The 54,961-nt window shown below is 66.1% G+C and carries 55 protein-coding genes and 1 pseudogene (2 of these 56 only partly in view); 30 read left to right on the top strand and 26 right to left on the bottom strand.

What is annotated here, in order from left to right:
• Both GJV37_RS26500 and GJV37_RS26495 read right to left on the bottom strand, forming a co-directional pair.
• Positions 1–764 (bottom strand): annotated as a pseudogene (locus tag GJV37_RS26500) (GlxA family transcriptional regulator) (its annotated part extends 17 nt beyond the left edge of the window); the annotation flags it as partial.
• A 143-nt stretch (positions 765–907) separates the two neighbouring features.
• Positions 908–2,419 (bottom strand): 2Fe-2S iron-sulfur cluster-binding protein, encoded by a 1,512-nt coding sequence (locus GJV37_RS26495; RefSeq protein ID WP_170859431.1) that lies wholly within the window; start codon positions 2,417–2,419, stop codon positions 908–910.
• 137 nt (positions 2,420–2,556) lie between these two features.
• On the opposite strand from GJV37_RS26495, the gene GJV37_RS26490 reads away from it, so the two are divergent.
• The 8 genes from GJV37_RS26490 to GJV37_RS26455 all read left to right on the top strand — a co-directional run bounded on the left by GJV37_RS26490 (position 2,557) and on the right by GJV37_RS26455 (position 7,849).
• Positions 2,557–2,970, top strand: a complete 414-nt coding sequence (locus tag GJV37_RS26490; RefSeq protein ID WP_170859430.1) for a DUF1924 domain-containing protein — start codon at positions 2,557–2,559, stop codon at positions 2,968–2,970.
• Positions 2,971–2,984: 14 nt separating this feature from the next.
• Positions 2,985–3,827 (top strand): diheme cytochrome c, encoded by an 843-nt coding sequence (locus GJV37_RS26485; RefSeq protein ID WP_170859429.1) that lies wholly within the window; start codon positions 2,985–2,987, stop codon positions 3,825–3,827.
• Between the two features lie 372 nt (positions 3,828–4,199).
• A complete protein-coding gene (locus tag GJV37_RS26480) occupies positions 4,200–5,108 on the top strand; it encodes an alpha/beta fold hydrolase (RefSeq protein WP_170859428.1) in 909 nt (302 codons plus the stop codon).
• 225 nt (positions 5,109–5,333) lie between these two features.
• Complete coding sequence (locus tag GJV37_RS26475) at positions 5,334–5,921, top strand: hypothetical protein (RefSeq protein ID WP_037008977.1); 588 nt, start codon at positions 5,334–5,336, stop codon at positions 5,919–5,921.
• Positions 5,918–6,313 carry a hypothetical protein gene (locus tag GJV37_RS26470; RefSeq protein ID WP_024763794.1) on the top strand — a complete coding sequence of 132 codons (396 nt, stop codon included), beginning with the start codon at positions 5,918–5,920 and terminating at the stop codon, positions 6,311–6,313. Before GJV37_RS26475 ends, GJV37_RS26470 begins: the two co-directional genes overlap by 4 nt.
• 34 nt (positions 6,314–6,347) lie before the next feature.
• The gene (locus tag GJV37_RS26465; protein ID WP_024763793.1) at positions 6,348–6,647 is read left to right on the top strand and encodes a hypothetical protein; all 300 of its coding nucleotides are present in this window, start codon (positions 6,348–6,350) and stop codon (positions 6,645–6,647) included.
• A gap of 94 nt (positions 6,648–6,741) precedes the next feature.
• On the top strand, positions 6,742–7,260 hold the full coding sequence (locus GJV37_RS26460) for a hypothetical protein (protein WP_170859427.1): 519 nt from the start codon (positions 6,742–6,744) through the stop codon (positions 7,258–7,260).
• 112 nt (positions 7,261–7,372) lie between these two features.
• The gene (locus tag GJV37_RS26455) at positions 7,373–7,849 is read left to right on the top strand and encodes a hypothetical protein (protein WP_170859426.1); all 477 of its coding nucleotides are present in this window, start codon (positions 7,373–7,375) and stop codon (positions 7,847–7,849) included.
• Between the two features lie 46 nt (positions 7,850–7,895).
• Here the strand turns inward: GJV37_RS26455 and GJV37_RS26450 are convergent, their stop codons facing one another.
• Positions 7,896–8,822, bottom strand: coding sequence for a cation diffusion facilitator family transporter (locus tag GJV37_RS26450; protein ID WP_037008972.1), 927 nt, complete (start codon positions 8,820–8,822; stop codon positions 7,896–7,898).
• Between the two features lie 206 nt (positions 8,823–9,028).
• Complete coding sequence (locus GJV37_RS26445; RefSeq protein WP_084357579.1) at positions 9,029–9,928, bottom strand: LysR family transcriptional regulator; 900 nt, start codon at positions 9,926–9,928, stop codon at positions 9,029–9,031.
• Between the two features lie 105 nt (positions 9,929–10,033).
• Here GJV37_RS26445 and GJV37_RS26440 point away from each other — a divergent pair, with 105 nt between their 5' ends.
• A complete protein-coding gene (locus GJV37_RS26440; RefSeq protein ID WP_065085649.1) occupies positions 10,034–11,005 on the top strand; it encodes a DMT family transporter in 972 nt (323 codons plus the stop codon).
• A gap of 28 nt (positions 11,006–11,033) precedes the next feature.
• Here the strand turns inward: GJV37_RS26440 and GJV37_RS26435 are convergent, their stop codons facing one another.
• Positions 11,034–11,792, bottom strand: coding sequence for a class I SAM-dependent methyltransferase (locus GJV37_RS26435; protein WP_024763777.1), 759 nt, complete (start codon positions 11,790–11,792; stop codon positions 11,034–11,036).
• 118 nt (positions 11,793–11,910) lie between these two features.
• Complete coding sequence (locus tag GJV37_RS26430) at positions 11,911–12,660, bottom strand: SDR family NAD(P)-dependent oxidoreductase (protein WP_054908885.1); 750 nt, start codon at positions 12,658–12,660, stop codon at positions 11,911–11,913.
• Positions 12,661–12,835: 175 nt separating this feature from the next.
• On the opposite strand from GJV37_RS26430, the gene GJV37_RS26425 reads away from it, so the two are divergent.
• Entirely contained in the window at positions 12,836–13,741 is a 906-nt protein-coding gene (locus GJV37_RS26425) for a LysR family transcriptional regulator (protein ID WP_084357167.1), read from the top strand.
• A 4-nt stretch (positions 13,742–13,745) separates the two neighbouring features.
• Here the strand turns inward: GJV37_RS26425 and GJV37_RS26420 are convergent, their stop codons facing one another.
• Positions 13,746–14,690 carry a Dyp-type peroxidase gene (locus GJV37_RS26420; protein ID WP_038803654.1) on the bottom strand — a complete coding sequence of 315 codons (945 nt, stop codon included), beginning with the start codon at positions 14,688–14,690 and terminating at the stop codon, positions 13,746–13,748.
• Between the two features lie 141 nt (positions 14,691–14,831).
• Entirely contained in the window at positions 14,832–15,449 is a 618-nt protein-coding gene (locus GJV37_RS26415; protein ID WP_170859425.1) for a LysE family transporter, read from the bottom strand.
• Positions 15,450–15,756: 307 nt separating this feature from the next.
• On the opposite strand from GJV37_RS26415, the gene GJV37_RS26410 reads away from it, so the two are divergent.
• Complete coding sequence (locus GJV37_RS26410) at positions 15,757–16,146, top strand: response regulator (protein ID WP_065085646.1); 390 nt, start codon at positions 15,757–15,759, stop codon at positions 16,144–16,146.
• 82 nt (positions 16,147–16,228) lie between these two features.
• Here the strand turns inward: GJV37_RS26410 and GJV37_RS26405 are convergent, their stop codons facing one another.
• The gene (locus tag GJV37_RS26405) at positions 16,229–16,438 is read right to left on the bottom strand and encodes a cold-shock protein (protein WP_024763772.1); all 210 of its coding nucleotides are present in this window, start codon (positions 16,436–16,438) and stop codon (positions 16,229–16,231) included.
• Positions 16,439–16,720: 282 nt separating this feature from the next.
• On the opposite strand from GJV37_RS26405, the gene GJV37_RS26400 reads away from it, so the two are divergent.
• A complete protein-coding gene (locus GJV37_RS26400) occupies positions 16,721–16,891 on the top strand; it encodes a hypothetical protein (RefSeq protein WP_164488274.1) in 171 nt (56 codons plus the stop codon).
• Between the two features lie 90 nt (positions 16,892–16,981).
• Here GJV37_RS26400 and GJV37_RS26395 read toward each other — a convergent pair whose 3' ends face one another.
• A complete protein-coding gene (locus tag GJV37_RS26395; RefSeq protein WP_024763771.1) occupies positions 16,982–17,866 on the bottom strand; it encodes a DMT family transporter in 885 nt (294 codons plus the stop codon).
• 190 nt (positions 17,867–18,056) lie between these two features.
• Here GJV37_RS26395 and GJV37_RS26390 point away from each other — a divergent pair, with 190 nt between their 5' ends.
• The 5 genes from GJV37_RS26390 to GJV37_RS26370 all read left to right on the top strand — a co-directional run bounded on the left by GJV37_RS26390 (position 18,057) and on the right by GJV37_RS26370 (position 23,110).
• A complete protein-coding gene (locus tag GJV37_RS26390) occupies positions 18,057–18,968 on the top strand; it encodes a LysR family transcriptional regulator (RefSeq protein WP_170859424.1) in 912 nt (303 codons plus the stop codon).
• Positions 18,965–19,867 carry a LysR family transcriptional regulator gene (locus GJV37_RS26385; protein WP_065085645.1) on the top strand — a complete coding sequence of 301 codons (903 nt, stop codon included), beginning with the start codon at positions 18,965–18,967 and terminating at the stop codon, positions 19,865–19,867. The genes GJV37_RS26390 and GJV37_RS26385 overlap by 4 nt, the downstream gene beginning before the upstream one ends.
• Before the next feature lie 300 nt (positions 19,868–20,167).
• The gene (locus GJV37_RS26380) at positions 20,168–20,791 is read left to right on the top strand and encodes a glutathione S-transferase family protein (protein ID WP_037011579.1); all 624 of its coding nucleotides are present in this window, start codon (positions 20,168–20,170) and stop codon (positions 20,789–20,791) included.
• 52 nt (positions 20,792–20,843) lie between these two features.
• Positions 20,844–22,880 (top strand): pyridoxamine 5'-phosphate oxidase family protein, encoded by a 2,037-nt coding sequence (locus GJV37_RS26375; RefSeq protein ID WP_193453122.1) that lies wholly within the window; start codon positions 20,844–20,846, stop codon positions 22,878–22,880.
• Positions 22,881–22,894: 14 nt separating this feature from the next.
• On the top strand, positions 22,895–23,110 hold the full coding sequence (locus GJV37_RS26370) for a hypothetical protein (protein ID WP_024763766.1): 216 nt from the start codon (positions 22,895–22,897) through the stop codon (positions 23,108–23,110).
• Positions 23,111–23,279: 169 nt separating this feature from the next.
• Here GJV37_RS26370 and GJV37_RS26365 read toward each other — a convergent pair whose 3' ends face one another.
• Positions 23,280–24,863 carry a zinc-binding metallopeptidase family protein gene (locus tag GJV37_RS26365; protein WP_065085643.1) on the bottom strand — a complete coding sequence of 528 codons (1,584 nt, stop codon included), beginning with the start codon at positions 24,861–24,863 and terminating at the stop codon, positions 23,280–23,282.
• Between the two features lie 130 nt (positions 24,864–24,993).
• Here GJV37_RS26365 and GJV37_RS26360 point away from each other — a divergent pair, with 130 nt between their 5' ends.
• A complete protein-coding gene (locus tag GJV37_RS26360) occupies positions 24,994–25,932 on the top strand; it encodes a LysR substrate-binding domain-containing protein (protein ID WP_038803648.1) in 939 nt (312 codons plus the stop codon).
• 3 nt (positions 25,933–25,935) lie between these two features.
• Here the strand turns inward: GJV37_RS26360 and GJV37_RS26355 are convergent, their stop codons facing one another.
• The 7 genes from GJV37_RS26355 to GJV37_RS26325 form a co-directional block, all read right to left on the bottom strand.
• Entirely contained in the window at positions 25,936–26,997 is a 1,062-nt protein-coding gene (locus GJV37_RS26355; RefSeq protein ID WP_170859422.1) for an ornithine cyclodeaminase, read from the bottom strand.
• A 310-nt stretch (positions 26,998–27,307) separates the two neighbouring features.
• Positions 27,308–27,790 (bottom strand): Lrp/AsnC family transcriptional regulator, encoded by a 483-nt coding sequence (locus GJV37_RS26350; RefSeq protein ID WP_024763763.1) that lies wholly within the window; start codon positions 27,788–27,790, stop codon positions 27,308–27,310.
• Between the two features lie 156 nt (positions 27,791–27,946).
• Positions 27,947–29,290 (bottom strand): APC family permease, encoded by a 1,344-nt coding sequence (locus GJV37_RS26345; RefSeq protein ID WP_037011583.1) that lies wholly within the window; start codon positions 29,288–29,290, stop codon positions 27,947–27,949.
• A gap of 256 nt (positions 29,291–29,546) precedes the next feature.
• Positions 29,547–30,290 carry an N-formylglutamate amidohydrolase gene (locus GJV37_RS26340; protein WP_170859421.1) on the bottom strand — a complete coding sequence of 248 codons (744 nt, stop codon included), beginning with the start codon at positions 30,288–30,290 and terminating at the stop codon, positions 29,547–29,549.
• The gene (locus GJV37_RS26335; RefSeq protein ID WP_193453121.1) at positions 30,274–31,614 is read right to left on the bottom strand and encodes a glutamine synthetase family protein; all 1,341 of its coding nucleotides are present in this window, start codon (positions 31,612–31,614) and stop codon (positions 30,274–30,276) included. Before GJV37_RS26335 ends, GJV37_RS26340 begins: the two co-directional genes overlap by 17 nt.
• Before the next feature lie 15 nt (positions 31,615–31,629).
• Entirely contained in the window at positions 31,630–32,271 is a 642-nt protein-coding gene (locus tag GJV37_RS26330; protein ID WP_054908576.1) for a cysteine hydrolase family protein, read from the bottom strand.
• A gap of 2 nt (positions 32,272–32,273) precedes the next feature.
• Complete coding sequence (locus GJV37_RS26325) at positions 32,274–33,131, bottom strand: MurR/RpiR family transcriptional regulator (RefSeq protein ID WP_024763759.1); 858 nt, start codon at positions 33,129–33,131, stop codon at positions 32,274–32,276.
• A 199-nt stretch (positions 33,132–33,330) separates the two neighbouring features.
• Here GJV37_RS26325 and GJV37_RS26320 point away from each other — a divergent pair, with 199 nt between their 5' ends.
• Entirely contained in the window at positions 33,331–33,912 is a 582-nt protein-coding gene (locus GJV37_RS26320; protein WP_170859418.1) for a sugar O-acetyltransferase, read from the top strand.
• A gap of 29 nt (positions 33,913–33,941) precedes the next feature.
• On the opposite strand, the gene GJV37_RS26315 is transcribed toward GJV37_RS26320, so the two are convergent.
• Both GJV37_RS26315 and GJV37_RS26310 read right to left on the bottom strand, forming a co-directional pair.
• Entirely contained in the window at positions 33,942–34,196 is a 255-nt protein-coding gene (locus tag GJV37_RS26315; RefSeq protein WP_024763757.1) for a hypothetical protein, read from the bottom strand.
• Positions 34,197–34,349: 153 nt separating this feature from the next.
• On the bottom strand, positions 34,350–35,882 hold the full coding sequence (locus GJV37_RS26310) for an MFS transporter (RefSeq protein ID WP_038803647.1): 1,533 nt from the start codon (positions 35,880–35,882) through the stop codon (positions 34,350–34,352).
• 140 nt (positions 35,883–36,022) lie between these two features.
• Here GJV37_RS26310 and GJV37_RS26305 point away from each other — a divergent pair, with 140 nt between their 5' ends.
• Entirely contained in the window at positions 36,023–36,913 is an 891-nt protein-coding gene (locus tag GJV37_RS26305; protein ID WP_065085637.1) for a LysR family transcriptional regulator, read from the top strand.
• On the opposite strand, the gene GJV37_RS26300 is transcribed toward GJV37_RS26305, so the two are convergent.
• Entirely contained in the window at positions 36,883–37,236 is a 354-nt protein-coding gene (locus tag GJV37_RS26300; RefSeq protein ID WP_170859417.1) for a VOC family protein, read from the bottom strand. The genes GJV37_RS26305 and GJV37_RS26300 overlap by 31 nt on opposite strands.
• A 143-nt stretch (positions 37,237–37,379) precedes the next feature.
• Between GJV37_RS26300 and GJV37_RS26295 the strand changes: the two genes are divergently transcribed.
• Together GJV37_RS26295 and GJV37_RS26290 are read left to right on the top strand one after the other, a co-directional pair.
• Positions 37,380–38,156: an AraC family transcriptional regulator gene (locus GJV37_RS26295; protein WP_193453120.1), complete on the top strand. Its 777-nt coding sequence runs from the start codon at positions 37,380–37,382 to the stop codon at positions 38,154–38,156.
• Positions 38,157–38,390: 234 nt separating this feature from the next.
• Positions 38,391–39,908 carry an SMP-30/gluconolactonase/LRE family protein gene (locus GJV37_RS26290; protein WP_170859415.1) on the top strand — a complete coding sequence of 506 codons (1,518 nt, stop codon included), beginning with the start codon at positions 38,391–38,393 and terminating at the stop codon, positions 39,906–39,908.
• A gap of 62 nt (positions 39,909–39,970) precedes the next feature.
• Here GJV37_RS26290 and hemN read toward each other — a convergent pair whose 3' ends face one another.
• Both hemN and GJV37_RS26280 read right to left on the bottom strand, forming a co-directional pair.
• Complete coding sequence (gene hemN / locus GJV37_RS26285) at positions 39,971–41,368, bottom strand: oxygen-independent coproporphyrinogen III oxidase (RefSeq protein WP_170859414.1); 1,398 nt, start codon at positions 41,366–41,368, stop codon at positions 39,971–39,973.
• Positions 41,369–41,523: 155 nt separating this feature from the next.
• Positions 41,524–41,787, bottom strand: coding sequence for a hypothetical protein (locus tag GJV37_RS26280; RefSeq protein ID WP_065085632.1), 264 nt, complete (start codon positions 41,785–41,787; stop codon positions 41,524–41,526).
• 216 nt (positions 41,788–42,003) lie between these two features.
• On the opposite strand from GJV37_RS26280, the gene GJV37_RS26275 reads away from it, so the two are divergent.
• On the top strand, positions 42,004–43,185 hold the full coding sequence (locus GJV37_RS26275; protein ID WP_065085631.1) for a GGDEF domain-containing protein: 1,182 nt from the start codon (positions 42,004–42,006) through the stop codon (positions 43,183–43,185).
• 67 nt (positions 43,186–43,252) lie between these two features.
• Here the strand turns inward: GJV37_RS26275 and aguA are convergent, their stop codons facing one another.
• Together aguA and GJV37_RS26265 are read right to left on the bottom strand one after the other, a co-directional pair.
• On the bottom strand, positions 43,253–44,368 hold the full coding sequence (aguA, locus tag GJV37_RS26270) for an agmatine deiminase (RefSeq protein ID WP_193453119.1): 1,116 nt from the start codon (positions 44,366–44,368) through the stop codon (positions 43,253–43,255).
• A gap of 216 nt (positions 44,369–44,584) precedes the next feature.
• A complete protein-coding gene (locus tag GJV37_RS26265) occupies positions 44,585–45,472 on the bottom strand; it encodes a LysR substrate-binding domain-containing protein (RefSeq protein ID WP_024763748.1) in 888 nt (295 codons plus the stop codon).
• A 593-nt stretch (positions 45,473–46,065) separates the two neighbouring features.
• On the opposite strand from GJV37_RS26265, the gene GJV37_RS29465 reads away from it, so the two are divergent.
• Entirely contained in the window at positions 46,066–46,698 is a 633-nt protein-coding gene (locus GJV37_RS29465; protein WP_205896460.1) for an MBL fold metallo-hydrolase, read from the top strand.
• A 188-nt stretch (positions 46,699–46,886) separates the two neighbouring features.
• Entirely contained in the window at positions 46,887–48,356 is a 1,470-nt protein-coding gene (locus GJV37_RS26250; RefSeq protein ID WP_024763745.1) for a sensor domain-containing diguanylate cyclase, read from the top strand.
• On the opposite strand, the gene GJV37_RS26245 is transcribed toward GJV37_RS26250, so the two are convergent.
• The gene (locus tag GJV37_RS26245) at positions 48,353–48,979 is read right to left on the bottom strand and encodes a methylthioribulose 1-phosphate dehydratase (RefSeq protein WP_170859412.1); all 627 of its coding nucleotides are present in this window, start codon (positions 48,977–48,979) and stop codon (positions 48,353–48,355) included. The genes GJV37_RS26250 and GJV37_RS26245 overlap by 4 nt on opposite strands.
• Positions 48,980–49,267: 288 nt before the next feature.
• Between GJV37_RS26245 and GJV37_RS26240 the strand changes: the two genes are divergently transcribed.
• The 5 genes from GJV37_RS26240 to pnuC form a co-directional block, all read left to right on the top strand.
• Complete coding sequence (locus tag GJV37_RS26240; protein ID WP_170859411.1) at positions 49,268–50,188, top strand: ABC transporter substrate-binding protein; 921 nt, start codon at positions 49,268–49,270, stop codon at positions 50,186–50,188.
• Complete coding sequence (locus GJV37_RS26235) at positions 50,185–51,330, top strand: phosphotransferase enzyme family protein (RefSeq protein ID WP_193453118.1); 1,146 nt, start codon at positions 50,185–50,187, stop codon at positions 51,328–51,330. Before GJV37_RS26240 ends, GJV37_RS26235 begins: the two co-directional genes overlap by 4 nt.
• Before the next feature lies 1 nt (position 51,331).
• The gene (locus tag GJV37_RS26230) at positions 51,332–52,207 is read left to right on the top strand and encodes a sulfurtransferase (RefSeq protein ID WP_193453117.1); all 876 of its coding nucleotides are present in this window, start codon (positions 51,332–51,334) and stop codon (positions 52,205–52,207) included.
• A gap of 112 nt (positions 52,208–52,319) precedes the next feature.
• Positions 52,320–54,491, top strand: coding sequence for a TonB-dependent siderophore receptor (locus GJV37_RS26225; protein ID WP_193453116.1), 2,172 nt, complete (start codon positions 52,320–52,322; stop codon positions 54,489–54,491).
• Between the two features lie 11 nt (positions 54,492–54,502).
• A protein-coding gene (gene pnuC, locus GJV37_RS26220; protein ID WP_024763741.1) for a nicotinamide riboside transporter PnuC crosses the window boundary here: on the top strand, positions 54,503–54,961 show its 5' portion. Its footprint extends 135 nt past the window's final position; 459 of the gene's 594 nt are visible here — the first part of the coding sequence; the start codon lies at positions 54,503–54,505; its stop codon lies beyond the right edge, outside the window.

Here is a 54,961-nt window from a genome sequence, read left to right as displayed (position 1 = left end):
AGCCGAAGCGCATTTCCTTTGACGGCGAATGGCCGAAGAACGAGGTGTGGCACTTGCTGAAATGGCTGGGCGAAACGAAGCCGCAGGCCAACGCCACCTCCACCAGCGACAGATCCGAATGCTGCAGCAGGCGGCGGCTTTCCGTGATGCGCAGCTCCAGGTAATGGCGCACCGGCGAGGTGCCCAGCGGCTCCGTGAACAGGCGCTCCAGCTGGCGCTAGGAACGCCCTACGCACTCGGAGAGCTGATCCGTGCTCAGCGGCTCCTCGATGTTCGCGCTCATCAGGTTGAGCACGTCGCGCAGCGGCTGGGCCATCTTCTCGTGCAGTGCCGGGCGGGTGCGGCGGTCACGCGATTCCTCGAAGACGAGGATATCGACGATGCCCTCCACCAGCTCGCGCCCGTGCAGGTTGTGGATCCACTCCAGCACCAGGTTGAAGGCACCGGTCGGGCTGCCGCGGTGAGGCGATTGCGGTCGAGGATATAGCTCTCGGCGGTGAGCACGCTGTTGCGCGCAACCTCTGTCAACGAAGCGCGATTTTCCGGGTGCACAGCGCATTGGTGCCCATCCAGCAGGCCAGCCTTGCCGAGGAACCAGGCGCCATCCACAGGCCAGCCAGAGCGATACCGCGCTCGTCGGCGAGCTGCAGCAGTCGGCTGAGGCCGGGCGTGTCCTTGAGCGGCGTGCGCAGGCCGCCGCAAACCAACAGCAGATCCATGTCCAGGTAACTGCCTTCCAGCCCCGCCGCCGGACAGATCACCATCTCCTTCACCGCCAGACGCATCAATCGGAGCGCGCATATCCGTTTCGGGCCGAAAGCGGCCCCTGGCAAGGAGCCGCTCCCCCACTGCGGACACCATCACCTCCACATCACCCACGGGATGAACGGTGCCTCCCATTGGGTAATCAAAACCGCACCCGAACCGAATCTCCACGGACCTCCGCCTGGCACGCCAAGGTCCAGCCCCGCCTGATCTCCTCATCGTTCAATACGTCGTTATTGCGCATGTGCACCGCGCCGTCCTCGACTCTGCAACGGCATGCTCCGCACAGGCCAGTACGACATCCACTGGGCGGATGGAGGCCTGCGCGCTCCAGGCTTTCCAACAATACTTCACCCGCATGACCGTCGGCCTGGAGAGACTGCCCATTCAGTTCGACCTGGATGCCATGTGTCACCTCACCCGCTGGTGGGAGCACCTGGCAGTGGCCACTGAAGCTCTCGCTGTGAATTCGATGAGGCGGAGCCCCGAGTTCCTGGAGGCATTCGGTGGCCAGGTCCATGAAGTCGGCGCCGCCACAGATGAATACTTCTTCATCCGACCATGGAGCCAGGAGCTGCAACAGTTCCTGCCTTCCTGCCCGGCCGCACTCGTCGGTGTAGCGGTTCTGCAGGGTAAATCGCCCTGTGTACTGGTTCTGCAGGGCTAACAGTGGGGCAGCAAAAATGGTGGAGGCCGGAGACTGATTCAGGTAGACCAGTCGAACACGGCCACTCCCATTTTTCAGCAGGTCACGCAGTATCGAATACACCGGGGTAATGCCGCTGCCTGCCGCTATCAGCAGGACACTCCCTGCTCTGCTGGGGCAAACGAAACCGCCCATGGGCGCCTTCGCCCGAAAAGTCATGCCCACCCTCTGTCCGTCCAGGAGCCAGTTGGAAGCCCGGCCACCTGGAACCCGCTTCACCGTGATCCGCAGGCAATCGTCCAGCCCTGGTGTGCTGGATAGCGAGTAGCACCGCCACAATGGCAGCTCGTCACAGGGCACCTGGATCTGAAGGTACTGGCCCGGTCGATAGCCCGGCAGCGATCGGCCTGCACTGGCTGGGACCAGTTCGAAGGAGCGGCAATCTGCGGTTTCAACCTGGACAGCCCGAACCCGTAGCGCGATCTGATCACTGGGCGCCTTCGTCGTGCGGCGTGCCGTGAGCATCGCCCAAGCAGGCTTGCGGGCAAATAGCAGGAGGAAGCCCAAGTGGGCAACGACCAGCCCTAACGTCAGGTTGGCAAGAAGCTCATGGCTTTCTGCTGGGTCGCCGGGAAGTTTTTCAGCATCCAGAACACTTAGCCTCCAGGCGTCCGAAAGCTCCAGCGCTGCGCTCGAATTGATGAAGTCCACATTATCGATCATCAGCCAACCCAACGCCGCGCACGCCGCCAGCATAGCCAGCAGGGCCGCAGTCAGGCCCTTCCCTACGCGGAGTTTCGCAGTTGCAGTGATACGTCGAGAGACGAGCAGCCGGGGAAAACCATTTGCCGAGCCAAGCGCTGCCAGCAGACGGACACACAGCAGGGCGATAAGCCCATAGCCCAACCACACATGCAAAGTCTCAGCACGTTCGCCGCTGAGGTACACCCCCACGAAAAACGCCGCAAGCGACCAGTGATAGAGACGAAACCGGTTGTACGCGTTCATGTCATGCCCCCTTTCTAAACCTTGAAGGGTTGTAGGCGGGCATCCTTAACTATCCATGAACCGCTCTAGCACGGTATTTCAGCTTGAATTAAGAAAAAGACCATAGATTTTGTATGGAAAATTCAGGGGGAGTACCCATGCGCCAGTCCACATTGATCACCAGCATCTTCTGTTCGTTTTTTTCCGCTCTGGCTCTGGCCGCCGATCCGGCTGCATTGCTCGACAGTTACGCCGCCCAGGCACGCCAGCAGGAGCCGAATTTCACCGGCTTTTCCGGCGAACGCGGCAAGGCTCTCTACTTCCGCGAAGAACTTCGCGACGGCAAGAACATGAGTTGCACCACTTGCCACGGACAGGACCCGCTACAACCGGGAAAAACGCTGACTTTCCGCAAGATCGAGCCATTGGCGCCGAGTGTTACACCCGCTCGCTTCACCGATGCGAAGAAGGTGGAAAAGTGGTTCCGGCGAAACTGCAACGACGTATTCGGACGTGAATGCAGTGCCCAAGAAAAGGGCGATTTCGTTTCCTGGATCAGCGACCTGAAATAGCCGGAGCGACGCGCATGAACAGAAAGGGACTGCTACTGATGTTCGTTGCCATGCTGAATGTGGCTGGCTGCAATGCTGAAGACCACGGAGGGAACAAGCACGGAGGGTATAAGCGGCCCAAACAGCTGGCTGTTTCTGCAGCCGCTCCACAGCCTTGGCGCGAAGAGTGTTCGGCCTGCCATCTGGCCTATTCGCCCGGGTTACTGCCGCCGGACGCCTGGAGGGTTCAGATGAGTGACCTGAGCAACCACTACGGCAGCGACGCGAGCCTTGATCCAGACACGGAGAAAGTCATTCTCGACTTCCTCCTCCAGGCTTCAATGGCCAACCGGCTTCCGGTGGAAGGCGGAAGTCCAGGCAACCCACCACGCATCACGGAAACGCGGTGGTTCCTGAAAAAGCACGACGACATCAGCGCTTCGACCTTCAAGCGCCCTAACATCGGTAGCGCGGCGAATTGCTCCGCCTGTCATCGTGACGCCGAGAAAGGGGACTTCGATGAGGATCGGGTGAAGATTCCAAAAGCGCAGGCCCAGAGCGCCGAAGTTGCCAATCTCATACAGCAGAAGCCGCAGCCTGCGGACAATTACGCGCCTCTCGCGGCTACTGCCAAAGGTTCTGGAGCCAGCAATAGCTGCAGGGTCACTAGCCTCACCTCCAATATCCATTGCGACACTTCCCCGGGTACCCCTGGTGAGCCCGCAACCGTGATTGTCTGGACGCAGGCCGCCGACGGAACATGGACTTGCTCCTTCAGTGGTTCGAGCAATACGGGACTCGTCCCTAGGAACTGCATGATTCTTGAGTCCCGCCAAGAGAACCTGATGCCTCCGGTAATAGAAAAATCGACGCGCTAGTGCCCGCCTGCAACTCGGAAAGAGCTCTGCAATACAAGCCTAAGCGGCGCAGAGGGCCAGTAGGCTGACTGAGCAAATTGTCAGTAATGCAGAAGTCCGCTCCTGACCAAAAGCTGCCCGTGAGAAGCGGACGCTCGCGGTCAGGCCGCGGCCCGATTGCTCGATTCAGCTCGGCACGGACGCTTCTTCTGCCCGGCTCCGGTGTTCCATGGCCACGGTCGTAACAGCCGTGAAAACGGCGAATGTGTCAGCGCACAACGATCTCCCCGTTGAGGGGCTGCACCTTGAGTGACAGCGGAGCGCTGTGCCGGTCCGTGTGTCCATCGCAAACCGAACTACGCTCCTCCAGTCGACACTCCTGGAGAGATCACGATGATCCGTACCCTGCTGACCGCGTCCCTGTTGGTGACTTTGAGCGCTCCGGCCCAGGCGGGGATAGCCGCCTTCCCTTCCTCCTTTCATACCCAGGAGATCCCCGTAGAGGGTGCGACCATCCATGTGCGCGTCGGCGGAAGCGGGCCGGCGGTCGTACTGCTGCACGGGTTCGGCGACACCGGCGACATGTGGGCGCCGCTGGCCACGGACCTGGCCAAGGACCACACCGTCGTCGTGCCGGACCTGCGTGGCATGGGCTTGTCGTCGATTCCTACCAGCGGCTACGAGAAGAAGACCCAGGCCGCAGATGTGCGGGCGGTGCTGGCGTCACTGGGCATCGAGCACTCGGTGGTCATCGGCCATGACATCGGCACCATGGTGGCCTATGCCTATGCGGCGCGTTATCCGCAGCGAACCGAGCGCCTGGTGGTGATGGACGCTCCCGTCCCCGGCATCGCGCCGTGGAATGAGATCGTCCGCTCGCCGATGCTCTGGCACTTCGACTTCGGCGGCCCCGATATGGAACGGCTGGTGGCAGGGCGCGAGCGCATTTACCTGGACCGTTTCTGGAACGAGTTCGCCGGCGATCCGCACAAGGTGGACGAAGCGACCCGCCAGCACTATGCCAAGCTCTACGCCCGTCCCGGCGCGATGCATGCCGCCTTTGCCCAGTTCCGCAGCATTCGCCAGGACGCGGTGGACAACGAGGCGTCGAACAAGACGCGGCTGACAATGCCGGTGCTCGCCGTCGGCGGTGAAAAATCCTTCGGTGCCAACGAGGCCATCGTCATGCGCAATGCCGCCGACAACGTCACCGAAGTGGTGGTGCCGGGCGCCGGGCACTGGCTGATGGAAGAGGCGCCAGCCCCGACGATCCAGGCCATTCGCCAATTCATTTCGCCTTGAGATCCACGCCATGAAGGGCCCGGCATCAAGCGCCTGATGCCGGACGTTTCAGCGGCCCCAAGCCTTCCCCATCAGCGCATGGCCAACAAAGAAAGTTCGCTGCCGCTCGTCACAGAAATCCGATAGGAAGGTTGACCCTCCCCTACTGCGCCACTAGATTCCTACCCTTCTTTCGCCGGGGTGCGCTGTGCCCCGGCGAACACAACGGCAAAGGAATGTCCGCTCATGTTCAAGCCCCTCAGGCCCTGGCTGCCTGCCCTGCTGCTTTGCAGCCCGCTCGCCGCGCAAGCGGAAGGTCCCTCTGGCGATTTCTGGCTGATTCACCAGCAGGGCAGCCTCTACAAGAACGAAATCTTCGTCATCGATGGCGACCCCGCCAACATCTACGACCGCAAGAACGGCGTGCGCTCGCTGGGCGTCTATCAGTTCTACGAGGAAGGCGCCAAGCCGACCTTTACCGCTTATGACGTCGAGGTCGACTGCGCGAAGAATCGCGTGCGCCTCAACGGCGCGCAGAACTACGACAAATTCTACAACGACATCCGCCCGAAGAAGGTCTCCAAGGAATGGCAGAAGAAGCCTGAGGCGTGGATCGCCCAGAGCCGCGACTTCCTCTGCAAGCCGGATGCCCACGTCGAGCAGAAGATGTACCCGTTGGGCAAGATGCCCATGACGCAGCTGGTCTCGGCCGCCCCAGGCCTGTTCCAACTGCAGAACCGTGAGCACGCCAAGAACCTGATCCTGCAGATGGTCGACAAGGGCTTCGAGCAGATGCCGGTCAAGAACGCACCGGCCAAGGAGGGTGTGCAATGAAAGGTCTACTGGCACTCGGGATGATCGCCATCCTGCTCGGCGGCTGCTCCGCCATTCCCACCCTGCCCGAAGCGCAGGCCCGCAGCTACTGGAAGGGCCGCCCGGCCGGCGATGCCATCGACCACTTCGGTGCACCCAGCGATATTGGCCTTGCGCCGGAGAACGACTGGGTCGTGCTGATCTACCGCCGCGATACTTCCTACGTCTCGCGTGAAGCGCTCGGCACCTACACCGGCCCGCAGAACGGCCAACTGGTGCATACCGAGTACTGGGGCGACGTGGTCCACTCCGCCAGTTGTGAAATCCGTGTCGCCATCAATCGCGCCCGGCAGGTGGACTACCTGCTGACCCGCGGCAATTGCGGCGGCATCGCGCTGAGGCCGGAAGCCTGAGCCCAGGCTTCCCCATCAAGGAGGAGACGAAACCATGCCAAGCATGAACTACCTGGCGAAAGCGGCATTTCCGTTGCTCGGACTCTTGACCATCAGCTCGCAGGCTTCTGCCGAAGAGGTCAAGGTGACGGAGTTGCTGCGCAGCGGCTATGAAGTGAAGGCGGCCTACGTGGCGCCGGGGCGAGTCACCCAGATCCACTTCCTGATCCTGCAGAAAGGCACGTCGGTCTACCAGTGCGGCAGCTATGAAAGCAGCGCGCCGATGCAGCGCTACTACGACTATTCCAACACCTACTCCTGCTCGCAGATCGGGGACTGGGTGCCCAAGAACTGAACGGCTTTCACCCTCAGCCTGTGCTCCTGCAAAGGTCGGCATCCTCGATGCCGGCCGGCCCCCGCGCTCCAACCGTCACACGGATGTTTCTGCGATGAAATTGCACCTGTTGCCCGCCAGCCTGTTGCTGGCCTGCGCCGTCTCCCACGCCGCCGCGCAAGCGCCTGTTCCCAAGCCCCTGGAAGAACAGGTCGGCCGCCTGGTCGAGCTGTACAAGGACAGCTTCGCCACTGGCTACCCCGAGGCCACCCGGGTGCAGACCCTGAAGGCCGGCAACGGCAGCGAGCTGACCCTGGCGGTCTTCACCGTCGAAGGCTTCGACATGGGTAACAACTACAACCAGTACCTCGCGGTCTTTGCCTCCACCCCGAACGAGGAAGGCCAGGAGCACTACAGCCTGCTGGATGCCATGCAGATCGGCGGCGGTGGCTGGCGCTCGATCGAGGCACTCAATGCCAGGCTGGTCAGCGACCCCACAGGCCAGCGCACGCTGATCGATATCCCGGTGATGGAAAACACCGACGACGATTCGCCGAACTTCCCCAGCCGCGCCGGCGTGATCCACCTGTCCCTGGAAGGCTCGCAGACGCCTCGACTGGTGGAACAGCACTGACGCCGCCGCAAGGTCGTACCAGGCCTGATACCAAGTCGATAACAAGCCACGCTAAATTTCGCTGTGCTGCGGCCGCCACTGTCGGATAACCATCCTCAGCGGAAGCCTCGCCATGACCACCATCAGCGCCGTCAGCGCCACCAACGTTCGCTATTCCACTGCCTCGACTTCCTCCGCCTCGACCGTTGCGGCGAGCGGCGAAGACAGCACCGTCACTGACACCACCAGCACCGGCCAGACTTCGGCAAGTGCTTCTGCACAAGGCGCGGGCGGAGCGGCAGGTGCCGGTGGCGCCGCGGCAAGCAGCGGCTCGGACAGCAGCTCCGACACCACCCTGGAAAAGCTCAAGCAGGCGATGGAGCAGGCGCAGAAGGAACTGGAAGAAGCCGAGCAGGAGCTTGCCAAGGCCAGCCAGGGCGGCGGCCGGACCGAGGAAGAACAGCAGGCCCAGCAGATCGCCGCCCAGGCTGCACAGGCTCGCGTGTCGTCCGCCTCGGCGGCCGTGGCAGCGGCTACCGCCGCCTATTCGCAAGCGCTGACCGAGTCCGGCAGCGGCACCAGCGGCACGTCGGTGAATACCACGGCCTGAGGCCGGCAAACCAGCGGGCTGGCGCGCTCGCGCAGCCCGGTCAGGCTCAGCGGGTCCAGAGCGGGTCGGTGGTGAAGGCAATGGTCAGCCAACGGTTCGGGCCCTCGCCGCCGATGGCCGCGCCGATCTCGTCACGCAGTCGGTCCCACTCGTCGAGGGTCTGCGCCGGCCAGCCCGGCGGGACGATGAAGTACAGCTCGATCTGCTGTGCCCGCCCGACCTTGGCGACATAGGCCTGGTACGCCAGGAAGCCGTGCTGCGCGACGATCTGCGCGGCCACCTCGTCGACGTGCTGCTTCAGCTCCGGCGGGGTGACCAGCAGGATGTCCTTGAGCGCCTGGCGAATGGTCAGGAACGGAATCGGCAGGATCACCAGGCAGATCAGCGCCAGCACCGCCGGGTCGACATACGGGCCGATCTGCGCGTAGCCGCTCACGGTCGCCAGGTCGCCGACCAGGAAGGCGATCAGCAAGGCCAGGGAAATGCTGCCGGACATCACCCAGGACTTGGCATCGAGGGCGACGAAGTCCGAGCCGATGCGCCGGTTGGCGCGGAACTGCACCGCCGCCAGGGCGAAGCAGACCAGGGTGGCGACCGCCGCATAAAGAATGGCGAAGCCGAACTCCAGCGCATGGCCGCCGCTGAGCAGCCTGCCGATGGCGTTGATCAGCGCATACAGCGTCACGCCGCAGAGCAGCGTGCCGTTGAGTGCCAGCACCATCGGCTCCAGGTGCCAGAAGCCCATGTTGAAGCGTTCGGCCAGGCGCCGGCTGGCGTCGCCCTCGGTGGTGTGGCGGCGGATCAGTGTCGCCACCATCAGCGCCAGGCCGCTCATGCTGGCATCGGCCAGCGAGTAGACACCATCGAAGACGATGGAAAAGGATCCCGAAAGCAGGCCGACGACAATACCGAAACCGGCCAACAGCACGGTCACGATGATGGAAAGCCGCAGGATGCCCTGTTCTGTTTTCATTGCTGGCGTGCTCCTCGCGCCTCGATGGTTGCGTCGCCGGAAGCCGGCCTGGCCGGCCCTGGCGGTTTCGCTGGGGGGCGCGACTATACGCCAGGGGCCTGGCCACGGCCATTGGCGCCCCGGCAATGTGTCCATGCAAGGTCGCAAGGGGTCGGCGCTACCAGCCCCTCCGGTACCGCCATTTCCTCCAGAGCAGCAGCCCCGACCTAGGGCGGCGTTGCCCCTTCGTTCATCAGGTAGGTCACCAATTGCCGGGCGTGGGAGGACAGGGCATCCCAGTCGGCAACGCAAAGGCGCAACTCACGGGTGGCCCAGGGATCCGCGAGGGCCACCAGCGTCGTCGGCAATTCCTGCGCCAGCCGCGTCGCGGCAGCCTCCGGCAACATGGCCACGCCCACTCGCTGGGCGACCAGCTGGGCGATGGCATCGAAGCTCGGCGCGCGCACGCGTACCTTGAGCGGCAGCGCATTGCGTACCGCCATCGCCTCGACGAAGCGTTGCATGGCGCGCTCGGCCGGCAGGCAGACGAAGGGAAAGCTCAACGCGTCGCGCAGGCTGGGCAGGTGCTGGCTGGCCAGCGGGTGGTCCCGCGGCACCAGCAGCACCAGCTTGTCATTGCGGAACGGCAGCGACAGCAGGCCCGCGGTGGGCAGGTTGCCGTCATACACGCCGATATCGATCGAGCCGTCCCGCACCGCGAGCAACACGTCCTTGCTGTTCTGCTCGATCAGTTGCAGGTCCACCTCCGGATAATCCGCCAGGAAGGGCCCCAGCGCAGTGGGCAGGAAGGTGCTGTTGGCGACGGTGGACGCCGCCAGGCGCAAGGTGATGCGCCGTTCACCGCCCAGTTCCTGCAGAGTGTCCTTGAGCTGCCGCGCCTCCTTCAGCACGCGCTGGCTGGCCTCCAGCACCAGGCGACCGGTCGGCGTCAACGTCATGCCGTCGCTGTGCCGGGCGAACAGGGCAAGCCCGCAGCGCTCTTCGAACTGGCGCAGGCGGTTGCTCGCCGCCGAGACCGCCACGGGCACCGAGGCCGCTGCCTTGCTCAGGCTGCCGGTGCTGGCGATGGCGGCGATCAGGCGCAGATCGGCAAGATCGAAATGCACTTTGCGTTCTCCATGGATGAAAGCAATCTTCGCCAATCCAGCATTCTAGCGGCCCAGCCTTCTCCATAGAATAATGCCTTTCCCCTGCCCTGCGTTCCCGCCGACATGAACAATCTGACTTCCCTGTACCAGCGCAGCCTGCACAATGGCGTGTTCTTCGCCGTGCTGTCCGCCACCGGCTTCAGCCTCAAGGCGGTTTTCGTCAAGCTCTCCTATGCGGCCGCGCCCGTGGATGCGATCACGGTGCTGGCCATCCGCATGGGCCTGGCGCTGCCGCTGTTCCTCTGGCTGCTGTGGTTCAGCCGGGGGCCGCAACAGGCGCGGCTCTCGCTGCCCGACGGTGTACGCATCCTGCTGCTCGGGCTGGTCGGCTATTACCTGTCGAGCCTGTTCGACTTCTACGGCCTGGAATACATCAGCGCAGGCCTGGAGCGGCTGATCCTGTTCACCTACCCGACGCTGGTCCTGCTGCTGCAGATGGCCATGACCCGCGAACGCCCGAGCTCACGCACCCTCGCAGCCATGGCCCTGTGCTACCTCGGCCTGGGCATAGCGCTGGTGCACGACATCAAGGTGGAGGGCAGCGGCGGGCAGATCCTGCTGGGCGCCATCTGGGTCTTCGCCAGCGCCGTGACCTACGCGGTGTACTACATCGGCACCGCCGCGGTGATCCAGCGTGTCGGCTCGATGCGCCTGGCCGCGCTGGCCGGCATCGCCTCGTCGGTGATGGTGCTGGGGCACTACGCGGTGACCGGCGACGCGCAGCAGTTGGCAACCCTGCCAGGCTCGGTGTGGCTCTATGGCGCCCTGATGGCACTGATCTCCACCGTGCTGCCGATCTACTGGATGGCGCTGGCCATCCAGCGCATGGGCGCCACCCACGCGGCGGCGTTCGGCAACCTGGGGCCGGTCCTCACCGTGTTCGCCTCCTGGGCGCTGCTGGGCGAGGCGATCTCGATCTACCAACTGGTCGGCCTGGCACTGGTGTTGTTCGGGGTATCGCGGTTGTCCGGAGCCAAGGCACCCACTCAGGTGGCGCCGAAGCAGCCGGCTGAGGAATGCAGTAACGCCGGTTGAGTTCGATCCTGGAAGAGCGTCTATGAACTCAGACGCGGCCGATCCTCATGTTGATCGGCCATCTGACCGCAAGCCGCGCGGCAGGGTCGCCCCAGCGCTCGGCCAGGTCGGCGGCGAAGTGCTGCAGCAGGTCTTCGCGCCCGGCTTCCCGGGCGCTGCGCACTGCCGACCAGGTGGAGACGTAGCCGAGGAACTCGTGGAGGGTCCATTCCAGGCGGATGGCGATCTCCGGCCCCGGAAACTCGGCGAAGGGGAAATCGAGGGTCGCGTAGCCGCTGTCCACCAGCTTGCGCTCGGCGGGCCAGTAGGGGCCGATCTCCTGCCAGTAGAAAGTCTCGAAGCGCTTGCCCGGATCGCCGTCCAGGTGCAGCACGCCGTAGCTGATCAGCGCCAGGACCGCGTCGGGCTCGGCGATTCGCCGGACCTCGGCGTAGAACTTGGGCAGGTCGAACCAGTGCGCGGCCTGTGCCGCCGTGATCAGGCTGGCGCTGCGGTCGGCCAGCGGGAGTTCTTCGGCCTGGGCGCAGGCGTAGCTCAGGTTCGCGCGGGGCGCGGCATGGGCAATCTGCTCCGCGCTGGGATCGAAGCCGACGACCGAGCTGAAATGCTCGGCCAATTGCCGGGTCAGCTGGCCGCTACCGCACCCCACGTCGACTGCCAGCGCCCGGTCGGGAGCCAGCGAGGCCAGGCAGGAGGCAAGCTCCGCCGGGTACTCGGGGCGGAAGCGCGCGTAGGCCTGGCCGCCCTGGTCGAACCAGTTTCGCAGGTCGGTTGACGTGTCATTCATGGCTGGCGGCTCCTCTCTTGAAAACTGGCTTGCCGCGACTGTAAAGGGCAAACGGGCCAGCACACCAGAGCCACACAGGCCGCAGCAGGACGCACGCCCTGCCCGGCCCATGGCATGGTCAGACCTGTGCCATGCCGCCATCGACGAACAGTTCGATGCCGTTGATGAAGCTGGCCGACTCCGAAGCCAGGAAGGCCACTGCCTTGCCAATTTCGCGAGGTTCGCCCAGCCGGCCCAGCGGTACCTGGCTGGCCAGCGCATCGAACAGGCCCTGGCGCGCTTCCTCGGGCACCAGGTCGCCGAGGCCGGGAGTGCGGACCGGGCCGGGGCTGACGACATTGACGCGAATGCCCCGGTCCTTCAGATCCAGCGCCCAGGAGCGGGCGAAGTTGCGCACGGCGGCCTTGCTCGCACTGTACACGCTGAAGTTGGCAGTGCCCTGGATCGAGGTGGTGGACGAGGTGAGGATCACCGACGCGCCATCGACCAGCAGCGGCAATGCCTTCTGCACGGTGAACAGCACGCCGCGCACGTTGGTGCCGAAGATTCGGTCGAAGTGTTCCTCGGTGATCGCGCCCAGCGGGAGCATGTCGCCGCCGCCGGCGTTGGCAAAGAGGATATCCAGTCGGCCGGCAGCTTTCGCGATCTGTGCGTACACCGCATCGAGATCGGCGAGCACCGAGGCGTCGGCACGAATGGCCGTGGCGGCCGGGCCGATGGCTTCGACGGCGGCGTCCAGTTCGGCCTGGCGGCGGCCGGTGATGAAGACGCGGGCGCCTTGCGCGGCGAGTTCCTGTGCGGCGCCGAGGCCGATGCCGGTGCTGCCGCCGGTGACCAGTGCAACTTTACCAGTGAGGGACTTGTTCATGATGAGCTCCTGAGCTTTGCGAGTTGAGGGTTCTGCCTCCTGGCCGGCATCTGGCGCGGCTTTGCGGTGAGGCATGGCGCTACTCTAGGGCCCGGCCATTGATGGAAAAAGCGCATACAATGGAATGACTATCCATGCCCATGGATAATCAGGCGATCCCCTCAGAGGAGTTCCCATGGACCAGCTCCAGGCCATCCGTGCCTTCTCCCGCGTGGTGGAAGCCGGCAACTTCACCCGCGCCGCCGACTCGCTGGACATGCCCAACGCCACCCTGAGCAAGCTGGTTCAGGAGCTGGAGGCGCACCTGGGCGTCCGCCTGCTGCAACGCACCACAAGACGCGTCATGGTGACGCCCGAAGGCCAGGACTACTACGCCAAGGCCAGTCGCGTATTGCGTGACCTGGAAGACATCGACTCGTCCTTCAACATTGCCCGCAGCAAGCCACGCGGCCATCTGCGCATCGATGTCGGCGGCTCGACCGCGCGGGACGTACTGATACCGCTGCTGCCGGACTTCCTGGCGCGCTACCCGGACATACGCATCGATCTGGGCGTGTCCGACCGCTCGGTGGACCTGATCGGCGACAACGTCGACTGCGTGATCCGCGGCGGCGCGCTGGACGCCTCGTCGCTGGTGGCGCGCGGCATCGGCCAGGCGACCATGGTTACTTGCGCCTCGCCCGAATACCTGCGCCACAACGGCATCCCCGCCTACCCCGAGGAACTGCGCAACGGCCACCGGCTGGTCAGCTACCTGTCACCGCAGAATGGTCGCGCGGTGCCCTTCCGCTTCGAGCGCGATGGCGAACGCAGCGAGCTGAAAATCGAGTACCGCATCGGCGTCAATGAAAGCAACGCGCACCTGGCTGCCTGCGTCGCCGGCCTGGGCATCATCCAGACCTTCTCCTACGCCGCCGGCGCCGCCCTGCGCGACGGCACGCTGGTGGAAATCCTCGAGGAATGGCGCCCACCGCCCTACCCCTTCCACGTCGTCTACCCGCAGAACCGCTACGTCACCCACCGTTTGCGAGTGTTCATCGACTGGCTGGTGGAGTGCTTCCCGGCGCGGGTTGCCGGTTGAGCGCTCAGGGCGCCCTGTCTGCCAGCGCTTCGAGCAGGTCGGCCGAGGGCACGAAGAACAGGCTGCCCGTCACCGCCTTGCTGTAGTCCAGCAGGCGATCGTAGTTGCCGGCCGGGCGGCCGATGAACATGTTCTCCAGCATTTCCTCCACCGGCGCCGGCGAGCGGGCGTAGCCGATGAAGTAGGTGCCGAACTCCCCTGCCCCGGGCCTGCCGAACGGCATGTTGTCGCGCAGGATCTTCACTTCCTGGCCGTCCTTCTCCAGGGTGGTCAGCGAACTGTGCGAGCAGCTCGGTTTCACGTCGTCGCCCAGTTCGATATCGGCCAGCTTGGTGCGGCCGATGATGCGCTCCTGGGTTTCAGTGGGAAGCTGGTTCCAGCCGGCCATGTCATGCAGGTACTTCTGCACCAGGACGTAGCTGCCGCCGGCGAACGCCGCGTCTTCCTCGCCGATCAGGGTGAAGTGCGGAATCTCGCGCCCTTCCGGGTTCTCGGTGCCATCGACGAAACCGATGATGCTGCGCATGTCGAAATAGCGAAAACCCTGGACTTCATCGACCACCGTGATCGCATCGCCCAGGCGCGCGACCAGTTGCGACGCCAGTTCGAAACAGAGGTCCATCTGCTCGGCGCGGATGTGCAGCAACAGATCGCCCGGCGTGGAGACGGCGACCCGCTCGCCTGTGCCGATCTGGCGGAAGGCATGCAGGGACGCCGGACGCGGGGTGCCGAACAGTGCATCCCAGGCCGCCGAACCAAAGCCCACCACGCAGGACAGGTTGCCCGCCGGCACGCGCTTGCCGACCGAGCGCACCAGCGCCGCCACGTCCTCGCAGAGGGCTCGAACCGGGCTCCAGTCCTTACCTGGCGTCAACGTCGCAACGAGGAAGATCGCGCTGCGGGTGATCGGGCTGTCGACTGTCTGGGGTACGGGGGATTCGTTGAGCATGGTTTCCATTCGCCGCCATCAGGGTTGGGAAGATGGGGTTATCAAAGCAGGTCGCCTACCTCGCTGACAATGCGGGCGGCGCATGACGAAGGGCCGGTCTTTCGAGCCCTCCCTTCGGGACAGCGTATGCTCCGCCGCGGCTTAGCGCATCGCCGCCAGCTTGATGCCGAAACCGAGCAGGCACGCCCCCGCCAGCCGCTCCAGCAGATTGGCGACACGCGGATTCGCGCGCATGCGCTCGGCCAGCCGATGGGTCAGCAGCACGGCTACCAGCCCATAGAGGAAGGTCACTACCGCAACCGTCACTGCCATGAAGGCGAAGGTCACCAGCCCCTGATGCTTCACCGGGTCGATGAACAACGGCAGGAAGGCCATGTAGAACACGATGGCCTTCGGGTTGAGCAAGGTGATCAGCATGGTCTGGCGCAGGTAGTGACCGTTGTCCATGCGGCTCTGCCGCGAAGCGGCCCCGGGCTTGCTCATCAGCATGCGCAGGCCCAGCCAGGCCAGGTAGCCCGCCCCCAGCCACTGTACCGCCTGGAAGGCCGATGGGTAGGCGGCAAGCAGCGTCGCCACGCCCGCCACCGCCATCCACAGCAGCACCTGGTCGCCCAGGATCACCCCGCAGGTGGCCGCCAACCCTGCCCTCACGCCGCCCTTGCCAGTCGCTGTGATCAAGGCGAAGTTGCCGGGACCGGGAATGGCCAGGAGCACCACGAAGGCGATCAGGAAGGCGCCGTAATCGGTCACTCCGAACATCGGGAAGGCTCCTGGGCAGGTCAGGACTGGGTTGAACGCCGAGTTTATCACCCGTTCCCACGGGTTGGTCCTCTCTATCTCCGGTACGCAACGATCTGACAGCGATCGTGTGCGGGGCTGCTCTGGTTCGGGGATGCCGAGTTTGCACATGCGCCGGGGCGCGCGACCGATTCGGGTCCGATGCCAGCCTCCGCGCTGACCGCCGCAGAGCCTTCGGTCGGCGGCCCAATCTTCTGCTCAGGTAATCTGAACGCATTCCCGGCAGAACCCTCTATCGCAGCAGCACACCCACGCAGGAAGAGATCGCATGGACAAGCTCGGAAGCCCACCCTCCGCTCCCCCCGGCTATGTGCTCATTCTCGATGACGATTCGAACCTGGCCAGGATGCTCGGCTTGGCCATGGAGGATCACGGCATCGAGGCCGTGGTCCTGGGCAATGCCGACGACGGGCTCGCCTGGATCAACGGCAACCCCGGGCAACTGGCATTGCTGCTGACCGATATCTCCATGCCCGGCAGCATCGATGGCGCCGAACTGGCGCGGCAGGTCGCCCGACGGTTTCCCGCCATTCCGATCATCATCATGTCCGGTGGCGCATGGAGCGACGACTATCCCGCCTGCCACTTCCTGGACAAGCCATTCGACCTTCCGACGCTGACCGGCCTCATCGACGAAGCGCTGGGAACACGCCATTGAATCGGCAGCGGCCAGCGCAGCGCACCGGGCAGCAGAAACAAAAAAGCCCCGCATCAGCGGGGCTTTTTCAGCGAACGACCGGTCAGATCACTTGCACTTGCTCGGCCTGCGGGCCTTTGGCGCCGGCAGTGACGTTGAAGGTCACGACCTGGCCTTCGTCGAGCGACTTATAGCCGGTGCCTTCGATGGCACGGAAGTGGACGAAGACGTCCGCGCCGCTTTCCGGGGTGATGAAGCCGAAGCCCTTCTCGGCGTTGAACCATTTAACGGTACCGGTTTGGCGAGTTGCCATGATGAATCTCCAATCAAAAGGAAATCAGGCCATGCGACATGCCTGGCGTGACTGTATGCGAAGTGAAGAGGGGGCCGCAGAGATGGAGAATCAAGAAGACAAAACATCGGACGGTGCCGCTAAACCGAGCAGGCAGAGGCCCAGCATACAGATCTGGCAGGGAATAAGTAGCGATTTCGCATGAAAATGCTTAAATCGGCCGGGCGGTCGGTATTCATCGGTCGAGGTGGGTATAGTGTCCGCTAGCCGCCAGCCAGGTGGCTCATCACCTCAGGTGACCGAATGTCCGAGTCAGAGACGAAAAGCAAACGATCGGAGCTGGATAAGAAAATTTCAGCATTTCTTTCAAAAGGCGGCGAGATCCAGGAAATCCCTGCGGGCAAGCATGGCCGGACCGAGCCCTACAAGCGCGCCGAATTCACCCTCGCCAAGCCCAGGAAGCCCGACGCCTGATTGACCCGCGGGCAGCACAGAAAAGGCCGTATCCCTCGATACGGCCTTGTCATTTGTGCGCCAGGTTCGGGCTGGCCCGCCACCTTGGGACTAGGCCGCCGGCCTGATCGAGAACAACCCCGCGAGCAGGATCAGCAGTGCACCGGTGATCGTCCAGGCGCTCGGCACCTCGCCGAAGACGATGAGCCCGATCAGCGTGGCGAAGGCCAGCAGCGAGTAGTTGAACGGCTGCAGCGTCGAGGCCTGGGCGTACTTCAGCGCCTGGATCAGCAGCAACTGCGCGACAACCCCGGAGACGGCGACGATCGACATCAGCATGGCTTCGTGAGGCGTTGGCGTGACCCAGGCCGGCAGGCCAACCGCGCTTACCGACAGCGCGCCGGCAACCGCCATGTACAGCGTGGTGGTGGCGAAGGAGTCGGTCTGGCTGATGCGCCGCGAGAGGATGTTGAAGAAGGCAAAGGTCAGCGCCGCCGCCAGCGGAATCAGCGCCGCGGGCTCGAACACGCCCATGCCGGGACGCAGGATCAGCAGCGTGCCGCCGAACCCGACAGCCGCCGCCAGCCATTGCCGGCCGACCAGCCGCTCGCCGAGCAGCAACCGCGCCAGGCCCAGCGTCATCAGTGGGAAGACCGCATAGAGCGCGTGGGTCTCGGCCAAACCGAGGTAGCGCAGGGCCAGGCCGAACAGCGCGATCTCACCCACCCCCAGCAACGCGCGCACCACCTGCTGCCAGGGGCTGGCGCTGCGGGCAGCCTGGCGCACGCCGCCCTGCGAACGGCAGACGATGAGCGCGAACAGCACGAAAACCCAGTAACGCACCATCACCAGCTCGCTCACCGGCAGGTGGCGGACGAGCACCTTGGTGATGCCGTCCTGACAGGCAAAGATGAGCATCGACAGCAGGCACAGGCCGATACCCAGGCGCGGGTTGCTGGTAGCGGCCAGCGCAGTGGCTGTGGTCTTGCTGGTCATGGGGGAAGGCTCGCAGGCGGTGGCGCCTCGCTGCGGGCGCCTCCAGCGCTTGTGCCGGAGCGGCCGGGGCGCGGTCAAGCCAGGCGGCGCTGGCACGCACGCCGATGTCGCCCGCAGGCCACCGGCACTTCAATCCCGCGCGGCTTCCCTCTACAGTCTGGCGACCCGCTCAAGGCGACAACGGTGATCCATGGACAGGTTTCAGGAAATGACAGTGCTGCTGGCCGTGGCCGAAGCCGGCAGCCTTGCCGCCGGCGCCCGGCAACTGGGCCTTTCGCCGCCCAGCGTGACCCGCGCCATCGCCGCGCTGGAGCAGCGCCTGGGCACCCTGCTGCTGGCCCGCACTACGCGCAGCGTGCGGCTGACCGAGGCCGGCCAGCGCTATGTCGAGGACTGCCGGCGCATCCTGCAGGAACTGGAGGATGCCGAGGAGCTGGCCTCCGGCAGCGCCTTGCGCCCGCGCGGCAACCTCACGGTGACCGCCCCGGTACTGTTCGGCGAGCTGTACCTGATCCCGCTGATCGCCAGCTACCTGGAGGCCCATGCCGAGGTGACGGTCAACGCACTGCTGGTGGACCGCGTGGTGAACATGCTCGACGAGGGCATCGATGTCGCCGTGCGCATTGGCCAGTTGCCCGAGGGCAGCCTGACGGCGCTCAAGGTCGGTGAAATCCGCCCGGTGATCTGTGCCGCCCCCTCGTTCCTCGACCGCTACGGTCGTCCGCAGCACCCCAATGAATTGCTCGATGCGCCGGTGGTGATGGCCGCCACCAGCGTGCTGCTCACCGACTGGCAGTTCATCACCCCGGAGGGCCCGCTGACCCTGCGCCCGCCGTCGCGCTTCGTGGTCAGTTCGAACAACGCGGCTCTCCATGCCGCGCGCCTGGGCGGCGGCTTCACCCGCGTTCTGTCGTACCAGGCGGCCGAAGCCGCCGCGCGCGGCGAGCTGGAAATCGTTCTGGCCGACTTTTCCACGGCGCCGCTGCCGATCCACCTGCTCTACCAGGATGGCGCCCGGCTACCGGCGAAGGTGCGCAGCTTCGTCAGTCACTGCGCCGAGCGCCTGCGCGCCGACCCCTACCTGCAAGCTGCCAAGCCGTGAACCGCTTCCGGGAAATGCAGGCATTCGACGCCGTGGCGCGCTCCGGTAGCCTTGCCGCGGGCGCGCGGCGGCTGCAGCTGTCCCCCGCCACGGTGATGCGCCTGGTAGCCGGATTGGAATCGCGTCTGCACTGCGAGCTGCTGCTGCGTGGTCCGCGCGGAGCCGAACTGAGCCCCAGCGGCGAGGCCTTCGCCGCCAGTTGCAGGCAGATTCTGCAAGGTATCGAGGAGGCTGAAGGCTCGCTCAGCGGACTGCAGGCGCACCCGGCCGGGCAGTTGAACCTTTGCCTGCCGCTGCTGATGGCCGACCGGATTTTCGCGCCCATCGCCCTGGACTACCTGGCCGCCTTTCCCGAGGTGCGGCTGCTCAGCCGACACCGCGAAGACCTGCCGCGCCTGTTGGAAGATGGCATCGACGTCGCTCTGGTCATTGGCGCCCTGCCCGACTCTTCCGGCTTCGCCCTGCCGGTGGGCACGGTGCGGCCGGTGATCTGCGCATCGCCCGAGTACCTGGCCCGCCATGGCGTACCGCAAGCACCGGAGGACCTCAAGGCGCATCGCATCATCGTTGCCGGCGGCCAGGGTGCGGTCAGCGAGTGGCGCTTCCGCCACCAGGACGCCCCGCGTTCGGTGCGCCTGACCCCGCGCCTGGCGTGCAGCACCACCCATGCGGCAATCCGCGCCGCCGGACTGGGCCTCGGACTGACCCGCTGCATGAGCCACGAGGCCCATGCCGACCTCAGCGATGGGCGCCTGCAGGTGGTCTTGCAGGACTATGCTGCGCCAGGGTTGCCGGTGCAGCTGATCTACCGCGAAGGCCGTCGTGCCGCGGCGCGCGTGCGCACCTTCCTCGATTTCGTGGTGCCGCGTTTGCGTGCGCATCCCGCGTTGCGCGGGTGAGGCACGCCGTATCCAGAAGCGCCCCATCTCTCTTCTGAGCTCAGGGCAGTTCGCGAGCAAGCTCGCTCCTGCGCAGCTTCTCTGTAAGAGCGAGCTTGTTGGCGCCCCCCTGCAGGCTTGGGAATGGCTGCGCCCGCTGGCAACCCTGCGCCCCATTCTTCCGCATTCTGAAACGCTGGATTGCCCGTACTGGGGATTCTGCGCGCCGGCCATCGAGCGCAGCATTCACCCATCAGCTCGAGCAACCCACCATGGACCGACTCGCGCTGCCTACCCACTCAAGCCAACGGAGTCACCGTCATGTCCCACACCATCAAGCTCTTCCGCCACCCGCTGTCCGGCCACGCGCACCGCGCCGAGCTGATGCTCTCGCTGCTGCAACTGCCCGCCGAACTGATCGACGTCGACCTCGCCAAGGGCGCACACAAGCACCCGGACTTCCTCGCCCTGAACAGCTTCGGCCAGGTGCCGGTGATCGATGACGAAGGTGTGATCGTCGCCGACTCCAACGCCATTCTGGTCTACCTGGCGAAGAAATACGGCAACGGCCGCTGGCTGCCGGAAGACCCGCAAGGCGCCGCCCGCGTGCAGCGCTGGTTGTCGGTGGCCGCCGGGCAGGTCGCCTTCGGTCCCGCTGCGGCACGGCTGATCACCGTGTTCGGTGCAAAATTCAACGCCGAGGAAGTCGCTACCCGCGCCCATGCCCTGTTCCAGGTGATGGAGGGCGAGCTGGCGAAGAAGCCTTTCCTGGCCGGCAACGAAGCGACCATCGCCGACGTCGCCAATTACTCCTACATTTCCCATGCACCGGAGGGCAACGTCTCCCTGCAGGAGTACCCGAGCCTGCGCGCCTGGCTGGCTCGCGTGGAAGCCCTGCCCGGCTTCGTGCCGATGCAGCGCACCGCCATCGGCCTGCAAGCCTGATGCAACCCCCGCCGCCGGGCTACCCGGCGGCGCCTACTGCGAGGTGCTCGTCATGTTCCAGTTGCCCAAACACCGTACCTCCCCGTGGCACGCCGGCGAGAAGGCGATCCAGGAGCGCGTCGGCGTGGCCGACCGCATGGAGGTCCATGGCCAGAAGGTCATCCGCGACTACATGCCCGACCAGCACCGCGAGTTCTATCACCAGTTGCCCTTCATCATCGTCGGCGCCGTGGATCAGCAGGGCCGGCCCTGGGCGACCCTGCTCGAAGGCGCGGAAGGTTTCATAACCTCCCCCGACCCGAAAAGCCTGCTGCTGGACAGCGTGGCCGACCATCAGGACCCCGCCGCCAGCGGCCTGCAGGCCGGGAAGGCGATCGGCCTGCTGGGCATCGAGCTGCACACCCGGCGGCGCAACCGCATGAATGGCGTCCTCCGCGAAGCCGAGGGTGGACTGCTGACCGTGGCCGTGGAGCACTCTTTCGGCAACTGCCCGCAGTACATCCAGAAACGCGAGTGGAGCCGCGACGAGCAGCGCTACAACCAGCGTGCCCCGCGCGAGGACTTCGCCACGCTGAACGAGGAATTGGCGGCAATCATCCGCGACGCCGACACCTTCTTCGTCGCCAGCTACGTGCAGCACGAGGATGGCGAGCGCTCGGTGGACGTCTCCCACCGTGGTGGGCGTCCCGGCTTCGTCAAGGTCGACGGCAATCGCCTGGTCATCCCCGATTATGCCGGCAACCTGCACTTCAACACCCTGGGCAACCTGCAGGCCAATCCGCAAGCGGGGCTGCTGTTCGTGGACTTCGCCAGCGGCGACGTACTGCAAGTCCATGGCTGCACCGAGATTCTTTTCGACAGCCCGTTGCTCGCCGCCTTCGAAGGCGCCGAACGCCTGTGGACCCTGGATGTGCAGCACGCTGTCCTGCGCCGCAGCGCCCTGGCGCTGCGCTGGAGCTTGCGCGAATACTCGCCCACCAGCCTGATGACCGGCACCTGGGCCGAGGCCGACGCCAAACTGCAGGAACGCGAGCAGCGCCAGCAATGGCAGGACTGGCAGGTGCTGCGCGTGGAGCAGGAGAGCGAGGACATCCGCTCCTTCTACCTGCAACCGCCGGCCGGCACCGCCGTGAGTTTCGCGCCAGGCCAGCATCTGCCCGTACGCCTGGCAATCGGCGAGCAGGCACTGATCCGCACCTACAGCCTGTCCAGCGCGCCGTCGGACGGCGAGCTGCGCATCAGCGTGAAGGCCCAGGGCCCGGCGTCCCGCCACCTGCACGAACAACTGCAGGTGGGCGATAGCCTGCAGGTCCGCGCGCCCATGGGCAGTTTCACGCTGAAAAACGACACCGCGCGGCCGGTCGTGCTGGTCGGCGCGGGTGTGGGCATCACCCCACTGCTGTCGATGCTGCGCGAATCGGTGGCCGCGTCGACCCGGAGCATTCATCTGTTCCAGTCCGCGCGCAGCCTGCGCCAATTGCCGTTCCAGCGTGAAATCACCGAGCTCCGCCAACGCGCCCAGCAGTTGCAGGTCCATCGCGCGCTCAGTCGTCCTGAGCCGGAAGCACTGCCCGGACGCGATTTCGAGCAGACCGGCCGGCTGGACATCGCGGCGATCAAGGCCCGGCTGCCACTGGACGATTACGACTTCTATGTCTGCGGCCCCGGCGAATTCACCCAGGCGATCTACGACGGCCTGCGCGGACTGAATATTGCCGACGCACGCATCCACGCCGAAACCTTCGGCCCATCGACGCTCAAGCGCCAGGGCGACGGTCTGGCGCCGGCGCTGGTGCAGCCGCCCGCCGCTACCGAGCCAGTGCCCGTGTACTTCGCCGGCTCGGCCAAGGAAGCACGCTGGAAACCCGAGAGCGGCACGCTGCTGGAGCTGGCCGAAGCTCGCGGTTTGTCACCCGACTTCAGCTGCCGCGGCGGCTCCTGCGGCACCTGCCGGACCAAGGTCGTCAGCGGCCTGGTGCACTACCCCAACCCGCCGGCGGAGCTGCCCGAAGCCGGCAGCGTACTGATCTGCTGCGCCATCCCGGCGCAGGACGAGAGCGGCGTGCAACCGCTGGTGCTGGACCTTTAGGGAGGGATTCGACCATGAACGCACGGCATGCATACGACAGCGCAAGCCAACGCTTCCCGCGCTGGGACGAAGAGTTCGTCGAAGCACCGGCCCCGGTGCTCTGCGGTCCGAATGAAGCCGAGGTTGGCTTCCTCCTGCCGCAATTGATCTCGACGCCGGGTTGCCCTTCACGCTCGCGCACCGTGGAGATCGGCGCAGCACTGGTGCGCTGGTTCAAGCGCGCCTTGTAGGCGCCATTCGCAAACCTGCCCCCCTGCCCCATTGCTTCGCGCTCGGCTCAGCCCTCTCCCACTGGGAGAGGGCTGGGGTGAGGGAAAGGCCCAGGCACGGATTGGGTCGGTACAACGCCGTTGCGCCACGGCTGCGACCCAATCACGACGAAGCAGGGGAAACCATGGATCACTCGTCCTCCCGCGCCGGAATCCACCACTCCTCGCCGCGCACCGTGCGGATGTATTCCGGCCAGCGGAAGCGGTGCGGGACCTTGAAGTCCTTCGGCAGCAACGGCGCCTGCCACTGCTCGCCACCGATGCCGCCGCCGGTACGCTGGTTGAACTCGCGGGTCGCCTCGGCCAGCAGATCGGCATCGGTGAACAGCTCGATCAGTGTGCTGCCGATGGTCTTCGACGCCACGTCGATCATCGGGTCGATGGTCTCGCGGATGCCGCCCAGGGCGTTGGATACCCAGTCCGGATAGGTGAAGCCCACGGGTGCGCTGAGCATCGGCCGGGCCACGTAGAGGCGCACGGTCGGGCAGTGCCAGGTGTATTCGGGGTAATCGTCGGAGGTCAGGTACTTCTGCCACGCCGGCATCTGCAGGCGCATCTGCCGCTCGCATTCCTGCGGCTCGATCAGCGCCTGGGTGGCCGGCAGGAAGGGCTCGTCCATGGGGTCGAGGCCGAGGTTCGCCTGGATTTCCCGCGCCACGGCGATGGCCTTTTCGCCCCAGGTCGGCGCGCCGATGGCGGCGAGGTTGTCGTAGCAAGCCTGCGCCAGTGCGTGGTTGGCCAACCCGCCACGGGACTTGCAGACCCAGGTCTTCTTCCACTGGCAGCCGGTGGCCATGGCCGCGGCGGCGGCGTTGTTGTCCATCACCGTGGAGATGGTCTCGGCCTGCTCGATGGAGTCGCAACGCAGCAGGTACTGGATCTGCGAGATGTGCGGCGGCAGGTTGTCGGCGGTGGCCTGGCCGGCGGTGAGGATGGCCTCGTTGAAGCTCCACAGCCCGGTAAACGGCAGCGTCGAGCGGCGCAGGCTTTCGTTCAGCGTGTAGAAGTGCACCAGCGCATCGTTGGCGCCCGGCGCGCGAGCCGCGAGGTGGTTCTGCGGGATCGGGCTGTAGCGGTCGGCGGCAATCCAGTTCTGCGGGTCTTCGCAGGTGAAGGTGTAGATGTACGAGTAAGCGATGCCGCAGTGCGTGTCCCAGGTGGTGGTGTTGTTCAGCGGCAGCATGTAGGTGGGGTGGAAGCTGACGGCGGCGTCGAGGTCGTCGTAGTAGCCCTTGGCGGCGTGCACGGGCTTGGAGGCGCGCAGCTTTTCCGCCGGCTCGCCGAAGAACCTGATGGTGCCGGCGATGCCGAATTCCAGCATCGCCGCCTTGGCCGCCAGCACGCCGCCCAGGGCGCTGATGCCCAGCGCGGAATGCGGGTCGGTATGGCCGGGCGCGTATTTCGACAGGCCCTCGCGCGGCATTGGTTTGGTCGCCGCCGCCTGGCAGTTGCCCGGCACCGCGTCGTATTCGGCATAGGTGGCGAGGATGGGCCCTTCGCCGTTGCTGAAGGTGGCGACGAAGGCGGTGGGCATGCCGCCACTGCCCTCTTCCACCGTGAAGCCTTCGCGGCGCAGCAATTCCACGTACCAGGCGCAGGACTTGTACTCGCGGAAGGCCGGCTCGGCGAAATGCCAGATCACCTGGTGCCAGTCGGACAGCTGCTGGCGGTGCTCGTCGATCCACTGCTGGACGTAGGCCTTGAATTTCGACATGGCGGCTTCCTCATCATTGCCTGTTGTTGTTGTCGTGTGGCCTAGTATTGGTGAAGCGGAATTCACAACAAGCGCAGGATTTCGCCACCCCATGTCCGGTTAGTTTCACCAGTCGAGAATTGGACCGCCCATGCACTTTCCTTCGATGACCGCCCTGCGCGCGCTGGATGCCGTGGCCCGGCTGGGCAGCGTGTCCGCCGCCGCCACGGAGCTGAACCTCACCCGCAGCGCGGTCAGCCACCGCATCGCCACGCTGGAGGAACGCCTGGGCTTCGCCCTGACCGAGCGCACCGGGCGCGGCATCCGCCTGACCTATCGGGGCGAGAGGTATGCGCGCGACGTGCAGCGCATCCTCGCGGAGGTGCAGCTGGCCGGCAGCAGCTTCGACGAGCAGCAGGTCAGCGGGCCGCTGTGCGTGAGTTGCAACCCCGGCTTCGCCACCTACTGGTTATGCCAGCACCTGGGGGATTTCCTCGCGCAATACCCGCAGGTGCAGTTGCACGTGGTGACGCCGCGCGTGCCGCAGGACACCAGCGCCAGCGATGCCGACCTGTTCATCGCCTACGGCAGCGGCGACTGGCCGAACCAGACGGTGGAGCAACTGGTGGCCCTGCACTTCTTCCCGGTGTGCAGCCCGCGCCTGATCCACTCGCGCGGCGGCCTGACGCAGCCGGCGGACCTGGCCCACTACACGCTGCTGCACATGAACGATTTCGCCGATTGGCGCCTGTGGCTGGGCGCCGTGGGCGCGAGTGCCATCGACCACCGCTCCGGCGTGCTGTTCGCCGACGCGCCCTGCACCATCGCCGCCTGCATTGCCGCCCAGGGCGTGGCCATCGGCGACAACCTGCTCAGTGGCGATGCCCTGGCGCGCGGCCTGCTGGTGCGCCCGTTCGACATCACCATCCAGTCCAGCCGCGGCTATTTCCTGGTGACCGACCCGGTGAAGGCCGAGCGCCCGGTGGTGAAGGCCTTCAGCCAATGGCTCAAGGCCCGTGTCGCCGCCACCACGCAGAGCGCCAGCGACCTCAGCCGCCCGCCGCTGGCGATTCCCGAAGAAGCGCGCTGAGCGTCAGGCGATGCGGCGCAGCCCTTTGCGCGCCTTGCCGGAGCGGGTGTAGCGGAACAGGTCCTTGGGATCGTTGTCCTCGTCTTCGCTCCACGGCACCAGGTCGATGCGCTCGCCGAGGTCCAGGCGGCTGGCCTGTTCGTTCACGTAGCGCAGTGCCGAGTAGTCTTCGAGCGCGAAGCCGACCGAGTCGAAGATGGTCACCTGCTCGGCGCTGTCACGCCCGCCGACCTGGCCGGCCAGTACCCGCCACAGATCGGTTACCGGGAAGTCCGCCGGCATCTGCTGGATCTCGCCCTCGACGCGCGATTGCGGCTCGTACTCGACGAACACCTTGCCGGCGCGCAGGACGTCGGCATGCAGCTCGGTCTTGCCCGGGCAGTCACCACCCACGCCGTTGATGTGCATGCCCGGCTCGATCACTTCCGGAGTGAGGATGGTCGCGTAGGCCTTGTCGGCGGTTACCGTGGTGACGATGTCGGCGCCGCGCACCGCTTCGGCGGTGGAACCGGCGCGGATGATCTTCAGGTTGGGGAATTCCGAGAGGTTGCGGATCAGTTTTTCAGTGGCCTGCGGATCGATGTCGTAGACGGCGATTTCCTCGATGCCCAGGTGGTGATGGAAGGCCAGCGCCTGGAACTCGCTCTGCGCGCCGTTGCCGATCAGCGCCATGCGTCGCGAGTCCGGACGCGCCAGTGCGCGGGCAGCCATCAGCGAGGTAGCGCAGGTGCGCAGCGCGGTGGCCACGGTGAGTTCGGAGAGCAGCACCGGATAGCCCGTCTCGACGTCGGCCAGCACGCCGAAGGCCATGACGGTGAACAGCCCGCGCTGGGTGTTCTGCGGGTGGCCGTTGACGTACTTGAAGGCATAGCGGGCGGTGTCGGACACCGGCATCAGTTCGATGACACCGGTCTCGGAATGGTTGGCGACGCGGGCGGATTTGTCGAAGGACTCCCAGCGCACGAAGTCCTGAGCGATGGTGTCGGCGAGTTCGCCGATGAAGCGGGCGACACCGATCTGCTGGACCAGTTGGGACATCGTGGGGACGTCGACGAAGCGGGTCATGGTGGGACCTCCGATTGTTGTGATTGGCGTCTTCTGATTGGACTGCAGCCCGCCTCCGCCGTGTCTCGAACAGCGGGCACAACAAGGTCGCAGAGGCCCTGGAACAGGTCTGCACGTCAGAGAGGGGCAAGACGATTTTCCCACTCGCCGTGGTGAAATCCCGGCTGTAATACGGGCCCGCGCCGGCCGATCCGGCTGTATTGGCGAGCGGCAACAGCCGATTCGGCTGTGCTTATAGCAGCCCTCGACAGGCCGATATTGCAGGCGGGAAACCCAAGGAACTGGCGCCGCCGAATGAGGCGTCAAAAGGCTAGCTGGCGGATTCCTTGATGGTCGTCAGCTCGGGATGGGCAACCAGCTTGTCGATGTGCAGGCTCTCGTCGTTCAGCCAGGTTTCGGTCAGCGCGCGGTAGTGCTCCATGTCCCGGCAGCGCATGCGCACGCTGTAGTCGAAGGTCCCGCTGATCAGCTGGCAGTGCAGCACTTCCGGGCAGGCGATGACGCGGGCCTCGAAGGCCTTCTGGGCGCTGCGGCCGCTCTGGTTCGACAGTGCGACCAGTACCAGCAGCGAGAGCCCGGCGGAAATCTTCTGCTCGTCGATGACCGCGCCGTAGCCACGGATGATGCCGTGTCGCTCCAGCTTGCGGACGCGCTCCTGGCAGGGGCGCGGGGTGAGGTGCACGAGGGCGGACAGCTTGCCGTAGGTGATGCGACCCTGGTGACGGAGGATGCGGATGATCTCCTCGTCGATGCGGTCCAGGGTGAAGGGGCTGTCCTGATCTTTCCTGCTCATGATGCTTCGCGATGATTCGTCAGTCGTGCCGGCTTCCCTGCCCCGGCGAAAGCAGTCGGTGGAAACACTGTCCGCCACCGACCCGGATCTTTATGGGGCACGCCCCGCCGTCTGTCAAAGTGCGCCGTGCCGTCTGCGACAGCACGGCGCACCCGGTCAGATTTCCCGCGCCAGCTCGCTGCCGTTGCCACGTCGGCTGAGCACCGCGAGGTACACCAGGCCGATGGCGATCCAGCCCACCCCCAGCTCCTGCGCTTCACGGCTCATGCTGAACAGCACGTAGGCGATGATCACCAGCCCCACCAGCGGGAACACCAGGTGGCGCAGCACCCGGCCGCTCTTCTGGCGGATGAAGTAGTGGTTGATCACCGCGATGTGCAGCAGGCAGAAGCCGGTCAGCGCGCCGAAGTTGACCAGCGAGGTGAGCACGTCCGGCGAGTCGAGGAAGTAGATGCCGATGCCCAGCGACAACACACCCACCAGGTACAGGCTGATGTGCGGGGTCTGGTACTTCGGATGCACCTTGGCCAGCACGCGCGGCAGCTTGCCGTCGCGGGCCATGGAGTACAGCAGACGGGAAACCGCAGCCTGCGAAGTGATGGAGACGGTCACGCCCCAGGCCAGCGCAGTGGCCACTGCGGTCAGCGTGGACAGCCAGCTGCCGCCGGCCGCTTCGGCGATCTCGTAGAAGGCGGTGTCCGCCGACTTGAAGGTCATGCCGGCGGCAAGGTCGGTGGCCAGCCAGGTCTGTACGATGAAGATGGCGCCCATGACGAACAGCGCGATCAGCGAGGCGCGGCCGATCTGCTTGGCCGGGTCGCCCTTGACCTCTTCGGCGAGAGTGGAAATCGCGTCGAAACCGAGGAACGACAGCACCGCGATGGACACCGCCTTCATCACCAGGCCGAGGTTGAAATGCTCCGGTTGCAGCAGCGGCTCAAGCGTCAGCCGGCCATTGCCCATGCCACCCTGCAGCGCCTGGTAACCAACGACCAGGAAGATCGCCAGGACCACCAGTTCGGCGATCAGGAACAGCAGGTTGAAGCGCGCAGCCAGGGTGATGCCGCGCAGGTTGATGAGTGTGGCGGACACCAGGAAGATCAGCATGAACGCAAGCTTGGGAATCGCCGGGAACAGGTGGTTCAGCGCCAGCGCGCTGAACACGTAGAGCAACGGCGGGATCAGCAGGTAGTCCAGCAGCAGGACCCAGCCGGCGATGAAGCCGACGTTGGGGTGGATGCCGCGCTGGGCGTAGGAGTACACCGAGCCGGCAATGGGAAAGGCGCGGGACATCGCGCCATAGCTCAGCGCGGTGAAGAGCATCGCCACCATGCCCACCAGGTAGGCCATCGGCACCATGCCGTGGGCGTCCGCGTGGACCCAGCCGTACACGCCGAAGGGCGCGATCGGGATCATGAAGATCATCCCGTAGATCACCAGGTCGCCGAGCGTCAGGCTGCGACGGAGTTGTTGCTTGTATCCGAACTGTTCGATAGCCACGGGGCACTTCCTCTGGGAACGGCAGCTGTAAGGGTTCGGCGCTCATGCGCTGAATTGTTGTTGTTTTCAGAACCTGCCCGGCCAGTCGAACGGGGCCAGCCGGGTTGGGGTCCTCAGAGCCTGCTTACGACCTCGCGAGCTAGAGCCGTAGTAGGCGAAAAGCGCCCGAAGAGCGGAGTTTACGAGCCGTAAATGAGCATCTGAGGGCGCCTTTCAACGCCCTGCGGCCGACGCGCAGCAGGTCGTAAACAGGCTCTCAGAGCCAGGGAGCCAGGCGTACTGCCCAGGCTTCCACCCCTTGCGGGGTCCGCAGTCCGTCATTGCGGATTTCGATCAGCACGGCATCCACTCCGCGCTCGTCGCCATGTACCGGGACGGTCATGTCCTCCAGCGGGTCGATCACATAGGGTTGGTTGGCGCCGATCTCTTCGCCGCTCGCCCGCAGCCCCGCCACCATGCGCCGGGCATAGTCTTCGGCCTTGGCGTAGAGCACCCCGGCGACCCACGGGCGAGGCTCGCCGCGATAGCTCGGGGTGAAGCTGTGCACGCCCACCAGACGAGTCGGCCGGCCAGCGGCCAGGCGCTCGTCGAGCAGCGCGGTCAGTTGCTGGTGGAACGGCTCGAACAGGCGCGCCACCCTCTCCTGCCGGGCCGCTGCGCTCAGGTTGCAGTTGCCGGGAATCGGGTAGATCTCGCTGTGCTCGGGAATCGCATCCGGAGCGGACAGCGGCCGGTTGAGGTCGATCAGCAGGCGCGAGTAGTTGGCCACCAGCAGCGTGGCGTCCAGGCGCGCCGACAGCTCGCGGGCCAGGTCCAGCGCGCCGATGTCCCAGGCGATGTGCTCGGCGGCCGCCGTGTCGTCCAGGCCCAGTTGCGCCAGCTCCTCGGGGATGTAGCGGCTGGCGTGTTCGCAGACCAGCAGCACCGGGCTCTTGCCCTGCGGGTTGACGATCTCGAACGGCGGACGCCGGTAAAGGCCGGATTCAGTAGAACTTTGCATAGGATTCACAGAGTTGTTCTTCGCTGAGTTCGCGGGTCAGGGCCAGTTCCTGGCGCTTCACGGCGACATAGGTCTGCAGCAGGGCCGGCGGCAGCTGGGCGCAGAGTTCGCTATCGGCCAGCAGCAGGCGCTGGGCCTCCTCCAGCGAACCGGGCAGGGACTTGATGCCCAGCTCCTCGCGCTGCGCATCGCTGAGGCTGTGCGGGTCGACATCGGTGACCGCCGACAGCGGCAGTTCCTGCTGCAGGCCCAGGCGCCCGGCGATCAGCACCGCGGCCATGGCCAGGTGCGGGCTGGCGGTGGCGTCCATGGGGCGGAATTCCAGGTTGAACTGGCGCGCCTTGGACTTGCCGCCAATCTCCACCACCGGGCAGATGCGCAGCGCCGCTTCGCGGTTGCGCAGGCCCAGGCAGGCGTAGGCGGCGCTCCAGTGGTGCGGTTTCAGCCGAAGGTAGGACACCGCCGTCGGCGCGGTCAGCGCGCACAGTGCCGGCAGGTGGCGCAGCACGCCGGCGGCCCAGTGTTCGGCGAGCGTGGACAGGTTGGTCGGCGCGGCCTCGTCGTAGAACACCGGAGTGCCATCCAGGCGTTGCAGGCTCAGGTGCAGGTGCACACCGTTGGTCACGGCGCCGGGCGCCAGCAGCGGCGTGAAGCTGCTGCGCCAGCCGAACTGGCGGGCGATCTCGCGGGTGACTTCGCGGACGTTCACCGCGCGGTCCGCAGCAGCAACGCCCTGGGTCGGCCGGCAGGTGACCTCGTACTGGTTGCGGCCGTACTCGGGCAGGAACATTTCCGGCTCGGCGCCGATCTGCTCCAGCGCGCTCATCAGCCAACCGCCGAAGTTGCCGGTCTGCCGCTGCGCCTCCAGGGAGAAGGCGGCGGCATGCTGGTCCGGCAGGCCGAGCAGGTTGAATTCGTGTTCGAAGGCGGCGGTGACCTGCAGGCCCAGTTCGCGGTAGCGGGCGATCTCGTCGCGCAGCAGCGTACGCGGGCAGACCGGCCACGGCGCGCCGGTAGTCGTCACCAGGTCGCCGTGCAGGTAATCCAGCGGCGCGGCCTGGGAATCGGGGCCGTTTTCCAGGCGCACCCGGCTGCTCGGGTCGGGCAGCAGGCGCAGGTCGCCGTGGCTGCCCCAGGGGTTGTCGTCGGCAATGATGTCCTGCGGCGTCAGCGCGCTGTTGGCGGGCACCCAGCCACAGCCGGTGGCCAGTTGCTCGGCGACTTCCGATTCGGGAAGCGAGCGGCCGCGGGTGATGCCGCAGAGGTCGGTGGTGACGAAGCTGGTCAGGCGCATCGGAGCGGGATTGTTATTGTTCTGACTCATGACGTTCTCCCGGCCTCAGGCCAGCGCGGCGATGCGGGCCAGCACGCTGTCGGTGTCGGCGATCCAGCAGTAACCCTTGATCGCTTCCAGGCAGGCCTGGTGGCGTTCGGCGGTGTGGGTGGCGCAGGCGTCTTCCACCAGGGTGACGAGGTAGCCACGGTCGGCGGCGTCGCGCACGGCCATGTCCACGCACTGGTCGGTGACCACGCCGCAGATGATCAGGTGGCGGGTATTGAGGTTGCGCAGCACGTAGTCGATGGCGGTGGAGTTGAAGACGCCCGAGGATGTCTTCGGCAGGACGATCTCGTTTTCCCGCGGCGCCAGAGCATCGATCACCTGGGCATCCGGGCTGCCCTTGGGCAGGTGCATGTCGGAGAGCTTGTGGTCCAGCGAACGGTCGCGGCCATCGGCGGTGAGGCTTTCGATGATGGTGTGCAGCACTTCCCCGTCGACCTCGCGCATGGCCGCCAGCAGGCGCTGCTGGTTGGGTATCACGCTCGCCTCGACGCGGTCGTAGAAGTAGCGGTGCGTCTGCGGATCGACATGGGCATCGCGGCCGGGAATGACCCAGGCGTTCTGCATGTCGACGAACAGGATGGCGGTCTGGCCGGGGGTGAACGGCAAGTCACGGGGCGAGTGGTGGGGCAAGCTGAACACGGTCATTCCTCAAGGATGTGGCTGCCGAAGGCAGCCCTCAGGTGGTCGATGCCTTCCAGGCGTTCGTCGAGCTGGCCGTCCATGCGCGCTACCAGGCTGGCGATCAGCGCTTCGACCTGGGCCATGGTCGGCACCAGGGTGTCGAAGGGCGACGGGGACTCCACCGGGGCGCTGATGATCAGGTCGGCGAACTCGCGCAACGGCGAGTCGTAGATGTCGGTGAACAGCACCACCCGTGCGCCGCGGGCCTTGGCCGCACGGGTCACGCCCAGCGCCTGGGCCTGGTAGCGGCGGTAGTCGAACACCACCACCAGCGCCTGGCGGTCGATGTCGCCCAACTGGTCGGGCAGCGCGGCGCCGTCGTCCAGCAGCAGGCAGCCGCTGCGCAGCATGCGCAGGTGCGCCACCAGGTAGCCGGCGACGAAGCGGCTGAAGCGCCCGCCGTGGCAGAAGACGCGCAGCTTGGGATCGAGCAGCCAGTCAGCGAGCAGGCGCACGTCGTCGGCCTGGGTCAGGGCCAGGGTGCGCTGGATGCCTTCGCCGGCATCGCTCAGGTAATTGGACCAGACGTCGTCGCGGCTCATGCCTTCGCGGCGCCCGGCGAGCAGGGTGCGCGGTGAACGCAGGCGGTCATCCACCTCGGCCATCAGGGCATTCTGGAAGTCGCTGTAGCCACTGAAGCCGAGCTTCTTCACCAGCCGCAGGATGCTCGGATCGCTGACGCCGGCCTGGCGCGCGAGGCGCGACATCGGTCCGAGGCCGCTGCGCGGGTAGTCGTCGAGCAAGGCGCGCAGGACTTTGCGCTCGGCCTTGGTGAGTTCGACTTCCGGGGTGTTCAGGCGGTCTTTGAGTGTGAGCATGGGTGCGCCTCTTGTTGTGGCTAATTTGTATAATGCGCTCCAGAAACTTTCAATATCTATTTTCTGTAGTATTCACTACCAAATCTGGACACGCCCTTCGACTGCTCGACGCAGAGCCGCGCCTGCCATTTTCCGCAAAGGGAACCGCTGCGTTCGCCAGGACGTCGAACGCCTTCAAAGCCGCCAGGAATCAACCTTGATGAACGAGCTGGAAAAAGCTGCCGCCGGGCTGCTCTACGACGCCAATCACGACCCGCAGGTGCTACGCCAGCGTGCCGAGGCCAAGGCGAAACTCTTCGACTTCAACCACAGCCACCCGGATGACCGCGAGCGTCGCGAGGCGATTCTCACAGGGCTGTTTGGCAGCATTGGCGAAGGCTTCGTCATCGAAGGTCCGTTGCACTGCGACTACGGCTTCAACATCGAGATCGGCGCGCGCTTCTGCGCCAACGTCAACCTGGTGATCCTCGATGGCGCGAAGGTCAGCATCGGCAATGACGTGTTCATCGCGCCCAACGTCGGCATCTACACCGCCGGCCACCCGCTGGACGCCGAGCGGCGCAACCAGGGCCTGGAGTACGCGCACCCGGTGAGCATTGGCGACAACGTGTGGATCGGCGCGGGGGTGAACATCCTGCCCGGCGTGAGCATCGGCGCGAACAGCGTGATCGGCGCTGGCGCCGTGGTGGTGCGCGACATTCCCGAAGGCGTGCTGGCAGCCGGCAATCCGGCGCGCGTGATTCGCCCGATCACCGAGGCCGACCGCCAGCGCTACCGCTGACGGCGACAGCCAGGGTACACGGCGCTCCCTCAGGCGTCGTGGTCGAGGCGCTCGACCCAGCGCTCCGCCGCATCGTGGGACGCCTGGAACGCCTCTTCGTGGGATTCCCACGGGCCGACCACCACGTCCAGCGGCGAGACGCCAGCGGGAACCTTCGCCAACGACAGCAGCACTTCGCCCACCTTGCCGGGGGCAATGTAGCGCGGCGACATCAACACGGCGACGCCCGTGGAAGTCAGGTATTCACTGGGTGCCATGAATTCCGGCTCGACTGACTGCTGCATGCGGTTCTCCCCTTGGCCACGGATGGCCCGTTCTGCGCTGAGTGGCGGAGACGAGGCGCACAACGCGCACTCTCCCTGATTCCTGACCCGGCCGGGCGAACCACAGTTCCGGCAACCACCGCCCTCCTGCCCGCCAGCGGACAAACGGCCGTTTCAAGCGGACACCGGCTCGTGGACCGGCATCGGCCGACCGAGCAACGTGCCAACCATCACGGCAAACACCAGCGCCGCTATACCTGTCACCAGCAGCACACTCTCGAACCCGCCGATGAAGGCCTGGCGCACAGCAGGTGCCAACGCGTCGCGCAGTGCCGGGTCAACCACCGAAAGCGCGGCGCTGAAGTCGCCAGCCGCTGCACGGGTCGCCATCTCGGCGGCCTTGTCCAGTTGCGCGGGCGCCGCCGTTTCCAGTACATCTCGCAGCAGTTGGGCGCTGCGTGCGGACAGCACGCCACCGAGAATGCCGATGGCCAGCACGATGGCGGCGAAGCGCGTCGTGGTGCTCAGGCCCGAGGCCATGCCGGTGCGCTCACGGGGCACGCAGGCCATGATGTTCTTCTGCGTATCGCCGTTGAGCAGCCCGGCGCCGGCCCCCAGCACCAGGCTGGCCAGGGCGAACGGCAAGTACTCCCCCTGCCCGGCCGCCAGTGCGCAAAGCAGGTTGCCCGCGCCGACCAGCAGCAGGCCCAGGGCGAAGACCTGCGCCGGACTGAAGCGGCTGTTCAGGCGCATGCCCAGGCGCGGGGTCAGCAGCATGGCGACGGCGAAGGGCAGCATCCCGGCACCGGCCGCGACAGCGGAGAACTGCAGGCCGTTCTGCAGGTACAGCGGCAGCAGCGTCATCATCACCTGGGCGCAGGCGGCGTAGGCGAACATGCCGAGCAAGGCGCCGATGAAGCGCCCGCTGCGCATCAGCCGCAGATCGATCATCGGCCGCGCCTGGCTGCGCTCCACCATCACGAACAGGCCCAGCAGGCCGGCGCTGAGCAGCAGGCGCGCGAGGGTCGGCGGGCTGTCCCAACCGACGCGATTGGCGTCGATCAACGCCCAGATCAGGTAACCCAGGCCACCGGCAAAGGTCAGGCTACCGAGCGGGTCGAGGCGCGCGGCGGCGCTGTCGCTGGATTCCTCGATGCTGCGCAGCGCCATGCCCCCGAGCAGCGCTACCAGCGGCAGGTTCAGGTAGAAGATCCAGCGCCAGCCCAGGGTGGCGGAGATCACCCCGCCCAGCAGCGGCGCAAAGGTGATGGTGGCGCCCATGCACGCACCCCAGAAGGCCCAGGCCCGCAGGCGCTCTTCGGGCTCGTGGAAGCGGTGGCCGATGGCGGCCAGCGCCGACGTCAGCAACAGGGCCGCGCCAACGCCCTTGGCGGCACGGGCAATGTCCAGGAGCAGCAGGCTCGGCGCGGCCCCGCAGGCCAGCGAGGCCGCGCCGAACAGCACCAGCCCGAGCAGCAGCATGCGCCGCCGACCGAAGCGGTCGGCCAGGCTGCCGGCCGGCAGCAGGCAGGCGGCGAAGGCCAGCAGGTAGGCGCTGACCACCCACTCGATGTCGGCAAAAGAACCCGACAGGTCGCGGGCGATACTGGGCAGCGAGACGGCAACGATGTTGGTGTCGAGGATGATCAGCGAGCACACTGCCGAGGCGGTCAGCAGGGTGAAGCGAGCGGAGGGACGTTCAGACATGGCAAGGCTTCCGGCGGCGGCCGCGCAGCCGTTCTTTGCTCTGACGCTTGCGGCCTTGTAGTGTTGCCCCACGGTAACGCCCACGCGCGCCGGGCTTGTTAGCCATGGCGGCCTTCGTCATTAGCCTGCGACTAACGAACATGGAAATCCGCCATTTCCGCTACTTCCTCAGTGTCGCCCGCCACGGCCACTTCACCCGTGCGGCCGAACAGCTGGGCATCGCCCCGCCAACCCTCAGCCGACAGATCCAGGACATGGAGAAGGAACTGGGCGTGCTGCTGTTCCAGCGCAGCCAACGCGAGGTGCGCCTGACCGCTGCGGGCGAGGCGCTGCTGGGTGAAGCCGAACTGGCGGTGCTCCAGTTCGATGCGGCGCAACGCGGCGCGCAGCGCGCCGGCCGGGGTGAAACCGGGCATCTGCGCGTGGGCTACGTGGCCTCGGCGGCCTATTCCGGCGTACTGCAGCGGCATGTCGAGCAGTTCACCCGTACCTCGCCGGGCGTGGATCTCGACATCAGCGAAGCGCCCATGGCGCAATTGCCTGCGCAACTGCACGACGGGGCCCTCGACCTCGCCTACGTGCGCTCGCCGATGAACCTGCCAGAGGAGCTGGAATCCGTCGCGCTGCTGGAGGAAAGCTTCGTCCTCGCCCTGCCCGCCGCCTCGCGCCTCAACGAACTGCCGGAGCTTCGCGCCGCCCGCCTGAGCGACGAAACCTTCATCCTGCCCGAACAGATCTCCGGCACCCTGGAGGTCGCCAGCGCCGGCGGCTTCTCTCCGCGCCTCGGCCAGCAGCCCGGCAGCCTGGTCGCGGTGATTGCGCTGGTCTCGCTCGGCCGCGGCATCGCCATCGTCCCCGAGTCGGTGGTGCGCCGCGTGCAGCTGCCACGAGTCAACTACCGCGCTCTCGCCGATTGCCAGCCTCGCTCGTGGTTGTCGCTGCTGCACCGGCGTTTCGAGAAATCACCAGTGGCCCGACGCTACATCGAGCAGGTCCGGGCTCAGTCCGCCGACCAGACCGCCAGCTCGTAGCCGTCCGGGTCGATGAAATGGAAGCGCCGGCCATCAGGGAACGCAAACGTGGCGCGGCTGATGGTGGCGCCGGCGGCCTCCAGGCGGGCCTGGGCCTGCACCAGGTCATCGGCGTAGAGAATGACCAGCGGGCCGCCGGGGCGCACCGGCTCACCGCTGGTGAAGCCGCCGGTGAGACGTCCGTCGCTGAATTCGCTGTAGGTCGGGCCGTAGTCGGTGAAGATCCAGCCGAAGGCGCTGCCGTAGAAGGCCTTGCTGCGCCCGATATCGCTGACGTTGAACTCGATGTTGTCGATCTGACGGTCGTTTCCACGGATACCCATAGTCGCCTCCTGGCAAGTCATGACCGCCTGATCCTACGGCAAACTCCATTATGCAGAGCAGGTTGCGCCAGTCAGCCGCAGCGTCGTTGGCCATTTTGCGCGGATTGACGAATAATCATCGCAACCCAGCCAAACCCGTCACCATGCTCAACATTCCCCTCGCCAGCGTCGACGATGTCGACCGCGCCGTACTCGCCATCGGTACCGACTACCCGCTTGGCACCCTGCTCCAGCCGCACTCCCATCGGCGCGCGCAGTTCCTCTATGGCATGAGCGGCCTGATGGAGGTGGAGACCGAGGACGGCGCCTGGGTAATCCCGCCCTACAGCGGTGTGTGGATTCCCGCCGGCAAGCGCCACCGGGTGCTGATGCGCGGGGTCAGCACCCGCAGCCTGTACATCGAGCCGCGGGTGCCGGTGCGCGACACGCTGCTGTGCCAGGCGCTGACCGTTTCGCCGCTGCTGCACGAGCTGCTGCTGGCCAGTGTCGAGGTGCCGGCGCTGCACGACGAGGATGGCCGCGATGGCGACCTCCTGCGCCTGCTGCTGCATGAGCTGCGCCAGGCTCCGAGCCTGCCGCTGTTCGCCCCGCTGCCGGCTCACCCACGCCTGGCCGAGCTGTGCCGCGACTTCCTGCGGGCGCCGCACATTGGCGTTACGGCGGACGCCTGGGCCGCCGAACTGCACTGCAGCACGCGCACCTTCAGCCGCCTGTTCCGCCAGCAGACGGGCCTCTCCTTCGGCGCCTGGCGCCAGCAGGCCTGCCTGCTCGCCGCCGTCACCCGCCTCTCCGCGGGCACGCCGGTTACGCGCGTGGCCCTGGAGCTGGGCTACGACAGCCCGAGTGCCTTTTCCAGCATGTTCCGCCGCAGCCTCGGGGTGGCGCCCAGCAGTTACCAGGCCGCCGCGGACAGCGCCTAGGACCGCCGACGTGACGGCCCCCGCGCCGCAGGGGGGCAGATCGGAGTCATCCGTGGGGCGGCTCATGCGACAAGGGAGGATTCGCCGGCGGCGCGCTGGATAGATCGGATACCCGTGCCGACTGAGACACTGGACGCGGCCCGGCACGCTATGCTCAGTGCGCCGGCCGGCCGGCATGGCGTCCAGGGGATGACACCACGCTAGCGGCCCCCACCTCGAACACAAGGATGTGCGATGGAACGAACCTGCCTGAAGTGCGGGCATCAGCATCAGTTCAACGATGCACTGCCCAGCGATGCCTGCCCCCAGTGCGGGGCCATCTACGCCAAGGTCGAAGCAGCCCGGCGACTGGCCGACTCGCCCCCGGCGCAGGCGCCCGTCAACCCTGCCGCGGCAAGCAGCCGGCTGGATGTCTGGCATTGGACACTGCTGGCGACGTGCGTCCTGCTGGCCATCTCGACAGCGCTGCTGGGCTCCCTGCTCTTCCAGGAGCTGCGCCTGAACCGCGTGCTGCTGAGCCAGCGGGAGGTGAAACCCGCGGAGCCGATCCGCAATCCGCCTGCGGCGATTGCAGCGGCCAGCATGGACGAGCGGCCGCCGGCCCCCATGAGCAGCGCACGGCCGCCGGCAAGCCTGGCCGAAGGCGCCGAAGTGATGGTGGTTTCAGGCTACGAGGCGGAAGGCAAGGCGCGTCAGGGCACGGCAGTTCAGGTCAGCATCGACCGCCCCGGCAAGTCGGTGCTGCTGGTTCTCGCCAGTTACGAAAGGATCGTGTGGCAGGTCAGTGCCAGCGAGGCTACGCAGGTCAGGGCGATTCTCGTGTCGGGCTACGATCGCCCCCGAGTGGAAACGCCACTGACCGCTCCGGTGTACCAGACCAAACTTCCCTATAGCTACGAAAAGGACAGTGGCACCTTTGTCGCCCTGCTGAAGGGTTTGAAATCGCTGTTCGGCGTGGAAAAGGTCGACGCGTTCCGCGGACAGTATTCACTGCCCGAACGGGTCGTCATCGATCAGCCGGATCCGCCGCAGAGCGATCTCACCCTGCAGGGCGAGCAACCCCAGGCGCCGCTGAAGAGCATGGAGTTCCAGCTCAGCGACAAGACTTTCGCCAAGGTTCCCTGGTCTCTCGGAGGCCCCGTCGGCACCGCGCCACCAGCCCCCCTGGCCTCGCAGGGCGCCATTCTGGTGCCCGGGGACGGGCGTATCTACCGGATCGCCAGCCACGCTTTCGAGATCGTGGAGCCGGCCACCGGCAAGGTGACGCCGCTGGAGCTGCCCGACAATTTTCCGCGCCTGTCGTGGCCCACGGACGTGACCTACGACAGCAAGCGCCACCTGGTGGTCCTCGCTTCGCTGGGCGGCGAGGGCTACCTGTACCGCTACGCTGTCGACGAGGGGCGCTGGCAGGACTTCCGCTCGCTGGACAATATAGACATCAATGCCCTCGCTTACGACGAGCAGGCTGACCGATTCGCAGCCTGGACTTCCGAGGGAGGCCTGCTGTTCCTGGCGGGCGACGGCACCCCGCTCAATACCCGCCGGCTCGCCGACCGCCTACCGGGCTACAACCGACTCTATGACACCGGGAACTCCCGGCCTCCGAGGCTGCAGGTGGTCCCCCAGGGAGATCGCATCGCCCTGCTCCGCACCTCCGGCGATTCGGTGCAGATGATCTGGTACTACGACGTCCCGATGGACCTGGTCCAGCTCACCTACAAGAAGGATGCAGCAGCCGGCGCTCAGCCCTAGCTTCCCGTCACGCCCACTGTTCCGCCGCCTGGCGGAACAGCTGCAGCGAGCGGGCGGATGAGTCAGATGGTGCGCGAGAAGCGCGCCTGCTGCCCACCGCCCAGGTAGGCATCGAAGGCCATGGCCACGCTGCGCATCATCAGTTGCCCCTGGGGCAGCAGCACCAGCGCATCGTCGTGCAGTTCGACCAGGCCGTCGCCAACCTGCTCCTGCAACTGCCGCAACGCCCCTTCGAAGTACTCGTCAAAACGAATGCCATGGCTCTCCTCCAGCGGCGCGTAATCCACCCTGCCGTGGCACATCAGCGCGCTGATCACCTCGCGGCGCAGGCAGTCGTCGTCAGTCAGGCGGTAGCCCTTGTGCACCGGCAGCAGGCCCTGGTCGAGCCGCGCGTAATACTGCGACAGCTCCTTCACGTTCTGCCCGTAGGTATCGCCGACCTTGCTGATGGACGAGACACCCAGGGCGATCAGGTCACAGTCGGCGTGGGTCGAGTAACCCTGGAAGTTGCGCTGCAGGGTGCCGTTGTTGCGTGCGACCGTGAGCTCGTCGTCCGGCAGGGCAAAGTGGTCCATGCCGATATAGACGTAGCCCGCCTCGGTCAGCCGCTGGATGGTCAGTTCAAGCAACTCCAGCTTGCGCTCGGGTGGCGGCATGTCCTCGCGGCGGATCAGCCGTTGCGCGCGCACCCGCTCCGGGAGATGGGCATAGCTGTAGGCGGCGATGCGGTCCGGGCGCAGGGCGATGATCTTGCTCAGCGTGGTGTCGAAACTCTCCATCGTTTGCAGCGGCAGGCCGTAGATCAGGTCCACCGACACCGACTTGAAACGCGCCTCGCGGGCCGCCTGTACCAGGTCGAAGACCTGCTGCTCGCTCTGTACGCGGTTGACCGCCTGCTGCACCTGCTCGTCGAAATCCTGCACACCGAAACTCAGGCGGTTGAAGCCCTGGGCGCGCAGCTCGGCGATGCGTTCGCGGCTGATGGTGCGCGGGTCGACTTCGATGGAGAACTCGTGGGCATCGCTCTCGTCGAGGTTGAAATGCTCGCGCAGGCTGTCCATTACCTCGCCCAGCTGCTCGCTGGTCAGGTAGGTCGGCGTACCGCCGCCCAGATGCAGCTGGGTGAGCTTGCGCGACCCGTCGAACAGCGCCGCCTGCAGGGCGATCTCGCGCTTGAGGTACTCCAGGTACTCCACGGCGCGGTGGGTCTTCTGGGTGATGATCTTGTTGCAGGCGCAGTAGTAGCAGAGGCTCTTGCAGAACGGGATGTGGATGTACACCGAGAGCGGCTTGGCCGCCCCCTCGTTGCCGCGCTGGTTGCTGCGCTGGGCGGCCGCCCGGTAGTCGTCGGCGGCGAAGGCGCCATGGAACTGCGGCGCGGTGGGATAGGAGGTATAGCGCGGGCCGGGACGGTCGTACTTCTCCACCAGCGCGCGGTTGAAACTCATCGATTCGGGCATGACACGGGCTCCTGAGGCGCTGGCAGTCTGACGCTGCGAGTCGCGCGGCAACCTTATACCTGCCCGCGGGAGCGCTCCCTGCGCAGGATCAAGACTTCCATCCAGTCAGGCATATCGCAGCAATCTCACGCCAGTATCCGACCGCTGGCGCAGAATCAGGAGCCGTCGCGGCGGATGGTCGAGAGGAAACTCGTGGGAATCGACATCAGCAGGATGTAGGCCGACACCACCAGCATCAACCCGCCACTGCCCAGCAGCAGGTAGCGGCGCTCCTTCACCACCGTCATGTCCAGCCCGCCGGAGAAGAGGATCCATCCCAGCCCCGCCAGGGCCACGGTGAACAGGATCGCAATCAGGTAGCTGGCGGCGACGATCAGGAACCAGAGCGGACTCCAGCGCCGGCGTGGCGGCTTTTCCATGGCTTCGGGCCTCCAGCCCCACAGCGAATACTCACGAATCCGCACAGTCTGATGGCCAGTAGCCGCTTCGGCAATCCGACAAAAGCGGAAGAAGCGCTTTCCAGACGCGACAGAACGGTTGCAAACCCGACCGGAAGCACCCGGCCGACGTACCGGAGAACCAGCAAGGGCGCTTACAATCACGTTTTTTACCGCAAGTGCAGTACGGTTCAGGAAATGGCGCTCGATCCACCCACCATGTTGACTATTTCGGTCGCCCTAGCGGCGGCCGCAGCGCTGTATCTGGCCATCGAATGGCGCAGCGTGCGCGAACGCTCGCTGCTCTACTGGAGCGCCGGTTTCGCCACCATCACCCTCGGTTCCACCCTCGCGCTGCTGCGCATGAGCGGCTATCTGCTGGTCGGCATCTGGTTCGCCAACGGTCTGCTGGTGCTGGCGCACTGGTTCTTCCTCAGCGGGGTGGCGAAGTTCACCGAGGCACGGCTGTCACGGGGCTGGCTGCTTGTCCCACTGACCTGGATAGCGCTGCTGGCGCTGCCCGATGGCGGCCCGCTGTGGTCCAAGCTCATGCTGCTGGCCAACTCCTGGCTGGTCGCCCTGCTCTCCCTGCGCGCCAGCTACCTGTTGCGGCCCCACGGCAAGTCCCTGAGCGTGGGCGCGGTGCAGCTGCGCTACGTGATGCTGGTGCATGGCGCCTTCTACCTGGCCAAGGGCGCGACCGTGATCATCCCCGGCACGCTGATCGACCTCGCCGCCTTCCGTGGCGAGATCATCCAGATATCCCTGGTCGAGGGCGCCATGGCGATCATGCTGATCGCCCTGTCGATGACCGGCACCGAACGCTACCGCCGCGAAAAGCGCATCGCCCGCCTCGCCGCGCGTGACCCGCTGACCGCCCTGTACAACCGCCGTGCCCTGGAAATGCGCGCGCCCCGCGTGTTCGAGGAAATCTCCCCCGAACGCCCCGGCGCGCTGCTGCTGATCGACATCGACAACTTCAAGCAGGTCAACGACCTGCACGGGCACACCGCCGGCGACCGCCTGCTGGTGGCGCTCAGCGAGATGATCCGCGCGGCACTCCCCGAGCGGGCCGTGGCGGCGCGCCTGGGTGGCGACGAGTTCGTCATTCTGCTGAGCAATGTCGGCGGCGAGCAGGCCATGGCGCTGGCCAACAAGCTGCGCGAGCAGTTCCAGGCCACTGCCACGCAGAATTTTGCCACGCCCCAGGCGGTCACCCTGAGCATCGGCGCCAACCTGTTCGACCAGCCGCCGGCCAGCCTCGCCGCGCTGATCGAGCAAGGCGACGCCGCGCTCTATGAATCCAAGCGCGGCGGCCGCGACAGCATCCGCCTGATGGACCGCACCCTGGCTGGCGGCGATCCGCTGCGGCTGGGCTGATGTTCGGAGCAGGATGAGCCCCTAGCGCCACAGCTGCGCAAGCACTGTGGCGTTCCCCTGAAACGACTCAGCTGCGACGCGCCGGCGCCGCGTACTGGGGCATGGTGATGCAGCCGATGTTGCCGCCGCCCAGGAGGATTTCCCGCGAGTTGTCGATGCCGATCACACGCTTCTCCGGGAACAGCTCGGCCAGCACGCCCTGGGCAATGCGGTCGTTGGGGTCATTGAAGAACGGCATGACGATGGCGGAATTGCCGGTATAGAAGTTGATGTAGGAGGCGCAGATCTTCGTGCCTTCCTGGCGATCAAAACTGCCATCGACCTGGTCCAGCCCCTCGGCTTCGGCAGCGGTCCACTCCAGCACCCGCGGCTGCGGCAGCTTGTGCACCTCCAGCGCATTGCCGCGGGCAACGCGCGCACTGCGCAGCACGTCGTAGGCCTCCTGATAAATCTCCCATTGCGGGTCGTCGCGGTCGTCGGTCCACTGCATCACCACCACGCCGGGCCGCACGAAGCAGGCAAGATCGTCGACGTGGCCGTCGGTTTCGTCGAACTTGCAGCCGCGGGGCAGCCAGATCACCTGCTCGGCGCCCAGGTAGTCGCAGAGACGGCGGGTGACTTCCTCCTTGCCCAGGTGGGCATTGCGGTTGCGGTTGAGCAAGCACTGCTCGGTGGTCAGCAGGGTGCCCTGACCGTCACTGCGGATGCTGCCCATCTCGGCGATGATCGACGCGCGATAACGGTCGAAGCCTTCGATCTCGAGGATCTTCTGCGCGATCTGGTCGTCCTTGTCCCAGGGGTAGTAGAGGCCGCCGTCGAGACCACCGTAGGCGTTGAACTGGAAGTCCACGCCACGCATCTCGCCGGTTTCGTCATTCACCAGGAAGGCCGGACCGCTGTCGCGGAACCAGGTGTCGTTGCAGGTCATTTCCACCACCCGCACCTGCTCGGGCAGCATGCGCCGGGCGTTGGCGTATTGCGCGGCGGAAGCGCAGACGGTGACCGGCTCGCTGCTGGCGATGGCCGTCACCACCTCGACCCAGATCTTCTGCGCCGGCTTGCCGCCGTTGCGCCAGACGTCCGGCCGCTCCGGCCAGCCCAGCCAGCAGCGGGCCTTGGGTTCGAATTCACCGGGCAGGCGGAAGCCGTCTGCCTTGGGCATTGTCGAGTGGGTACGGGACATCGTGACGCTCCGGAGTCAGGGAGGGGAATGGCCCAAGGTTGCCGGCCCGGAACGGCGGACACCATTGATGAATATCGCGGAATACCTGAACTGGATTCATCATTCCTCTCCACAAACGATGAATTTCCATGCGACGTGGGAGTGGACTCCGTCCGCGACCGGCCACGCTTCACGCCGAATCGCAGACAGCGTCCGCCCCTACGCGATCCCCCCGCATCAGCTATCAACCAGTTGATCGGTAAACCACTCGATGAAGTCCGCCACCGCCGGCTTTTCCAGACGCAAACGCTCGCAGACCAGGGCGTACTGCCCCAGGGAGGTGATCTGCGCGGCGAAGGGCCGGACCAGCCGGCCGCTGGCCAGGTCCTCGGCGCTGGTGAGGTTGTCGCCGATGGCCACGCCCTGCCCGCGCACCGCCGCCTCCATGGTCAGCCCGGCGTGGCCGAGGTAGACGTGCCGGCTGGGGCGGATGTCGCTGGCATGGGTGGTCAGCCAGGCAGTCCAGGATTTGCCGTCCTGATCGTCGTGCAGCAGGCAATGCCGCGCCAGGTCACGCGGATGCTTGAGCGGCGACTGGTTGAACAGGCTGGGGCTGCACACCGGGAAGAACTGCAGGGTCGGCAACGGCCGCACGAAATAGCTGCTCGCGTCTGCCGGGCCGGTACCGTAGGTGATCGCCAGGTCGATCTCCGCGGCCGGCCCCGCTGCCTCCAGCGGCTGTTCGTGCAGGTGCAGGACGATCTCCGGGTAGCGTTCGGCGAAATCCGCCAGCCTGCCCACCAGCCACTTCTGCGCCAGCTCGACCGTCACCGCCACATGCAGCTGGGCCTGGGACCCGGGATCGCGCAGCTCGTCGCACGCCGTGCCGATCAGCTCGAAGGCCTGTTGCAGGCTGTGCAGCAGGCGTCGCGCCTGGGGAGTGGGCTGCACCTGGCGACCCCGGCGCTCGAACAGCGTCGCCCCCAGTTGCTCTTCCAGCTGGCGAATCTGGTGGCTGACCGCACTGTCGGTGACACACAGTTCGGCGGCGGCGCGGCCGAAGTGCGCGTGACGGGCAGCGGACTCGAAGGTACGCAGGGCGGTAAGCGAAGGCAGGCGGCGCATGGGCGGAGCATCTTTTCGAAAAGGCGGCCGGCATGCTGACCGACACGCCGGGCCAGATGCAAGGCAGATCCTGCCGACACCTCGCGAAACGCCACCCGCGGCGGGAGTGATTCAATTCATGACGGCCGCCACTCCGCGAAAGCTCGCTGCATTCCGCGAAACGTCGTCAACGCCGCGACCGCAGCCCGTTGCAACATGCAGATTGGATACGCTTCGTGCCCGCTGTTGTGTCGTGCAGGGCACATTGATCGCGTCTCGCAGCAAAAACCCGGTTGCATATCCCGTATCGCTATCTAGGCCCATCTGCACCCACGGATCCTGCACGGGACTAGGCCCAGCTGTCTCCAGGCCGGATTCGCAACGAATGCGCGTGCCTGGCCAACGCCCCGGCATGCTGATGAGCGACCCGACGCCCCCCCTGCCCCAGCGCAGGCCATGCAGCGCACATGAGGCCCCGAAACCCGATGCAGTGAACACCCCAAACTCGCTGTCAGTTACCTCGAAGGGTACAGCGCATCAAGCAAGAAGGAGCTTGAAATGAAACTGATCGCGCAATCTTCGACTGCAATGGATGGCCAGGGAGCTGCCAGGCTGTGGAAATTCAGCTCGTCGTTCCTGTTGGCTGCGGCCATTTCCATGACCACCCAGGCCTGAGCTGCCGAACAGCCGAAACCGGCCAGCTCGGCGCCGGCCTGGGCACCACCACCTCGGCCGGCACCGTGACCCTGATCCCGCCGACCGACATCATCTCCAAGACCGGCGAGAAGCGCGTCATCGACGGCCTCACCTACGAGTTCCTCTACGCGCCGGGCAGCGAGGCGCCGGCCGAGATGATGTACTACATCAAGGAGAAGAAGGCGCTCAACACCGCCGAGGACTCCCCCCACACCCTGCACAACACCTACTCACTGCGCGGCGCGAAGACCCGTGAGCCGCTGCCCTGGTCGAAGTACCTCAACGAGGCGCTGAAGATGTGGGGCGACGACGTCCAGGTGATGTACGCCATGCACCACTGGCCGATCTGGGGCAACAAGGAAGTGCGCCACCATCACCCTGACCCGCGACACCTTGAACAAGCTGATGCTCAAGCAGACCACGCTGAAGGACGCGGAAGGCTCGGGCGAACTCAAGGTGCAGGGCGACCAGGGCAAGCTGGACGAGCTGATGGGCTACATGGACAGCTTCGACTTCTGGTTCAACATCGTCACGCCGTGACCTGGCGGTAACCCACAGGCCAGCGGCAACCCCGCTGGCCTTTCTTCCATGGCCAAACCTGCAGGACTGGGCCATCGCGCTGATCCGGCGACACAAACCGATCCGCTACCGCCGGACAATCCGCCCGTTAGCTGCTATATGCCTTGAGGCACGCGCTGCGGCGCGGCCACTCTTCTTGCGCCTTCGTATGGATACCGGCATGCCGATCCACCGCTCCAGCACCCTCCTGGCCAGTAGCCTGGGCCTGACGGCCGCCATCAGCGCCCTGTCGCTCTGGGCCATCCTGGAGATGCGCCACGATGCGCTGGAAGTCGCCAGTGCCAATGGCCATAACATCGCCCTGCTGGTGCAGCGCGACATCCAGCGCAACCTCGACCTCTACGACATGACGTTGATGGCAGTGGTCCACGCCCATGCCCAGCCCGAAGTGCGTGCGCTCTCCGGCGAAGTGCGCGAGTCGCTGCTCAAGGACTACACCGCACCGACCCATGGCATGGGCTCGGTATTCATCACCAACGCCCAGGGCGTGGCCACCTTCAATTTCGGCAAGGAGATTCCGGGGCGCATCGATCTCTCCGGGCGCGAATACTTCCAGGCGCAGCGCGAGGCCAAAGGCAACCAGCTGTACATCGGCCACCCTTACATTCCCTACTCCAGCAACGCCCGCAGCAGCATCGCACTGAGCCGCCGACTGGAGCGCGAGGACGGCAGCTTCGCCGGAGTGGTCGGCGCCAACCTGGAGCTGAACTACTTCCGCGAACTGTTCAGCGGGCTGAACCTGGGCGAAGGCGGCACCGTCAGCCTGCACATGCGCGACGGCACCCTGCTGGCGCGCTGGCCCGATTCGCCGCCTGCCGGAACACTGGCCGGAGCCTTCGAACGCTACCTGGCCAGCGGCGAGGAAACCTTCTTCGATGTCGGTAGCGACGGCGAAACACGCTGGCATGACTTCCGCCCGGTGGAAGGCTACCCACTGGTGTTCAGCGTCGCCCTGCCGTCGGCGGAAATCTACGAGGACTGGTACTGGCGCGGCGGATTGATCGCCGTGCTGGGTCTCGCGCTGGATGGCACGGTGATCGGCCTGGCACTGGTCGCCCTGCGCCAGATGCGCCAGCGCGACCGGAAGGAAGCCGAGCTGCAGATGGCGGCCAGCACCGATCCGCTGACCGGTCTGAACAACCGCCGCGCCTTCGACCTGCGCGCCAGCCACGAGTGGTCGCGTTACCAGCGCAGCGGTGCGGCGCTATCGGTAATGCTCATGGATATCGACAAGTTCAAGGCCTACAACGACCACTACGGCCACCCCGCCGGCGATGCGGCGCTCAGGACCGTGGCCCAGGTGATCGCCGAGTGGACCCGGCGCCCGAGCGATTGCGCGGCGCGCTTCGGTGGTGAGGAGTTCGTCATATTGCTGGGCGACAGCGACGAAGCCGACGCGTTGGCGCTGGCCGAACACATCCGCGCCAGCCTGCAGGAGCTCGCCGTTTTGCACGAGCACGGCCCGCTGGGAGTACTCACCCTGAGCATCGGCGTCGCCAGCACCTCGCGCTTCAGCCCGGTCAACTGGGCCGAACTGCTGCAATCTGCCGACAGCGCGCTGTACCAGGCAAAGAATGGCGGGCGCAACCGTGTGGTGGGCTTCCGCCCCGTCGAGGTCGAATCCTCCTAGCTGTGGGCGCCACGCAGGCTCAGCACCTTCAGCTCGCACTCGAACAGGAACTCGAACGCCTCCACCTGGCGCAGCGCATCGCTCATGCGTGCGCCCCAGGTGTACAGGCCATGCCCGCGAATCAGGTAGCCGGGGCAATCCGGGTGCGCATCCAGCCAGGGTTGCACTTTGGCCGCCAGGCGGGCGATGTCCTGGTCGTTGTCGAAGATGGGCACGATGACTCGGCCTTCGTGGGTGGTAACCCCGGAAAAGGCCTTCTGCAATTCGTAGCCTTCCAGCTCCAGGCGGTCGCCTGCGGTCAGGCGCGACAGCACGGTAGCGTTCACCGAGTGGGTGTGCAGCACCGCGCCGATCTCCGGGCGCCAGGCGTAGAGCTGGGTGTGCAGCAGGGTTTCCGCCGAGGGCTTCTTGCCCGGTTCCAGGCTGTTGCCGGCCAGATCGGTCTCCAGCACATCGTCCTCGCCGAGCTGGCCCTTGTGCTTGCCCGAAACGGTCAGCAGCGCACGGTCGGCGGCCAGGCGCGCCGAGTAATTGCTGCTGGTGGCCGGCGACCAGCCACGACCGTAGAGGAAGCGGCCGGCGTCGATGATCTGCCGGGTGAGTTGCTGGCGGGTGTGGGTCATGCGAACGCCGGTGCTGTTGGAAGAGGCCGCCACTCTAGCCATGCTCACCTGCAGCTAGAAATACCTTAATCGCATGAGGTCATAACTCGCGCACGCCCGCGCCAGAGCGATCCATCGCCGCGACGGCACTTGGCGCACAGCTATCTGCTCGCCGCCCGCTGCCAGGGAGTTATTATTCTCTAGGGTTATAAAAACCTGTGAAATTCATATTGGTATATACCAATTGTTCTGCCTTGCAATACGCCCCATCGCAGTCATCGGCCGCTGGCCGTTTTGGAGAAAGGCTTCATGTTCGCCCTGAGGGTCATGCTCGAATACTTCCACCCCTGGCCCAATTCGGCCGGCTTCTACCTCGCCCGCGAACGCGGCTGGTACCGCGAGGCGGGGCTGGACGTGGAACTGGTGGTGCACGACCCCTACCACGGCGACACCCTCGACCACCTGATGCGCGGCGCCGCCGCGTTCGGCGTGTTCCCCAGCAATCGCCTGCTGGTGCGCCGTGAACTCGGCCAGCCACTGATCGGCGTGGCGGCGATCAACCATCGCGGCCTGGAATCGATACAGGCCCTCACCGACAGCGGCATCCGTCGCCCCCGTGACCTGCAGGGCAAGCGCCTGGCGCTCAACCCGACGCCGCGCGGCCTGGCCATGGTGCGCCACCTGGTGAGCCAGGACGGCGGCGACCCCGATGCGGTGGAACTGGTGGACGCCGGCTTTCGCGAGCTGCGCCCCGAAGACCTGGCCGCCGGCCTGGCCGATGCCAGCTTCGGCGGCTACTGGGCCTGGGAAGCGCTGCTGCCAAGCCCCATCGCCGATGAGCGCCGCGTGGTGCTGCCGGTGGACGAGATCGGCGCCCCGCCCTACCACAGCTATCTGCTGGGCGCGCGCGAGGACTGGCTCGATGCCAACCCCGACATCGCGCGGCGTTTCCTCGCTGTCACCGCACGAGGTTTTCTCGCCGCAGCAGCGGAGCCAGAGGCCGCATTACCAGTCTACGAACGCACCATTCCCTACTTTCCCCACGCAATGCTGGCAGAATCCCTGCGGCGCATCGCGCCCAGCTGGCTGCATCAGGGCCACTGGGGCGAACAGCGCGAAGAACTGCTGCAGCCCTACGCCCAGTGGCTGCATGAATACGGCGTGCTGCGCGACCCGGAAGTCTGGCGCGGCGCCACCAGCAATGCCTGGCAAGTGGAGACCCCAGCATGACGAAGCGCCTGAGCCACGGCATGGGCCTGGAACCGGTGGAAGCCGACTGGCCGGCACTGACCGAAGCGGAGGTCGCCGTACTGCTGCAAGACTTCCCGCAGGCCGGTGGCGAAGTCCGCCTGACCTGGCACAGCCCGCGGCCGTTCTCCGCCGCCGCATTGGTGGAAACCGCCAACGGCCCGCTGTTCGTCAAACGCCATCACCCGAGCGTGCGCACGGCTGACTGGCTTGAGGAGGAGCACACGCTCCTCGATCACCTGGCCCGCCACGGCGCGCCGGTCGCGCAGGTATTGCGGGATAGCCACGGCCGCAGCGCCATCGAAGGGGACGGCTGGACCTATGAAGTCCACCAGAAGGCGGAAGGCCTCGACCTGTACCGCGACGCATTGTCCTGGACGCCGTTCCAGCACAATGCCCACGCCTTTGCGGCCGGCGCCGCACTGGCGAAACTGCACCGCGCTGCGGAAGGTTTCAATGCGCCTTCGCGCAGCGCCAGCGTACTGGTCAGCAACCTCAACCTGTTCGGCGCGCCGGACCCGTTGGCCGCCATCGAAGCGACCTTCGCCCAGGCACCCGCCCTCGCCGAGTACCTGCAAGCACGCCCCTGGAGGGAAACGCTCAGCGAACTGCACCTTCCGCTGCAACGGGAACTACTGCCCTACCTGCAACGCCAGCCGGCACTCTGGACGCATAACGACTGGCATGCCTCCAACCTGTTGTGGAGCGAGGATAGCCCGCAGGCGCAGGTGGTCTCGGTGCTGGATTTCGGCCTGAGCGACCGCAGCTTCGCGCTGTTCGACCTGGCCACCGCCATCGAGCGCAATCTGGTGCCCTGGCTGGAGCTGGACCAGGGCCGCGCCGCCGTCGCCGACCTCGATGCACTGGACGCCCTGCTGCAGGGTTACGCCAGCGTGCGCCCGCTCGGCCGCGATGACCTGCTCGCCCTGGCCGCGCTGCTGCCGCTGGTGCACGCGGATTTCGCGCTGTCCGAGGTCATCTACTTCCACGGCATCCTCGGCTCGGCCGAGAGCGCTTCGCTGGCCTACGACAACTACCTGATCGGTCATACCCGCTGGTTCCTCGACGCCGAAGGCCAGCGCATGCAGAACCATATCCGCCAACTGGCCGCGAGGGTGAAATGAGATGAGCGAACCTCTGGTCACCGCGCACTGGCTGGCCGCCGCGCTGGACAACCCTCGCCTGTGCCTGCTGGACGCCAGCGTGGAACTGGCGGCCCCCGAATTCGATGGCGACTACCGCGTAGAGAGCGGCCACGACGGCTGGCTCGCCGGGCACATCCGCGGCGCACGCCATGCCGACCTGCTGGACGAGCTGGCCGATCCGCAAGCCTCCTGCAGCTTCGCCCTGCCCGATCCACAAGTGGCGCAGGACGCCCTGCAGGCACTCGGGGTCGGCGACGACTCGCTGGTGGTGATCTATGACCGCAGCGACGGTTTCTGGGCTGCGCGCCTGTGGTGGATGTTGCGCAGCCTGGGCATTGATGCAGCCGTGCTGGATGGGGGCCTACGCGCCTGGATCGCCGCCGGATATTCGCTGGAGCAAGGCGAATCTTCCCAGACGGGAAACGGGACGCTGTCGGCCCCGGCGCAGTACCGGGACGGCTTCTGGATCGACCGCCACGACGTCGAGAAAGTCGTCGCGGGAGAGTCTCCTGGCACACTGGTCTGCGCCCTGTCCGCCGCCCTCTTCGACGGCAGCGCCGTCACCCGTTACGCGCGCCGTGGGCACATCCCCGGCAGCAGCAACCTGCCCGCGCGCAGCCTGTTCGACGACGACGGCCGCTACCGGCGCGGCGCGGCGCTGAGGGAAGCGCTCGCCGGGCTGCGCCAGGCCGAACCACCCTTGCTGCTGTACTGCGGCGGGGGCATCTCCGCCGCCGCCCTCGCCCTGGCGCTGACGCTCGCCGGGGAAACACGGGTCGCGATCTACGACGGCTCGCTGCAGGAGTGGGCCGCAGAGCCCTCGCTGCCATTGACCACCGGAGCAGCTCCGGCCTGACCGCCCGTTCGCGGGCACTCACGTTTCATATCCAAGGCCATCCGTTTCGCACGGGAGGGGCTCGGCCCCGTGCATTCCCGGCGCACGCCCCGGCGATTTTCAGGAGCGTTCCATGCAGTACCTGCCGCGCCCAGCGCGCACGCGATTTCCCCTCAGCCTGCTGACCCTGGCCGTGCTGCTGGCCAGCGGCCCCGGCCACGCCGAAGACGCCACGACCCTGGACACCGTGACGGTGATCGGCCACGACACCGAGAGCTACGCCAGCGGCCGCGCGTCGGTCGGCGGCTTCGGCGAGGCACCGTTGCTCGATACGCCCGCCTCCATCTCGGTGTTCAACCAGGCGCTGCTCAAGGACCAGCAGGCACGCCTGCTCAGCGATGTGCTGAAGAACGACGCCTCCACCGGCGAGGCCTACGCACCGGTGGGCTACTACGAGAACTTCGAGATCCGCGGCTACTCGCTCAACGCCGCCAGCAGCTACAAGATCAACGGCCGCACCATTACCGGCGAGCAGAACGTGGCGCTGGAGAACAAGGAGCAGGTCGAAGTGCTCAAGGGCTTGTCCGGCCTGCAGAGCGGCGTGTCCGAGCCCGGCGGGGTGATCAACTACGTCACCAAGCGCCCGCAGGACGTGCGCTCGGTGACGCTGGGCACCGACGATGAGGGTGGCCGCTACGTCGCCACCGACGTCGGCACCTGGCTGGATAACGAACAGACCGTCGGCGTGCGGGTCAACCTCGCTCACGACGACCTGCGCTCCTATATCGATCACACCGACGGCCAGCGCGACTTCGCCTCCCTGGCACTGGACTGGAACCTCTCGCCCAACGCGCTCTGGCAATTCGACGCCGAATACCAGAACCGTCGCCAGCCCTCGGCACCCGGCTACCAGTTGCTCGGCGGTACGCAGCTGCCCCACGACATCGACCCGCACGACCGCATCGGCTACCAGAGCTGGGCCGACCCGGTGCGCATCGAATCGCTGAACCTCAATACGCGCTTCGAGTACCGCTTCGACGACGCCTGGACCGGCACCCTCAGCGCCTCGCGCAGCAAGGTGGTGATCGACGACTACAGCGCCTTCCCCTGGGGCTGCTACGGCGCGGCCAGCTGCGCCGATTCCGCCGTGCCGAACTACTTCAGCCCCGAAGGCGACTACGACCTCTACGACTTCCGCAGCCCCGACGACACCCGCCGCAACGACGAACTGGAAGCCGCCCTGCACGGCCAGTTCGCCACCGGCTGGCTGCGCCACGAGCTGACTGTCGGCACCTCGGCCTTCCGCCGTGTGCTGGACAGCCGCCCGGAGCTCAACGAGTGGGTCGGCACCGGCAACATCTATACCGGCATCGGCGCCGTGGAGCCTTTCGACGGCGAGCCCGGCCACAGCTACCGCCACCTCGACAGCCGCCAGTACGGCCTCTTCGCCAGCGACCGCCTCTCCTTCAATGACCAATGGCAGGTCGTGCTGGGCGGGCGCCAGGTGCGCCTGGACGAGCGCACCTTCGACAGCGAGGGCGACACCACCCGGCATACCCGCCGCGCGGAGTTCCTGCCCAACGGCGCGGTGATCTTCAAGCCGCGTGCGGACATCTCCATCTACGGCAGCTACAGCAAGGGCCTGTCCCTGGGCGGCGAGGCACCCTGGTTTGCCAGCAACGCCGGCGACACCCTGGCGCCCACCTCCTCGCGCCAGGTGGAATTGGGCATCAAGCAGGAGCTGGCCGGCTTCGACTGGAGCGCCGCGCTGTTCCAGATCCACCAGGCCTACCAGTTCGCCCGACCCAACGGCGACGGCAGCTTCACCTACGTACAGCAGGGCCAGCAGAAGAACAGCGGGCTGGAGTTGTCCGCCAGTGGCCGGGTAACCTCCGCGCTGCAATTGAGCGGCAGCCTCGCGGCGATCCGTTCGCGGGTGGTGAACAGCGGCACGGACGATTACGAAGGCCACCAGGCGATCAATGTCCCGCGCCTGCGCGCGAGCCTGCAGGCGGACTACGCGCTGGCCGAAGTGCCGGGGCTTTCGCTGCTGGGCGCGGCGCGCTACAGCGGCGCCAAATATGCTGACCGCGATGGCGCAGTAGAAGTCGGCGGCTACACCGTGTATGACGCCGGCGCACGCTTCAGCACCCGCATCGGCGACTACCCGACCGTGCTGCGGCTGAGCCTCGACAACCTGTTCGACAAGCGCTACTGGCGCGATGTCGGTGAATATTTCGGCGACGGCTACCTGTTCCAGGGTGCGCCGCGCACGGCTCGCCTGACGGCGAGCGTCAACTTCTGAGGTAAGCGCGAATGTCTGCTCTGGAAATCATCGCGGTGATCGTCAACGTGCTCGGGGTCTGGCTCACCGCAAGGCGCATCCGCTGGTGCTGGCCGGTGAACGTGGTGGCGGTGCTGCTCTACGCCTGGATCTTCTTCAGCGTGAAGCTCTACTCCGACATGCTCCTGCAACTGGTCTTCGTGGTCCTGCAGTTCTACGGCTGGTGGCAGTGGAGCAAGGGCGGCAGCGACCACGGCAAAGTGCGCGTCGAACGCCTGCCCCCCTCCACCGCTATCACCAGCTGCCTGGCCGGTGCCGTGGGCGCCTTCGCCCTGGGCTGGGCGATGCACACCCACACCGACGCCGCCCTGCCCTGGATGGACGCCGCGCTGACCGCCTTCAGCCTGGTGGCGAGCTTCTGGGCGGCGCGCAAATACGTCGCCAGCTGGTGGCTGTGGATCATCCTCGACGTGCTCTACACCGGGGTCTTC

The organism is Pseudomonas nitroreducens (assembly GCF_010994165.1).
GTDB classification, from domain to species: domain Bacteria; phylum Pseudomonadota; class Gammaproteobacteria; order Pseudomonadales; family Pseudomonadaceae; genus Pseudomonas; species Pseudomonas nitroreducens.
The sequence above is the reverse complement of the archived record's forward strand: the minus strand, read 5'-3'. Positions and strand labels throughout refer to the sequence as shown.

Coding starts and splice junctions, on each gene's coding strand:
- GJV37_RS26365 (WP_065085643.1), bottom strand. CDS start 24,863: ATGTCGAAATTCAAGGCCTACGTCCAGCAGTGGATCGACGAGCACCGC.
- GJV37_RS26305 (WP_065085637.1), top strand. CDS start 36,023: ATGGAAATCCGCCATTTCCGCTACTTCCTCAGTGTCGCCCGCCACGGC.
- GJV37_RS26225 (WP_193453116.1), top strand. CDS start 52,320: ATGCAGTACCTGCCGCGCCCAGCGCGCACGCGATTTCCCCTCAGCCTG.
- GJV37_RS26335 (WP_193453121.1), bottom strand. CDS start 31,614: ATGAGTCAGAACAATAACAATCCCGCTCCGATGCGCCTGACCAGCTTC.
- GJV37_RS26415 (WP_170859425.1), bottom strand. CDS start 15,449: ATGTTCGGAGTGACCGATTACGGCGCCTTCCTGATCGCCTTCGTGGTG.
- GJV37_RS26275 (WP_065085631.1), top strand. CDS start 42,004: ATGGCGCTCGATCCACCCACCATGTTGACTATTTCGGTCGCCCTAGCG.
- GJV37_RS26410 (WP_065085646.1), top strand. CDS start 15,757: ATGGACAAGCTCGGAAGCCCACCCTCCGCTCCCCCCGGCTATGTGCTC.
- GJV37_RS26475 (WP_037008977.1), top strand. CDS start 5,334: ATGTTCAAGCCCCTCAGGCCCTGGCTGCCTGCCCTGCTGCTTTGCAGC.
- GJV37_RS26400 (WP_164488274.1), top strand. CDS start 16,721: ATGTCCGAGTCAGAGACGAAAAGCAAACGATCGGAGCTGGATAAGAAA.
- aguA (WP_193453119.1), bottom strand. CDS start 44,368: ATGTCCCGTACCCACTCGACAATGCCCAAGGCAGACGGCTTCCGCCTG.
- GJV37_RS26315 (WP_024763757.1), bottom strand. CDS start 34,196: ATGCAGCAGTCAGTCGAGCCGGAATTCATGGCACCCAGTGAATACCTG.
- GJV37_RS26350 (WP_024763763.1), bottom strand. CDS start 27,790: ATGAGCAGGAAAGATCAGGACAGCCCCTTCACCCTGGACCGCATCGAC.
- GJV37_RS26230 (WP_193453117.1), top strand. CDS start 51,332: ATGAGCGAACCTCTGGTCACCGCGCACTGGCTGGCCGCCGCGCTGGAC.
- GJV37_RS26435 (WP_024763777.1), bottom strand. CDS start 11,792: ATGAATGACACGTCAACCGACCTGCGAAACTGGTTCGACCAGGGCGGC.
- GJV37_RS26240 (WP_170859411.1), top strand. CDS start 49,268: ATGTTCGCCCTGAGGGTCATGCTCGAATACTTCCACCCCTGGCCCAAT.
- GJV37_RS26355 (WP_170859422.1), bottom strand. CDS start 26,997: ATGACCCGCTTCGTCGACGTCCCCACGATGTCCCAACTGGTCCAGCAG.
- GJV37_RS26480 (WP_170859428.1), top strand. CDS start 4,200: ATGATCCGTACCCTGCTGACCGCGTCCCTGTTGGTGACTTTGAGCGCT.
- GJV37_RS26460 (WP_170859427.1), top strand. CDS start 6,742: ATGAAATTGCACCTGTTGCCCGCCAGCCTGTTGCTGGCCTGCGCCGTC.
- GJV37_RS26320 (WP_170859418.1), top strand. CDS start 33,331: ATGAACGAGCTGGAAAAAGCTGCCGCCGGGCTGCTCTACGACGCCAAT.
- GJV37_RS26265 (WP_024763748.1), bottom strand. CDS start 45,472: ATGCGCCGCCTGCCTTCGCTTACCGCCCTGCGTACCTTCGAGTCCGCT.
- GJV37_RS26325 (WP_024763759.1), bottom strand. CDS start 33,131: ATGCTCACACTCAAAGACCGCCTGAACACCCCGGAAGTCGAACTCACC.
- GJV37_RS26370 (WP_024763766.1), top strand. CDS start 22,895: ATGAACGCACGGCATGCATACGACAGCGCAAGCCAACGCTTCCCGCGC.
- GJV37_RS26300 (WP_170859417.1), bottom strand. CDS start 37,236: ATGGGTATCCGTGGAAACGACCGTCAGATCGACAACATCGAGTTCAAC.
- GJV37_RS26235 (WP_193453118.1), top strand. CDS start 50,185: ATGACGAAGCGCCTGAGCCACGGCATGGGCCTGGAACCGGTGGAAGCC.
- GJV37_RS26485 (WP_170859429.1), top strand. CDS start 2,985: ATGAACAGAAAGGGACTGCTACTGATGTTCGTTGCCATGCTGAATGTG.
- GJV37_RS26405 (WP_024763772.1), bottom strand. CDS start 16,438: ATGGCAACTCGCCAAACCGGTACCGTTAAATGGTTCAACGCCGAGAAG.
- GJV37_RS26250 (WP_024763745.1), top strand. CDS start 46,887: ATGCCGATCCACCGCTCCAGCACCCTCCTGGCCAGTAGCCTGGGCCTG.
- hemN (WP_170859414.1), bottom strand. CDS start 41,368: ATGCCCGAATCGATGAGTTTCAACCGCGCGCTGGTGGAGAAGTACGAC.
- GJV37_RS26425 (WP_084357167.1), top strand. CDS start 12,836: ATGGACCAGCTCCAGGCCATCCGTGCCTTCTCCCGCGTGGTGGAAGCC.
- GJV37_RS26440 (WP_065085649.1), top strand. CDS start 10,034: ATGAACAATCTGACTTCCCTGTACCAGCGCAGCCTGCACAATGGCGTG.
- GJV37_RS26360 (WP_038803648.1), top strand. CDS start 24,994: ATGCACTTTCCTTCGATGACCGCCCTGCGCGCGCTGGATGCCGTGGCC.
- GJV37_RS26470 (WP_024763794.1), top strand. CDS start 5,918: ATGAAAGGTCTACTGGCACTCGGGATGATCGCCATCCTGCTCGGCGGC.
- GJV37_RS26340 (WP_170859421.1), bottom strand. CDS start 30,290: ATGCAAAGTTCTACTGAATCCGGCCTTTACCGGCGTCCGCCGTTCGAG.
- GJV37_RS26465 (WP_024763793.1), top strand. CDS start 6,348: ATGCCAAGCATGAACTACCTGGCGAAAGCGGCATTTCCGTTGCTCGGA.
- GJV37_RS26450 (WP_037008972.1), bottom strand. CDS start 8,822: ATGAAAACAGAACAGGGCATCCTGCGGCTTTCCATCATCGTGACCGTG.
- GJV37_RS26495 (WP_170859431.1), bottom strand. CDS start 2,419: ATGAACGCGTACAACCGGTTTCGTCTCTATCACTGGTCGCTTGCGGCG.
- GJV37_RS26395 (WP_024763771.1), bottom strand. CDS start 17,866: ATGACCAGCAAGACCACAGCCACTGCGCTGGCCGCTACCAGCAACCCG.
- GJV37_RS26375 (WP_193453122.1), top strand. CDS start 20,844: ATGTTCCAGTTGCCCAAACACCGTACCTCCCCGTGGCACGCCGGCGAG.
- GJV37_RS26455 (WP_170859426.1), top strand. CDS start 7,373: ATGACCACCATCAGCGCCGTCAGCGCCACCAACGTTCGCTATTCCACT.
- GJV37_RS26310 (WP_038803647.1), bottom strand. CDS start 35,882: ATGTCTGAACGTCCCTCCGCTCGCTTCACCCTGCTGACCGCCTCGGCA.
- GJV37_RS26420 (WP_038803654.1), bottom strand. CDS start 14,690: ATGCTCAACGAATCCCCCGTACCCCAGACAGTCGACAGCCCGATCACC.
- GJV37_RS26430 (WP_054908885.1), bottom strand. CDS start 12,660: ATGAACAAGTCCCTCACTGGTAAAGTTGCACTGGTCACCGGCGGCAGC.
- GJV37_RS26490 (WP_170859430.1), top strand. CDS start 2,557: ATGCGCCAGTCCACATTGATCACCAGCATCTTCTGTTCGTTTTTTTCC.
- GJV37_RS26280 (WP_065085632.1), bottom strand. CDS start 41,787: ATGGAAAAGCCGCCACGCCGGCGCTGGAGTCCGCTCTGGTTCCTGATC.
- GJV37_RS26290 (WP_170859415.1), top strand. CDS start 38,391: ATGGAACGAACCTGCCTGAAGTGCGGGCATCAGCATCAGTTCAACGAT.
- GJV37_RS26295 (WP_193453120.1), top strand. CDS start 37,380: ATGCTCAACATTCCCCTCGCCAGCGTCGACGATGTCGACCGCGCCGTA.
- GJV37_RS26245 (WP_170859412.1), bottom strand. CDS start 48,979: ATGACCCACACCCGCCAGCAACTCACCCGGCAGATCATCGACGCCGGC.
- GJV37_RS26390 (WP_170859424.1), top strand. CDS start 18,057: ATGGACAGGTTTCAGGAAATGACAGTGCTGCTGGCCGTGGCCGAAGCC.
- GJV37_RS26380 (WP_037011579.1), top strand. CDS start 20,168: ATGTCCCACACCATCAAGCTCTTCCGCCACCCGCTGTCCGGCCACGCG.